The organism is Ruegeria sp. BA2, from assembly GCF_056539605.1.
In genome coordinates this window covers 453,725-498,079 of the sequence record NZ_JBQFVE010000003.1, presented here as the reverse complement: position 1 = coordinate 498,079, position 44,355 = coordinate 453,725, and the positions used below count along the sequence as shown (strand labels likewise).

Here is a 44,355-nt window from a genome sequence, read left to right as displayed (position 1 = left end):
TTGATTGGTGAAGTACTCAAGGGCAACTAGCAGACCTCGGAAGACCCGCAGTATGGGTCCCTACCGCTTCTTCCGTGAACTACTCGGCCCAGAGCCGACCTTGAGCGCTATGTTCGAATGCTGCGCTTGCGAGTTAGCTATCCGGTGGAATTCGACCAATACATGTGTGGGTTGTTGAACTGAGACCATTCGTCTGGTAACAAGACGAACCGGAAACCCTGATACAGGAGATATCAGATATGCTGAATTGTCAGACCTCAATGCTTCGCGCGGTAGGCGCAGTAGCCCGTTAAAGCGGTCTGACAGGTTTCCGATCTGAAGGCCGCCTCGTGAGCGGCCTTTTTTGTGTTTTCCTCATGTGGCGGCTTTCCATCATTTCATGGAGAGAACAATGCCAAGCTTATCACTTCACATACCAATTGGCCGGTCGCGCGGCCTCTTACTGCGGCTAGCGGCTATCTTCGACCGGCGACCCAGTGTGGAAAGGCCTATTCGACGAAAGAAAGCCGAGTTGCCGACTAATCTGAGGAAGGACGTTGGTCTTCCACCGGAGGCTGAACACCCACCTCCTTCACATTATCGGTTCCCTTTTTAAGGAACCGTCCAAGCAAGGGCATTAAGCTGCCCTTGCTTTTAACAATCGTTCCGTGCCCGGAGTGATGCCTATCCTCCTTCCGCGCGATAAACGAACCCTGCTGTTTGCAGTTCCTACAGGGTACTGCGTTGGGTGCGCTGAGGGGAATGTCGGAAATGAACTTGCCCACGATCATAACCCTGACGGCCTATTGGCCACTTGCCTTGCCGGCCAGCTATGCACTGGGGTTCCTCTTTGGTTTCGGAGCGGTCGGCGTCAGGATCGGCTATGTTCTGGGTCTGAATGCGGCAGCCATTGCCCTGCCCTTGCGGTTCTGGGCGCTGACACGAACCTGAATTTTGGGGACTGATCGATTGGGAAAACTTAGCCGCGAGCCACTTCGCGACGGGGTGATATGACTTGCCAGATCCTAGAGCAGCGACATCTTGGACCTTACACGGGCTAATTGTTGATGATCAAATCGAATTTTTCGGTGCCGACTCGATTGGAAAAGTACCAGTCTTCGGCGTTAATCCACTGTTGTTCCCAAGCACCCAAGCTGCCTTCACGTAAGAGGAGCCGCCTTTTTCTTTCTTCACCATCCAGCATGACCAGAATTGAAATATCTACTAGATCTTCTATTTCCCTTCGAGCAGAATAAACCCCCTCCAAAATTATCACTTTTTTGTCTTGCAAAGAATAGCATTGGAGAATCCGTGAGCCATCGAACTTAGACCAACAAAATCGGAAATGACTACTGGTACCACTGACCTTTAAGTCACCGATGACACGATGCTGGGACCGCCAGTCGACGCACTCCTCTGCCAGCACTTCAAGAGGGTCGTCTCGAATGGCAGTTCCGCCAGTAAAAAAATCGTCTCCTTCAATCACCAAAGCGCCAAGTTCGTTTCCAATTGCCTTGGAGATAGTTGACTTTCCAGACCCGCTTTTCCCATCAACTGCAATAACTGGAGGTGAGTTCAAAGTGGTTCCGTTACGCAGTAGAAGATATTTAATTTGACCAACGATGTCGCCCATCTGATCTGGGTACGTATACACCTTTGAGCTGTTCACGATCTATGCCTCCGTGTTGGATTACGAAACTGACACCAATGGGGCCGCTGCAATTCGCTGACCAGACGGTGAAATATGCTTACTTCAGGTGTAAGTCAGAATAGACATCGAATTCCGGTGTTTTCAGGCAAGCTATAGTTCGAATTCGAGGCGTGGCAGAAACCTTCCAGGTATCGAACCTGATGGCACATTTCCCGCTTCGCGACAGCCCATTGCTTTGTAGAACGGAACAGCGTCGGGATCAGCTTCAACAACCACACACATAGCTTGCCGAAGTCGCGATTTATCCTGCGCCCAAGTAAACAGGCTCCGCCCAACCCCTTTTCCCATGTAGGCAGGATCAACAAAGAGTTTTTCAAGATACGCCGTTGTCCCATCGAACGATAATTGAACAACTCCGGTGATCTCTGAATCTTGCACTGACAAGACAATGGCTTCTTCAGACAGATCGCTTTCCATCACAGTAAGTTCTGTCCGACAAGCATTCATGAAATCCGCATCATAACCCCAGAAGGCTTTCGATCGCATACACAGATCCGTCACCGCTTCGAGCTCACTTTGCCGTGGTGAACGTATTTCAATCAATATTTGTCTCCTTTGCTTTACTGCGCACTCAGCCGGACCTTGGCCTATCATAGCAAAATGTACTCTCAATAGGTCAGCAGGGGTTGCCCAGCGGTTATAAAATTCTGAGCAACCCTCGTCTTCAATGGCTTTGGTTAAGTTGCGACTAGCCTCTTAAAGTGATGCAAGAGTGCTTTGGCCGCCTGACGCCCCATCAGGAGTCTTTCTCGGCTCCGGATGGGAGAAAGATCACCGTCTGTTGATTGGAGCAAGCGAAGTAACCCATAAGTCCATCGTTTCTGGCCGTGTCGGGTACAGAACCTGGCACACTTTCGTCGGTGCAACCCCCTCTGAACGTCGACATCATCTGACGCTCGTAACCCATCTGCAACGGCCCATGGTCGCGCAGTACAAGGTGAATTTCCGCGTTAGGTTGCGCTAGTCCATTTCCAAACCAGGCATTTGTCAGATCACCCAACGGTTGGAATGTCGCAAAATGGGCGGCTCCACTGAGGTCTGCAATGGTCCCATCTGCGAAACCCAGATCTGAATTTACCGTGGTAGAAGAGCCAAGCACGTCAGTGCTTGGACAGGGCGTTGCGCTGCAATTCGATGGATCGTTTATTGCGACGAACCACATCGTATAGACGTGCCTCGGTGTTAGGTCTTTGGTTTTGACATCAACAAAAATGCCACTCTCAGACCGAACCATCGTTCCTGTGGCCCCTTGAACCTCCCGAACATCGCCTTGAGACCTGTGCGTGTTCACAGAGGCTTGTTGCAGATGTAGGTCCATGGCGTGAGCCTGAGTCGTCATGCTTACGGCACCAACCAAAAGCGATTGAGCCAGAATAGACTTTGTCACTTGTCTCAACTTAATTCTCCTTTGTCTCAAATCTGGTTTGGTTATCGAGGCTGATCAACGACACGCATATAGGGTTTGATCGTTTGCCACCCGTGAGGGTAGCGCTTTCGCGCATCTTCGTCGGTGACCCATGGCAGGATCATCACCGGTTCACCCGGTTGCCAGCCCGCAGGTGTGCCCACATCATGTCGCGCTGTCAGAAGGATTGCGTCGACGATCCTGAGCACTTCTTCAAAGTTCCGACCTGCCGTCATTGGATAGGTCATCGCCATCTGAAGCCGCTTGTCGGGTGAGATAAGAAACGTGCTGCGGATGGTAAACAGGTCCTGCGCAGTCCTGCTTTCGAGATCGAACTCTGCGGATGCCGGGATCATGTCATAGAGTTTGGCTACTTGCAGATCCGTATCCGCGATAATCGGATATCTTGGGCGGGCGCCCTGCGTTTCTTCGATATCACCGGACCACCTGATGTGATCCTCTACACTGTCGGTGCCCAGTCCGATGACTTTGACACCACGCTCGGTGAAATCGGCATGGTATCGCGCCATTGATCCGAGTTCGGTTGTACAGATCGGTGTGAAGTCCTTTGGATGGCTGAACAACAGGCACCAGTCCTGTCCGATCCAATCGTGAAACCGGATTTCACCCGCCGTGCTATCGGCCGAAAAATCCGGCACCTTGTCTCCAAGTTTCATTGTGCTTCCTTTCAGTATCCGGGGTCCTACTAGGCCCGGATACGAGGTAGACCTTTTGGAATTTCTGCTGAATGATCGTCTGACCGGAATTCATTGCCGATTTGCCGGAAGTCAGATCGTGAGGACGTTGATGGATGCTTTGTCGGAAATTCTTCGTTCAGCACGGCTGACAGGTGGCGTTTTTCTTCACGCGGAGTTTTCCGAACCCTGGTGTGTGTCCTCAGCTCTAAAAGCATCCGATTGCAGTCACTATCTGGGTCCCGCAGATCAAATGGTTCTTTTTCATTACGTGTTGGAAGGCTGTCTGACTGTGATCGATGCGGATAAAAACGCCCACATATTCTTGCCCGGTCAGGCGGTTATTCTTCCCCGTAATGACCCTCACCTTTTAAAAGGTCAGCAACCGGCTATAACCATTCCGGCATTGGATGTGACTGACCGAAATGGGCCTGAAGAGCTTATGGTCATCAGACATGGCGGAGGTGGTGAACAAACCAGAATTGTGTGCGGGTTCTTGGGAGGGCGCGGGCTTCAGCATGATCCGCTACTGAACGCTTTGCCACCCGTGTTTCGCTACAATGGCCCTGAGTGTCGTTCCGGGTCCTTGGTGGAAAAAACCTTGAAGTATGCGGCAACGGAAATGTCCGACGGTCAGCTTGGATCAGAGGCCACGCTCACAAAGATATCCGAGCTTCTGTTTGTCGAAGCCGTTCGAGACCATATCTCAAATTCCAAGAACGGTGGGTTGCTTGACGCACTCAAAGACCGTGCTGTCAGCAGGGCGATTGGATTGATCCACCGGTATCCAGGGAAGAGATGGGTTGTCGAAACGCTAGCGCAGGAATGCGCGGTTTCGCGTACCGTGCTGACCGAAAGATTCAATCAACTGCTTGGCTGTTCACCTGGAGAGTTTGTACAAAACACGTGTATGCAGCTTGCGGCACGCGGTCTTGCTGAACAGCAGCTGAACATCGCGGATGCAGCAGAGCGGGCCGGATATGCATCAGAAGCGGCGTTTAGCCGAGCCTTTAAGCGTCATTTTGGCGTTTCACCCTCTGAATGGAGAAAGCAAAATTGTTAGCTCTTCAGGAGTTCACTTTGACGACCTGTCTTTGCAAACAGATGCAGACTTGGTCTGCACGCACAAGAATGTCCATCTAGAGTTGGGTCGCATCTGCTATCTTGGCCCAAAAACCGCTCTCTGCATTCATTCCAAAAGGCCCGATCTCAGGACCACAAACTCGAACGCCAATATTCTTCACTCAGGCTCCCAACCTCACGCTAGGCCGGTTCCCAAAGCTCTATTGGATTTCCTTCCGGATCATTGAGCCACGCGAATTTGCCATTCGGATATGGCGATTCCGGATCTCGGCGGACGTCGACACCATTGGACTCGAGCTGCGCGATCATTTTCTCAATGTCACGAACACGAAAATTCAGCATAAATGCCTTTTCCTGGTTCCCGAAATACTCTGTTACTTTTTCAAACGGAGCGAACACCGTTTCGCCTGCTTCTTGCGTCCAACACGGCGTTTCATAATCATTTGGAACGAGATCAATTCCCAAATTGTCCCGATACCAAACCGCCAAGGTGGCAGGGTCTTCCGCCCGAAAGAAAAACCCTCCAAATCCCAGTACTTTTTCCATAGTCGAATTCAAACCCGATCATGTTGTGAGAGCAAGCCATTTCAGTCTGTGGCAATTGAAAAGCAGACCTAAAGGTGATTTGCGACGACGACCGACCTCGCTGCACTGCGGTCGGTTGAAGCTACTATTCGCTGTACGCGCATTGCCACTACTTGGCTAAAGCCCTAAGTCGAAAGGCCATTGCAACAATTGAACCAACTGGTTGAAACACAGCATTTTAGCCATTCTGTTCTTTCAACTGCTTACCCCATTCTTTGCTGAAAATTCCAAGTGGACGAAGATGCGCGTGGAGTTGCAGCCCCAGCTCGGTTGATGCGTATCCTCCTTCCGCGCGATGAACGAACCCTGCGGCCTGAAGCTCCTTTAGACGTTTATTCAAGGCAGCAGGCGAGATCGTTTCGCACTCTTCTTGCAGCTTACGAAAGGTGCAGGGGCCGATTTCGCTTAGGATCCAGAGTACACCCATTGCCCAGTGGCGGCCGAGCAGATCGAATAGGGCCATGATCGGAGCTCCGGTTTTTGATCCGCGAACAGGGTGTCCCGGCATTGGAATTTGCGTCACTTGCTATACTTTCTGTAGTGAATTATGTTGCTATGTAATTTGTAGCAATCAGTGATGGCGCTGCCAATGACGAAAACCGAATTCTACGAAATCCGCGATGAACGCTTCAGACGCAGCATCAAACTGGATGAGCCGATCGAACAAATCTGGACCGGTGGAAAATGGACCGAGGGGCCAGTTTATTCTCCGGCCTTCAGGTGCCTGATCTGGAGCGACATTCCCAATGATCGCAGACTTCGGTGGGATGAGTTGACCGGGGTCGTCGGGGACATCCGTTCCGGCCTGGGTTGCTACACCAATGGCTCGACCCTCGATCGGCAAGGGCGGATCGTTGCGTGCGAACATGGCAGCCGCAGCGTCACCCGGATCGAACATGACGGGTCGGTCACAACTTTGGCCAGCCACCTCAACGGCAAGCGATTCAACAGCCCCAATGATGTTGTGGTGAGGTCTGACGATACAATCTGGTTCAGCGATCCGGCCTATGGGATCGAATCCAACTATGAAGGGTTTCAGGCCGAACCGGAATTGGATGGCGAGCATGTTTATCGGCTAGATCCTGCGACTGGCGACATCACTCAAGTGACAACTGATTTCGCCTGCCCCAATGGGTTGGCTTTCTCGCTCGACGAGCAAATGCTCTACATCGCCGACAGCGGTGGGACCCGTTATGCCAGCGGCGAACATCATATCCGCGCGTTTTCCGTTGGAAGTGACGGCACTTTGACAGGTGGCGACGTGTTCGCTGAATGCGAGGCGGGGGTATTCGATGGATTCCGGCTCGACACCCAAGGCCGCATCTGGACAAGCGCAATGGATGGCGTTCATTGCTATCACCCGGATGGAACACTTCTGGGAAAGATCTTCATCCCCGAAGAGGTCTCGAATATTTGCTTTGGCGGACCGAAACGCAACCGCTTGTTCATCACCGCCTCGACAAGCGTTTATGCGGTTCTCCTGCCGACGACCGGAGCACCGATTTTCAAGAGGCCGATACGTTCACGCTAACGGCGCGTGCCTACCAAGCGTTTCGGTTATTACAGGCAACAACGACGTTAAACATGCGGACGAGTGTCAGGGTCGCAGAAGCGATGCTCGGGGATCACAGACACTGGCACCAATTCGACAAGCAAACCAGGCGCAACGAGACCGGACACCCGGATCAGGACGCTGGCCGGCGCGCAACGTGGCGCGAACTTCTCGGTTCGGACAGCCTGAATGACAGGTAAATCGGCCGGGTTCACAAAATAAATCGTCAAAGAAACGATATCTTCAAGTTGCCCGCCCGCTTCATCGAGGATCCTTTCGACACCCTCAAAACAGGTACGAATTTGCACCTCGCAATCGTCTTCTCCAACTATGGTGCCTTTGTTGTTCCAAGCAACCTGCCCGGTCATATGGAGCACCCTGCCTTCGGGTTCGACGACGCCGTGATTGAAGGCACGACCATTCTGTGGCCAGCACCCTTCGGGGTTGAAGCGTTGTGTCATCCAGGTGATTCCTTCCAAAAATTCACTTGAGAATTGTCCTTCGTGCGCGCGCAAAAACCTCTGTGTGAGCTACATGAGTCTGACGGCGTCTATTTTCTAGGCCGCTGCGTCTTAACGTATTCTTCAATAGTTCCGGCTCCATTACTGTGTAGTTTAGCGCCCATTTTATCTTTGCGTCGTTCTGGGAGAGCAGACGCTCGCCTTCCGTGATGGCGGAAATATTAGCGTTGCGAATTTTTTTCGAGGCACGACGCCAACGACCCCATCAAGCCAGCGTAGTTTTTGGCGTCCCAGCGAGATACGTCATGCATATCGCTGTTGCCCCTTTTGTCGCACCGCGGCGGGCCTAAAATGCTTCCGCATCCGCGCCACCTGGATGATCACGCCGCCTGGCGCCTTCATTTTGATCCTCTCAACAACTTCGTAGCCGTTAGCGCCATATAACAACTCACCGATTGGGGTGGCGATCAATTCCAAGCGAGATATCCCTGCTAAGCGGGCGGAGGTCTCGCAGAAAGACAGAACGCTCTGGCCCAGTCCCCGCCGCGAATAAGCCGGGTCTGTGTACATCGCCCGAATTCGTGCCGTCCCGGTCTCTTTACTCTGCGCTGGCCGAGATTGAGCGTTGGGGTCGTGGATCAGAGGAGTCTTTCCGCTCCATCCGCCCGAGGCACGGAGCACCCCGTCGACTTCGAGAACATAGTACGTTCCATCTTCAATAAGCCACGGATCAAGCGGGGTGAAAGCCGATGTCGCCTCCCGTTGCTCTGCCGACAGAAATGGGTTGAGCAAATCGTGGGTGGCACGACGTGCCAAACACTCTATCGCCGCACGGTCGGCTCCGGTCGCCGGTCTGATGCAAACCGACGCTGGAGCCTCGGGGGGCGTGCTGCGACTACCAGATCCGAACGGTTTCAAAACCAGCCTCCGAGAATGTAACCTCGCGATAAGTTCCATTCGCATCGCCTTCGGTTGTGAATTCAACTGCACTCGCGCCGACATAATCGATCTCGTCACCCTGCGCGAGAATGCGCAGGCCCTTCTCGATTTCACCAGGGCCGATTCTGATACCAGGCGCGTTTGCAACACGAAGCATTGATTTTGATACCGCGTCACTATCAGTCGTTCCGGCCGCTTGCATAGCAAGGGTCAGAACCGCCGCCGCGTCATAAGCCTCGGCGCGAAATGGCGCCCGGCTGGTGATATCGTGCGCCTGCAACATGCGCTCAAATCTATCGATGCTTTCATTGTCGCCACCTGGCAAGGTCCCGATCGATCCAACCAACGCTGCGCCAAATTCCTCAATCAAGGAGTCCGAAACCATGCCGTCAGGCAGCACAAAACGATCAAATGCACCTGTATCAAGAGATGCCTGAATGATGGCGCGACCGCCCTGGTCGGCATATCCGGCAACCAGCAGGGTATCGGCACCACTGGCTGCGAGGGTGGCAACTTCAGCTGCGTAGTCCGCTTTGCCATCGACATGAGCAGCTGCCACAAGAACCTCACCACCAAGTTCTTCGAAAGCGGCGGCGAAGGTAGAGGATAGTCCGACGCCGTAGTCGTTGGAGGTATAAGTCACCGCAATCTTTCGAATGCCCTTTTCGATCAATAGTTCGGCAATAACATCACCCTGCCGTGCGTCAGATGGTGCGGTACGAAAAAAGAGCCCGTTGTCTTTCGCTTCGGTCAATCCGGGTGACGTGGCGGTGGGAGAAATCGACAAAACGTTGTGGGGAAGTGCGACATTTGCCAAAACGGCCGCGGCAGCCCCGGAACAGCCAGCCCCGATGATCGCGGCTACATTGTTGGCTGTCACCAGCCGTTCCGCTGCCGCCACCGCTAAGGACGTATCCACGCAGGTGCTGTCGGCCCGGACGGGAACGATGTCGCGGCCTCCTAGAAAGGCGCCAGACTCCGCAGCCTCGCGCAAAGCCAATTCCGCGGACTCGGCTATAGCAGGCGTCATCGACTCAATCGGCCCGGTAAAGCCAAAGAGAACACCGATATGCACCGGATTTTCTTGGTCTGCGGATGCAACCGAGGCGCTCGCGCATATTGCTGTGGTCAAGAGTAAGTTTTTGGTCATTGAATCCTCGTTTGGGTCGTACGAAAGGCGGCGCGAAGGCCAAAGGGACGCTCTACTCGATGTAGTATTGCCAGATAATTGGAAGCCGCTCGGCTACGGTTTCAAACTAGTCGGAGCAACCATGTGATGCTTGTAGACGATCTGTAGAATTCGGGGAGATTTTGGGGATTTTCGACCAATCCAGAACGTTGTTGACCTCCCCTCTAAGGTCACACGCAGAAGGGACAATGATTTGACGCCTCCGCCACTGCCTGACAGAATCCCGTCATATCGGCAGCGCAGAGCGGACCGGGCGAACCCGAGTACGCGAAGTGGGCTTAGACGGAGCGGACCATGATTAGTAGGTTTGGTGACTTCGAACTCGACACAGCGGCATTTGAACTTCGCAAGAACGGAGACAAGGTTGCAGTCGAACCCCAGGTCTTTGCCGTAATTCAGTTTCTGGTCGAAAACAGAGATCAGATGGTTTCGAAATCAGAAATAATGGATGCCATCTGGAACGGGCGGATCGTTTCTGAGGCTGCAATCAGCAGTCGCATTCGCTCTGCGAGGAAAGCGCTGGGAGATACCGGCAAGACGCGGCAATTGATACAGACGATCCACGGCAGAGGTTTTCGGTTCATCGCCCCAGTGACTGAAGCGGTTTCCTCAGCTGCAATTCACTCACAACAAGCCAAACCGACTGCGCATTCCTTGGCATTGCCTGAAAGAAAAGATCGGCCAGCAATCGCAGTGCTACCTTTTGAGAATTTTGGCTCCGACCGCGAAGACGATTTTTTCGCTGCCGGATTAACAGAGGAGGTCATCGCGAACCTCTCTCGGTTCCGCGACCTCTTTGTCTTTTCGCGTTCGACCACAGCTGCACTCTCGCGCGAGCAGGCAACCATCAGCGACGTCAGGCAAACGCTCAAAGCGGATTTTGTAATAGAGGGAAGCGTACGAAAGTCAGATACGAAGGTTCGCATTACTTTTCAGCTTATCGACACAAAGACAGACGGGCACATTCTTGTCGAAAAGTTTGATCGTGCATGCACGCTTGAGAACATCTTCGATATCCAAGATCAGATCTCCCTGCTTATCGCGGCCCGGGTCGCAAATCGGCGCGACTTACTGGACGACGCGGCCGCACTTTCTGGTCGCCAAGGCCGACCAGCAACCTGGCAGACGTATCGATCAACCGCCCAGTACTACGAATATGCCAGAATTCGAGATCCCCGGATGCATGCTGCGGTGCAGGACGATTTGCGCCAAGTACTTTCAAAGGATTCAATTTCTTCGGATGCTTGTGCAGCCCTTGCCGTGGTGTTGCTCGACCAATATCGATTTCCTGTTAAGGCAAATGACAGTAGCTTCATTTTGGGTGAAGCCTTTAGATACGCCCGACGCTCTGTATCGCTCGATCCCGACAATGCATTTGCCCATCAGGCAATCGCGATGGTTCAGTTCTATCGCGGCGAATTCGAGAACTTCTTAAGCGCGGTGGAAAAGTCAATTGCACTCAATCCCGGCAAGTCGGATGCGCTAGCTGAGTTCGGATATTGCTTCTACATGGCCGGCGACATTGATCGCGCGCTTTACTTTCTTGATCGGTCTTCCGAGCTCAACCCACTGGAGGATCGCATCCCACGCCTTTTCCGCGCCGCGTGTTATTTCATGCAGGACAGGTTCCAGGATGCGTTGGTCGAAATTTGCAGGTCGCCGATGGCAGGTGCATACTGGTATCACGCTTATGCGCTCGCCATTTCGCATGCAGCCGGCAACCTCGAAAAAGCAAAGAAAGAAGCCGCCAAATTGCGAAAGCACTTCCCGGATTTCATGACGGAACGGTCGGCAATAAATGCAGTATTGCGTGTCTCGCGCGACGTCGACGAAAAATTTGCGCGAATCTGGCAGCTTTATCTTTCCTGAAAATAAACAGCATTCGGTTGAGGGTCGCATGCTTCCGGCCCAAAGGCGACATCCATCCCGCTCAGCATTGCTGCGTTGCAGCTTCCCTAAAGCGGACCTCTAGAGCGCCCCATCAGATTTGGGCCATTGTTTTGTTTGAGCGTCGGAGGGCACCCCAATCCAGACTTTCGCAACTAGGTTCTGCGAATCTCGATCATAAGACCAAACCGACGTCTGTTCATGCAGCAAATGCCGAAGATGCACTTTGCAGCTCGCGCCAATTCCAATCTTGCGTCGTGACCACTAGTCGGGAAGACCAAGCGCGATCGCAGCCTCTTCAGTTAAGGCGCGAAATTCGGTGTGACTACTCGGAACCAGAGCCTTTGCTTTTGCTTTGCTGAACCCCGGGTTTCGGCGCTTTGTTTCTTTTAACCACCGCGACACACCATCATTATTGCCAACCAAACGGTTTGTCATCGCCGCAAACATCGCGTGGCCCGCATGCGCACCGGGCGTCAGCGCGGTTTGCTGTGCCCACTGAACCGCAGCATCATAGTCCTTTGCGGCAAGCGCGATCCACATCTTGTTGCAGAGCATGCCGCCTCGCAACGGGTCAAGCGGGCTAAGGGCAATGGCAAGGTCAGTCATTTCGTTTCCACCTGCGTAGTCCGATGTGAAAACCTTTGCCCAACTCGAAGCATAACGGCCGAATGCGTAATTCGGACTTTCAAGGACCGCCCGGTCAAACCACGGCTTACTCGCTTCTGTATCTCCTGTCAGCCACAGGCTTCTGCCCATCACAACATTCGAAAACGGGTCACGCGGTTGAAGAAGAACACTTTCTTCGGCGCTGAGCCTGGCAGCCAGTCGGTCCGCGGCGAGGTCGGACGAATACCCCAGAAACACGCGTTGAAAAGTGGTGAACGAAATTCCAGCATGCGCGCGTGCCAATGTTGGTTCCAGTGTTACAGCACGTTCGAACATCTTTCGGGCTATTTCTGTATCTGACTTGTTGAACCGATACATATGACGAATTCCCAGATGCAAAGATGACCATGCATCCAGATTTTCTGCATCATCCACTTCCAGAAGTCGCGCCTCGTGTTCGGGAAGCTCAAATTCCGAAATATTGAGCACAGCCCCTGCTATTTCGGTTCGCAAACGTTGCACCTCGTCAATCGGGGCTTCTTTTCGAATTGCCCAGACGATCTCACCGGTGCGAGTATCGGCCATTTCTACATCCACATAGAGACGACCAGCCAACGCCTCCACCATTCCAGAGATGCAGTACTGTGCACCCAGGAGTGACTTTACGTCTTCAAACTCGATCGTCTGTCCTCGGAACCTGAATGACGATCCGTGTGCAATGACACGCAACCAACGCACGCTGGAAAGCGATCTGATCAATTCGCGCGGGATTGCATCCGCCAGTGATCTTCCGATCTCTAAGTTGCCGATCGCTGAAAATGGCAACACCGCGATGCATGGTGGCGCCCCGACCGTTTTCCGCTCGGCTGTTTCAGATGGTTCCAGTGCCGTGGCACTATCTACCGACACCAATTTGGCGGGTGCCACAAAGCGAAACCCTTGCCCTCGCAACGTACGGATGTATTTCTGAGCGCTCCCATCATCGCCTAATGCCTGACGTAGCGATTTTACGCGACCGAGGATTGTCCAATCCGAAACCACCCTTCCAAACCATACGCGCTGGACAATCTCGTCCTTGGAAACCACCCGATGGCAGTTTTCAAGAAAAAGAACTAACAGATCAAAGACTTGCGGCTCGAGCGCGACAGCGGTCGCACCACGGCGAAGCTCGCGTGTGTCAGTGTCTAACTTAAAGGCATCGAACTCGTATCGCATTCTCGCACCGCTTCTCGGTCTTGCCATTTTATCCCAAGTGAAGTCTCAAATACAGATTTCCAATGATCTCCCAAAAATCTCCCAATTGACTTCAAGCAGTTCATGCGGCGGCGCGGTAGAGCCATCGCATTCGGGCAATCCGCCCAGTCAAAAAAGAGTTTGGAGAATGACATGCCCCATCAAGAAACGAGATTGTCCGGAAACTGGCCTGCTGCGGGCTCGAAAGAAATCGCCGCAGACTATTTCAACGCCGCCATACGCGCGTTCAACATCTACAGGGGCGATCCTGTGGCGCTTGTCGACCAGGCGATTGAAGCGGCGCCGGACTATGCGATGCCGTATATTCTGAAAGCCTATCTGTTCGGATTGGCAACCGAGCCTGATGCTGCGGCTGAGGCACGGAACATTTTGGCGACAGTCCGCTCACTTGCCAAATCCGACCTGGAAAAATCGCATGTCGATGCCCTGAATGCGCTTCTTGCCAACAATTGGACGGAAGCTGCCGTCAAGTTGGATCGTCACAACATGGCGTTTCCACATGATATTCTCGGCCTGCAAGCCGGTCACCTGATGGACTTTTATCGCGCCAATGCGCGCGACATGCGGGACCGGATTGCGCGAGTCCTACCGAAGTGGTCGGAGGACCAGCCGGGCTATTCCGTCCTCCTGGGCATGTATTCCTTCGGGTTGGAAGAGACCGGAGACTATGGCCGTGCTGAAGCCGTTGGTCGGGAGGCGGTCGAACGCGATCCGTTGGACTGCTGGGCGCAGCACGCTGTCGCGCATGTGCTGGAAATGCAGGGACGTGCTGAGGACGGGATCGAATGGATGGCGTCGCGTGAACCAAATTGGTCGGGTGATGACAACTTCTTCAAGGTCCACAACTGGTGGCACAAGGCGCTGTACCACCTAGACCTCGGTCAGACCAATGAGGCGATCAAGCTGTACGATGCGCGGATTCGCGAAGGAAAAAGCGACGTGGCGCTGGATCTGGTCGATGCCTCAGCCCTTCTGTGGCGCTTGCATCTGGAAGATCACGACATCTCCGACCGCTGGGCCGATGTTGCGGCGTGCTGGGACAACCACGCCGATGGCAAGCTATATCCATTCAATGATTGGCACGCGGCCATGGCCTATCTGGGATCCGGTCGCGATGACGAGGTCGATCGTATCGTTGATCAATATCGCAATGCACCCGCCGGTGGCGGCGAGACATCGCGTTGGGCCGCAGCAACAGGGCTGCCCTTGATCGAAGGGTTCCGGGCATTTTGGCAGGGCCGCTACGAAGATGCGACCGAAGCGCTTCATGGTGCGCGGTTTATCGCGAACTCGTTTGGCGGCAGTCACGCGCAACGCGACATCATCGATTGGACGTTGACCGAAGCTGCGTTGCGTTCTGGCAATCGAAATGCGGCAGAAGCGCTGGCAAACGAGCGGATTGCTGTCAAACCACACAGCCCCATCAACAAACGCTTTTTGGGTCGCGCGAATGCGCAGCCCCAAGGTTCCATGATCGTGGCCTAGAAGCTGACGTCGCAAAGAAACTGGCGCGGGCAAATATTCGCGCGCGCCAGATGACCTGATTGAGAGGACAAAAAATGGGAATTGAAATCCGCCATGTCGAAGCACAGGACGGATCGGACATCAAACGCATATTAACTGATGATTCCGTGATGTTGGGCACAATGCGCCTGCCACATGTTGCAAACGCCAATGTCGAAGCGCGTATCAACACGGGACTGGGCGACTACAAACTGGTGGCTGAAGTAGACGGTAGTGTCGTTGGCATCTGCTTTATGTCGTCGACGCCGGACGTGCCACGCCACAATCACGCAGGCGAAATTGATCTGGTCGCGGTCCGCAGCGACTTTCAGGGCAAGGGAATAGCCAAAGCGTTGTTGGGCGCGATGCTGGATCTCTGTGATAACTGGTTGCAGCTGGAACGAACCGGCCTCTTGGTGTGGTCGGACAACACTCACGCCATCGAGCTTTACGAAGCCTTTGGATTTGAGCGGGAAGGCGTCATTCGCAAATACGCCCGTCGTCCGGGCGGCTTTGTCGATGCGGTGATGATGGGCCGATTGTCGGATCATCACCCGGCGCCTGATCTGCATGTCGGCCACCAGGCGAACCATTCCATTTAAACATCAAAACCAAAGCTGCTGCGTTTCAATCGAACGTAGCGAGAGGCATCAGCTTGCGAAGGGAAAAGACATGACTCTCACATATTGTGCCAAGCGCTCGGCGAAGCTGATCATCTCGATATTATACCTGACAACGGTGATAGCCGGCACGGCTGCGCGGGCTGACGTTCAACGCCTGCCCCCGCCTCTAACAGATACAGATTTTCTGTGGGATGGAGTTCCTGACCAGGCACTCGTCACTCTTGGACAAAATCTCTTCTTTGACCCCATTCTTTCGGGCAATCACAACATTTCCTGCGGAACTTGTCACGACCCGTCGCTGGGCACCGGGGACGGATTGGCACTGGGTATTGGCGAGGGCGGCCAAGGCGCAGGTCAGAAGCGCGAGACGAAGGACGGCGTTATCGGACGCGTACCCCGCAATGCCCAGCCGCTCTACAACATTGGCGCGAAAAGTTACACGCGTATTTTCCACGATGGCAGGCTGGAGCCCGACGATCAAAAGACCTTCCCGAGCGGTTTCTGGAGCCCCGCGCGCGAACACTTGCCCGCTGGACTGCCCAATGCGCTGACCGCGCAGGCAATGTTCCCTGTTCTGTCGCCTATCGAAATGGCAGGCCAAAAGGGAGAGAATCCGATCGCGACCGCAGTAGCCGAAGATCGGGTGACTGATGCTTGGGACCGGATCGCTGAGCGACTGGGCAGTATTCCCGGATATCAGCACCTATTTGAGGAGGCTTTCGGACCGGGTCAGATAACCTTCAGTCAGGCTGCCGAAGCCCTGGCGGCGTTTCAAAGCGTGGCGTTCCGGTCAGAGGGCAGTCCCTTTCATCGGGCCTTGGCATCCTCCGATTTTTCAGGTCTGTCGGACAGCTCTCAAAGGGGGATGGATTTGTTTTATGGCTCTGCAGGATGTGCAGAATGCCATGAAGGGCCACTTCTTACGGATCATGAGTTTCACGCAATTGCGATGCCGCAGATCGGCCCGGGCAAAGGTCACGGAAAGGATACAAGTTTCTGGCGGGCCTCTGGTTTTATGGACCGGCTCGAGGATGAGGGGCGCTATCGCGTAACCTACGAGGTTGAGGATCTTTTTCGGTTTCGCACGCCGTCACTGGTCAACGTCGCTTTGACAGGGCCATGGGGACACAGTGGAGCATATGACACGCTTGAAGATGTGGTTCGGCATCACACTAATCCTTTGGAAAGCCTTGAATCCTATGACGCGCCGCCTTTGCAGCGGATCAACGACGTAATCGAGCAGACTGGAAGAGGCTCAGTTCTGATCTTTCAACCGCTGAATCCTGCGCGGCGGACCGCGTTCGATGCGCGGGACAGGTTTGTTCAAGGCTCCGAACAACTGCGCGGTCGCATCGCCGAAGCCAACGATCTTATGCCCAAACCAATGACGGACAAAGAGATCGCCGACATTGTCGCATTTCTCAACGCGTTGACCGACCCAACGATGACTGACTTGTCCGTGCTGGTTCCCGACAGCGTGCCGTCGGGGCTTCCACCACAACCAAAGCGTTGAACCAATAGCAGGTTTCCGATGACACATTGCGCAAAACCCTACTTTTTCTGGTTGGTCAAATCCGAAAGCAATCCGAGTCGCTTAGCTTCCGCTCGTCGTGTGAATGTGACGCGGTGCAAGTATTTCGACCATCTATCCGGCTTTCTGATGCGTGACGTTGGCCTGCCCCACAACGCGCATAGAAAACTACTCAGCCCGCGCTCCCTAGGCGCATTTTGAGAAGTTCATCTGCGAAAAATTGAAAAGGAGATTCCCATGCTTCGCATTTTGAAAACCACAACTGTTCTGTTTTCGATGACCCTTGCGGGCATCGCCGCGGCTGATGATTTCAGTCACACAGAATACGACTCGGGAGGAGCCGTTGGACCGATTGAACACGCGCCCGAGGTCAACATCATGATGGCCGCCTATGAAGCAAAGCGGACCATGTCGCTCAGCTTCATGTTCCACATAGACGAAGGGCTGACCGAGCAGGATGTTTTCTTCGAAAAAGTCCCTGGTTCCGGCGAGGTGTTCCGCCCGACGGCCGCAACACGTGATATGAATGCGCCACTCTTTGCCCCGGCAATTCCGGTGCCGCACACGCCGCTACAAACGGAAAACACTGGACCGTGGCCGAAAGGCAAGCCGCTTGGTATCACGCTTGGTGAATGGTTCGCGGCCAAAGGTGAGGGTACGTACCGGTGCGAGTACGGCACTGGAGAGTTGAATCTGCGATTTGAAAACCTCGTGCCTAACGGTCTTTACACGATGTGGCACGACTTTGCCGTCTGGCCGCCAACCGATCCGTTCAAAGGGTTTTATGACCTGCCTTTCGGCGCCCGCGATGGTTCGGAAAACGCGTTCAGGGCCGATGCTGACGGGTTCGCACATTTCCACCGCACGATAACGCCCTGCCTTCAACTTACCGGTGAACAGCTTATCTCAGAATTGGCCATTGCCTGGCACAGTGATGGGCAAACCTGGGGGCCGGACACAGGCGAATTTTCGACCAAAACCCACGTCCAACTCTATGTTCCGTTACCAAAGCGGCACGGACTTTGATCGGACAGTGAATCACCCCTGCTAAGCACTCTGCGTAATGAGATTTAAACGCAGAGTGCTCTTTCTCAATCCGGACACCTCATCCGGCGACGCCGAGTATCAGCGGGAAAACCGACGCTGTCTTTGAAAAAGGAAATTACGATGAAGAAATTGCAGAATGGATCAAAAGGCTCTGACGTCAAATCCCTTCAGAAAGCCTTGAACACTTCAAAAATTAAGGCGCGCTTAAAGGTCGACGGAAAGTTCGGCGTCAAAACGGAAGACGCGGTTCGAAAATGGCAAAAACACAGTCGTCTGAAAGTGACTGGAGTTGTGGATAAAACAACACTTGCCTCGCTTGGTCTTGGTGGCAACACATCGCGGCGATCAAGACAAGGGTATCCTTTTGTGGCCCCAGACTCGATAGTCATTGATGCCAAGAAACGCCGAAGCGAAGGCCGTGCACGAATGCAAAAGGTCATGCGCCTTGCCGCCAAGAGCAAGGTTCCCAAAATGTCATACAGGCAAAAACTCATGCCCAAAGTCTGGAAAACGGCAGAAGCGCGATGGCGTGAGGTCGAAACGCCAACAATTGCATTGGTCTTTGCCGAAGGCGTCTTCATCTCCGCAGATGGCCAAGACCCTCGGACGAAATCCAAACTTCTCAAAGATGGCAAAGCCAACCTGGCTAGGGCGCTGAGGGCTTTGAAGTCCTACAACAAAGCGATGGACGAAGTGGAACGCATCATGGGCGATATGGAGCAAATCGCGCAAGACGAAGTGCTTTACACGCCAATTCTGTTGACCGCCCGCAGTTTGCTACGTGAAATGAAGAAATGGCGAAAAGACCAGCAAGACAGCGTTCTGCAGAAAATGAAAGTCTGCAACACCTATGGCAGGCCTGAGTTCGAGGCGGTCCGTCGGCGCTACTTGCAGATTGAATCGTTGCTGGACAAGAGCTTCAAAGCAGTTTGGACACATCAGGAGATCCTCGCCAACCAAGAGGATATGTACAACAAGTACATCAAGTCAAAACCCCGCCAATCATTGATCGAACTTAAGAAACGGATGGAGAGACAAAAAAGAAAAGTCGACTCCGTTGTTGCTTCTTGGGACGCTATTAGCCGGCAAAAACACGATTTGGATGAAGAATTGTCGGCTTTGGCGCGAGCGGCGGCGTAAACTTCTACCTCATCGTGAACTGACAAGGGCTGCTTTGACTGAGTTGGGCCAACAACAGACGTGGAAAGCAATGCAGCATCCACTCGCAATTCCACCAATACGCCATCACTAACGGCCCAGAGCCGCCGTCCGTGCGGAAGTTGAATGCTGCATTGCGGCTTCCCAGAAGCGGACATTGAAGAAATCCGAACAGCTCGAGGCGCAGCAAAGAGTTGATAATGCACAGGCGCAGCCGCAGCCTCATCCGAGCAACGTACGCAACTCACTGTTTTCGAGGACAGCAATACGACGAGGATCGTGTATCGCAGTATGAAGCATGGCATGAGCCAATTCATCGGAAGTTACACCGATGGACGGCATCAGCCTTTGGAGCGGTTTGAAAAGGTAATCAGCCAACTTACATGTGTTTCTCGGGCCTGACGGCGCAATATAGCCTGGACGAAAGGCGAACCTCCGTTCGAGGTCAGATGCAAACAGTTTGCTCTCCGCTTCGCCTTTAACCTTCAGCGCGAAGGACATGCCGCCACCATCTGGCCGAGCACCTTGCGCGGAAAACAAGCAGAACGTTGCACCAGGCGCAGACCTCTGGCAGGCCGCTAGCAAGGCGCGCATCCAATCGACTGTAATTTTCTCGTATTCTGTTCGACTGACTCGCGCGGAATAAGTGGCAAGGCAATGGAAGACGGTGTCAATGCCATCGAAATAGGGTTCGATGGCTTGGGTATCGCCGAATGCTGCAAACCTCACATCGGTTAGCTTTGGGTGGTCTATATTGCACGGCCTGCGCCCAAGTGACACGACTTCGCGCGCAGTTCTTTCGTTCAACAATGCCGCAAGTACCGAGGAACCCACCATCCCCGTCGCACCGGTCAGCAGGACGCGTCCAAGTGGTCGTGTTATCTTGTCAGGCGGATTTGGCACGGCGTTCTGCCTCGGCTTTCAAGCCGCGATTGAAAGCTTGGTAGCCTTCCACATACATCTTTGCCAAGCGCCCGCCCATCAGGAAGGTGATGCCCCCCATGATCTCGTCGGATTGCACAAAGCGGGTTTTGCCGCTTCCCAGTGGCTCGACACGAAAGTGATGGTTGTCGCGAATGCCACCCGGCCCCTTCTCGGCCCAAAAGAACTCCGCCCCGTCTACGACTGTGATCGTGTGGTCCAGCGTGGTCAGCTTTTCCTTTGATGGATCAAGTTTGAAGTCGACGGTGATCGTCGATTCATCCGTAATCTCTCCCTTGATACCCACAAGGAACACAGCCCAGTCCTTGTAGTTTGCCGTGTCGGTCAACACCGACCAGACCACGTCCGGCGGCGCATCGATCACAATGTCGGTGTGGATTTTGTGATGTGAGAGGCTCACTTTTTCCGATGATCCGGTTTCCATGACAATCCTTCCCTTGGGGTCTCAGACGTTCAGTGGAGATACGCGATCCCCGCCCTGAATTGTGATCCGCCCAAAACGGTCCCGCATGCGCTTGGATCGAAAAAGGTAGATCGAGATGATGATGTAGTTGACGCATTCCTGGACGAAGTTCCGGTAGCGATCCGGGTTTTCCAACATGTCGAAGGTTTGCACAGCACACATGGTGGCAAGCGCGGTGAACATGACCAGCATGGCAACCGGAGTGAAGCTCCAGCGCAGTACGTATCCGACCAGAAACGTGGCACCCGATGCGGTGATCAGTATCCAATGGAGAGTTTGCATGCCCAGCGGAAAGGTCTCGTTCTGCAATGGCATGAGCGGCGCCAGCCCGGTGAAGTATTCAAGAAACCCGAGCAGTCCCCAGCCCAACATGATAGCCGAGGCGAGCACGATCAGATACTCGAACCCCTGCGAGAGACGCTCTATGAACCGGTTCATCCCCGTCCCTCAGATCGCGAATGTCTGGTCGGTCATCTCTTCCGAGAGACGCCACAGACGTTTGGCCAAATCGCGGTCTTCGCAAATCGGATTGCGGGTCGCGACCCCGGTCTTGCCACTCATCTCTTCGGGGCCTGTCGGGCCGTAGTATTCGCCACCTTTAACCTGATCCGACAAAGCGGCGAACAGAGACGGCTTCGCGGCGTCTTCGTTGGAGTGCAGAAGCTCTTCGACTTGTGCCTTCATGTTAGCGCGCGTTGCTTCGTCCAATTCGTTGAACAGACCGGAGTCCGACCCGCCCGGATGCACAGTCAGCGATTTCAGCGAATTTCCCGAAGCCTTGAGGCGGCGGTTCAGTTCGTCACCGAAGAGCAGACAGGCAAGCTTGGATTGACCGTAAGCAACGCCGCCATCCTGGCCGCATGTCAGATCGTCAAAGTGAATATCCGCATTCTTGTGGGCGATACTGGAGAGTGAGACGATCCGCGATGCAGGGTTGTCAGGGATCATGTCGATCAGACGCGCAGTCAGCAGGAAATGTCCCAGGTGGTTGGTTGCGAACTGCAACTCGACGCCATCTGCATTCGTTTGAGCGGAGTACAGCAAGATACCCGCGTTGTTTATCAGCAAATCCAGCTTGGAGTACTTATTGCGGAATGCATCGGTGAACGCATGAACAGAAGTCACATCGCTCAGGTCCAGCACGAGAATGTCGATTGATGCGGACGGGATCCGCGCGAGAACGTTTGCTTTGGCGGCTTCGGCTTTTTCAAGGCTGCGGCACGCCATGACGACGTTGAAACCTGCTTCGGCCATCCCGACCGTTGTTTCAAATCCGATGCCATTGTTTGCACCGGTGACGATCGCGACTTTTTCAGATTGTTTGGGCATCTCGCATCCTGACAAGTTGACATATCATGGGTGATTGTAAATATTGACACAAGGCATCTATTTGTCAATATGTAAATCATGAAAGAACGCCACGACTACATCCTCGAAGCCGCGAAACGGCTTTTTCTTCGCTATGGCGTGAAGCGCACGGGCATGAACGATATCGCCAAAGAAGCGGGGATTTCACGGCAAACGCTCTACAAGGCATTCGCGAACAAGGATGAGGTGTTACGGGCCACGATCCGTTCGCTGGCAGACAGGGTCGTTCTTGATATCGAGACCGATCTTGGAAAAGCTGATGGCCTTGGTGCGCAACTTGATGTGGTCTTCAAATACGCCGTCATCGAGCATTATGACTTCTTGCAGTCATCGCCCAACGCCGAGGACATCATTGCTGGCGTGACATCGACAAGTCAGAAAGAGTTGGAGGCCGGCGCAAAGCGAAACACCGAGATCATCGCACGTGTCCTGGAGCCGTATTCGGGTGCGATTGAGAACTGTGGCCTGACTGTTGATCAGTACGCGGATTTCATCCAGCGTTCTTCAACAGCGGCCAAGTACAGCGCAAAGAACAAGAAACACTTGATCGAATTGCTGTCCGCTTTGCGAATGTCGGCGTTGAAAGTCACGAGCAGCGCTTAGACGGGCTCGGCCCAAAGGCGACATCCAACAACCAGCTGAGATGCTGCGTTTGCATCCCAATTTCCAGACATTCGCCGCGGATGCGAGACTACTCCGACGCTAAATTCAACTAGCAACGTCTTTCCTGTCCCGGACACGCCCGTGAACACCACGATCAGTTGTTGCTGGAGATCACGATTGAGGTTGTTATTGTGCACCGCACGGATGCGGATGTTCTTCACCTTAGATCGCCTCGTTCCTTCCGGCCGCCTGATCCAGAATCCAGTCAACGCCACGCAGAAAGTCGTCGATTGTCAGGGGATTGTTTTCTCCGCTTGAGGCCGAAAGCACAAAGCCATGAGCATAGTCGATCAGGAGGTGAACCAGCACATCTCCGCCGTCGCTGTTCTCCAGTTGGTCCGTACAGGCCTTCAATTCCGCCGCAACACGGACAAGGTCCTCGCTCATGAGTGTAACGTCGTTGAGGATCGCGCGCAGAAGATTGGCGTTCTTCAACGCATATCCGTAGTAGGTCGCCAGTATGCTGCGGGCCCGTTTGACCGGGGGCGTTTCTTCAATGCCGTCTGCGACCCCCTTGAAGGCAAGCTCCACCAGATCGGTCAAAAGCTGTTTCTTGTTGCCAACGTGGTATGTGACTGCCATCGGGGTGACGCCCAGCTGTTCAGCCAGCACACGAAAAGACAGCGCATCGACACCGCCTTTCTGAACGATTGGCAGTGCAGTTCTCAGGATCACTTGCTTTGACAGGTGTTGCGACGATTTTATCGGTCGTCCAACGGGTGCGACCTTGGTCACTGTTTCACCTTGTATTCAAGGTCCACCAACCCGGACGGGAAGGAGGTCGAGGACACCAGCTCCAGATCGATGTCCGTGTCATTGGAGCCAAAAATACGGATGCCGTCGCCAAGAAGGATCGGCACGATGGATATTTTCATATCCTCGATAAGCCCCGCCTGGATAAAAGACCGAATAACCGCGCCGCCATCGACATATGCCTGTTTCAAACCGCGCTTCTCCAACGAGTCCAACAGGGCTTTGGGCTCAAGTGTCGAAACCTCAACCTTGCCGCGCAGATCCTCCGGAATGTCTTCGTCAGTCATTGTGCGGCTCATCACGATGCAGGGGATGGTGTATGGCCACTCCCCGAATCCTAAAACAGTGCGAAACGATCCTGACCCCATGACGATCACGTCCATCCGGCCCTGAAACTCTGCAAAGCCGTGATCTTCGTTCTGCGTCGCTTGCTTGTTCAGCCAGTCAAGCGAGTGATCGGGTCTTGCAACAAAACCATCCAGGCTCATGGCCATCATGATGTGTCCGGTTGCCATATCGTGTCTCCATGAATCGTATTTATACAGCGTATAAATATTGAATCGATGATGTTCAAGCCAAACGTGGTTAAGATTGGTTGGTCAACCAGTCCGAGAAGGCGGCCACGGCCTCCGTCGCAACAGTGTTGTGTGGCTGAACAAGAAAGTATCCGTAGTCGGGCAGTTCAATATCAGACAATCGGAACAGCAGTTGCGCCTCGAGATCGGCCGACACAAGGTCGTCCATCAAAGCAATCCCTTGCCCGTCGATGACAGCCTGTACCCGGACGTTGGGGTCGGGGACGATCAACACATCTTGACGCGTCTGCTTGGGCAGACCTGAGGCGGTCAGCCAATCGGACCAGGCATTGCTGTCGTCCCGGTCTCTGAGCAATGTGAGCTGTGATATTGCCACTCCCATTCCCAACGCCTCAACTTTTTGCGCCACAGAAGAGTTCCCGACGGGATAGGGCGGCAATGCCATGAAAGGGATCACCACTCCTCCCCCCCATTCTCCATTCCCCCACCTGATCGCCAGATCAACATGCTTCATTTCCTGCTTAGAAAACTGGATCATCGGCTGAATGCGCAGCTGAACGTCCGGGTGGCGCTGCATAAAGGTCATCAGACGTGGGGACAGCCATCTCGCCGCGAAATAGGTCGATACTCCAACAGTCAGGGATCGCGATACGCGCCCCCTCATCTCCAGGATATCAGCTTCGATTTCCTGATAATGGGTCTGGCAAGCCGACAGCAGCTTCAACCCTTCATCCGTCAGGGAAACGCCGCGTGTCGTGCGGCGGAATAGTGCCATCCCCAGATCAGCTTCAAGCGTCTTGATCTGATAGCTAATCGCACCCTTGGTCATGTTCAGCGCTGCGGCAGCGTCCGAGAAACTGGAATGCCGGCCTATCTCGGTGAACAACCTAAGCAGGTCGTGATGGCGAAAGTGTCGGCGCATATCAAATTTGTACAAAATTTTTGAACGCTATGACCAGAAAATTTTGATTTCCAACCGCGAAGCAAACGCCGATCCTGCCGAGGAACAATTGAATCGGAGTTTCGCGTTTGAGTGCTTTGAACACCACTACGGACTTCTCGAAACCAGCAGAGCGCCGCATCCGTTCCCGTCGAGATCGACCTTCATGTCGCGACACTGTGTCTCCAGGCGCTCCATTCACCACGCGAAAAATCCCTGCATACGCGATGCTGAGCGATACGGCTTTGGCGCGGATCGAAGATCAGGCGGACTGGATTCTGAGCAAGATCGGGATCGATTTTCGAGGCGACCCAGCAGCGTTAGAAATGTTTGCCGAGTCAGGCGCTCACGTCGAAGGTGAGCGCGTTCGGTTTGACCCGGGGCATGCACGCGACCTTTGCGCGACGGCTCCGTCTGAATTCAAACTGCATGGTCGGGAATCCGCCAGAACCGTGATCCTTGGCGGAGACAATATTGTTCTGATGCCGGGTTACGGGTCTCCCTTTGTTAGCGATCTGAGCAATGGAAGGCGATACGCGACGCTCGAAGACTTTCGCAACTTTGTCAAACTCACATACAACTCCCCTGCCCTGCATCATTCCGGCGGCACGGTGGTCGAACCAACGGATGTGCCTGTGAACAAACGGCATCTGGACATGATGCTTGCCCACCTGACCCTGTCGACAAAACCCTTTATGGGGTCCGTCACCGCGCCAGAACGCGCGCAGGACAGCATCGACATGGCGCGGTTAGTCTTTGGGCGCGACGTCATGGAACGCAACGCGGTGATGCAGGCCAATATCAACGTCAACTCTCCGCTGGTATTCGATGACACCATGTCCTCCGCGCTCCGCATCTATGCGAAAGCAAACCAGTGCGTGTGCGTCTCTCCGGCGATTTTCGCTGGGGCCATGGGGCCGCTCTCACCTGCGGCAGTGGCAGCCCAAACGCTGGCCGAAGCCATGGTCGGCATCGCCCTGGTACAGCTTGTCCGGCCCGGGTGCCCGGTGGTCATGGGGTCGTTTCATTCCAGCATGAACCTCCGCACAGGTGCGTTGACCTTCGGATCGGCGGAAGCAAACATGGTCACCATGGCGCTATCGCAACTGGGGCGCAGGCTCTGCGTTCCGGTGCGCTCTGGCGGTGGACAGATCACCGCGTCCAACGCCCCGGACGGACAAGCGATGCAGGACAGTACGGGGGCCATGTGGTCCACACTTCTGTCCGGCGCGCATCAGGTCTGGCATGCGGCGGGCTGGCTCGAAGGCGGGTTGGTCATGTCCTATGAGAAGTTCATCATGGACGTAGATCATTGCGGCGCGATGCTGAAACTGTTGCAGGGTTTTGACACGGGCGATGAAGCCTTTGGCCGCGATGCCTATCTCGAAACCGGCCCGGGCGACAACTTTCTCTCCACCGGGCACACGCTGCGCCACTACAGATCGGCGAATTTTGAACCGCAAATCCCGGATGCCGGCCCTTTCGAGACCTGGACTGAGAACGGCGCGCTTACGTCAGACCAACGCGCCACGGCGCGGTGGCGCCAGATGCTGGACGACTATCAACAGCCCGAAATGAACCCTGGCACAAAAGCAGCGCTTGAAGACTTCGTGTCTGAACGCAAGGCAAGCATGCCGGACGAATGGTACTAGAAAGGAAGACCTATGACCGAAGAGCTTAGCCGCACATCCGCCCTTGCATCGCGCCATACCGCGCTTGGCTCTGGGCTGGAGGACTGGAACGGCATGGGTACGGCCTGGACCTATAACTCGGATCCCAATGATGAGCACGATGCGGTCCGTGAACAGGCCGGCATGTTCGACATGTCTCCCCTGAAGAAAGTGTTCGTACGCGGGCCCGAAGCCCAGGCGGTGTTGAATCATCTAACCACGCGCGATCTGACCAAAGTTGGACCGGGAAAGGCTGCCTACCTCTGCGTTCTGACCGATGAAGGAGGGATCGCTGACGATGCGATCGTGTCGAACAATGGTGGCAATGAATGGATGATCGTGCACGGCTCCGGCGACACCATGGCGCTGCTAGAAGCCTCGGCGGCAGGGCGTGACGTTCAGATCGACTTTACTGACGATCTGCATGACCTTTCGGTGCAGGGCCCCGCCTCTTTGGAGATCTTGAACGCCCACACGGATATCGATCTGGCCGAACTGGCTTATTTCGAACACGCGCCAGCGGTTCTGTTTGGCCATCCCTGCCGCATCTCACGCACGGGATATTCCGGCGAACGCGGCTATGAGATTTTCGCAGATGGGACAGTTATTACGGATATCTGGGACAAGCTCGTGCAGGAGGGTGTTATGCCCTGTTCCTTTACTGCCCTGGACAAGGTGCGGATCGAAGCCGGGCTCTTGTTTTTCGGCTATGACATGACCGAGGACAACACCCCATGGGAGGTCGGCCTTGGATTCACTGTCAGCAGCACCAAGGCCGACTATCGCGGCAAAGCGGCTGCCCTGGCTGCGAAGGGAAAGGAAAAGATCAACAATGTATGCCTGGACATAGATCATCCTGACATGGTCGCCGGTGGTGAAACGCTCTCACTGGGCGGCCAAACTGTCGGCGTGATCAACAGCCCCTGCTATTCACACCGAATGGGAAAATCCCTTGCACTTGCGCATGTTGTTCCAGGACTGGCCGTTGGAACAACGCTGGCAGTCTCAAGCGACGGCCTGAACACGCAAGCAACCATCGCAGCAAGCCCCATCTACGATCCAACGAAACTGCGAGCGCACGAATAGAGGGGTCGTTGCCAGTTGCTGTAGAGCGCGGCCCAAAAGAGACCTTCATAGTGGCTCTGTAATACTGCGGTCGCGCCTGCATAGACCGGTTCGTGGTGCAGACTTTGCCGCCATCCACTCAGCGCACAACAGTGCCCGCACCCGGCAGCAGCAGACATTTAAGTCGAAAAACGAGGTGATATTGTGCGATGTCTGCTTTCACCGAGACCGGGCATTCAGCAAAATAGGCTTTATGTCCGAATTGCGGACAAAGCGGACGTTCGAACTCAGCCAAAAGAACAATTCCCAAACAACTGGCAAGCTGGGTCAATGCTGTGATCAGAACCTAACCCTAAACGCCAGTCCAACCAATGGCGCAGTATCGTAGCTCTGGCGACTTATTTCTGCTCCATTCGCATCATCTAGCGTCAGGCGGCCGTCAAATTCTGCGCCTGCGAATACGCTCAATGAAACTCCGGGATTTGGATTGTATCCAATCGAAAGTACGACGGGGACACTCTTGTCTTCGCCCACCCCGTCCGGCGCGAGACCTTCCCCATCCAATCTGAATCGAACTCTCTCCGATCGTGCGGTTAAGGAAAGGTCTATGGTCTCAGTCAACGTGTAGCTCAGCGTCAACCCAGGGCCTTGTGTCGCTCCAATCCCTGAGCCAGTGTTCAAGTTCCAGCGATCATTTAGGTCCCAATCAATCAGTAGGGCCGGAAAAAAATCGGTACCACCATCGTCAAATTGAGAGAACGCGCCAAAGGCCGGTCCTATCGTCAGGCGCTCGTTAAGTTGCCAAGCAATACCCGCGAAAACACCGTAGGTCTTACCATCAGATGCGGAAGCTCCACTTTGATAATCCCACCTGATCTGTGGTGACACAAAAACTGTTGCTGTATCGCTCGCACGAAATCGCATGGGAACAGCAACGCGCAAGTCACGGATGTTCTCCCATGGCTGATTGTTCGATTGACTAAAGCTATAATCCAGTTTGCCGAAGCTGGTTGAAAGCCCGATGGAGTTTCCTCCTTCCAGATTGTAAAATGCGGTAGCACGTAGAAATGCTCGGCTTGCAGAGAATTCGCCACCGTCACTCAAATCCGCGTCCCCTTGAAACGCAGCAAGCCCATCAACCTGATACGCCCAACCTAGCCGGGGCTGCGCGGCTGAAGGTAACGCTGCAAATCCTAGAGAAATAGCTCCAAAGCAGCACGTTAGAAAAAGATATTTCATTTGGCATTTCCCACGTGACGCTGGTTCCTTTTGGGTTGCCATTACTAAACGAGCGTTTCAAGCCCAATAAAATCTGCTCTGCGGACCAGAGCAGCCATATTGTTTCAGTAGCTTGGTAACGCACAGGCCTCTAATTTGTTGAACATTAAACCGAAAATAATGGCCTCCCGGCGACACCACTCACTAGAATCTCCGGGAGGCAACCAGACGGATCTGGCGAACGCGCGAGCAACAGAGGTAATACAAATTCGCCACGCATACGAATACTTGAATCTAAAATACAACAAATCAAGTAATTTTACGCGCGCCAAAAAATTTGCTCTCGCGTGCTTGAGAAATTCTTGTTTTTCAACCTACACATCCGCGTCAGAAAACGTGGCGGCGCTGTGCAGATGGCGGGTGACGAACTTTGACTGTAGCGAACAGAATTTGCGCTCATGCCAACTTGGTTGACTAACAGCGGCCAACTGCTCATTCAACTTAGTCTGGCTAGTCCCATAGTCAGGCTAAATCCCCGCGTTGCCCATCATCCCAGATAGAGTTGACGCGGGGAACTTTGATCCATCTTTCGATCAGTACCGTAACACCAACACCCCAAAACTACAGCCCGCGTTGTTCATTTGGTTTCCCTCCGAACGATGCGGGTCTTTTTTGAAGATGGTGGTGTAGTGATTTTCCGTTATTCAGAGCGACCGACCGGACCTTCCAATTCTGGTTCGGTCGGTGGTGCATCAAGTGCCTTTCCAAAGATCACCTTGTCGCCGCCATAGGCCCAAAAATCGCGAATACCCGAAGGTTGGTTCGAGTTGGAGTGTCTGAAAATGGGTTCGGAGCGGTCATTGGATCCGATCTGACGAACGGCTGCCATGCGGACTGAACAGACATTGATCCAACCTGAACCAATGTCTGCTCTTGTGTCATCAGAACTTGTTAATGGAGTTTCCCCCATCTGCAAGCATCGCACTTCCAGTCACAAACGAAGCGTCGTCAGACAAAAGGAATTGTGCTGCGTTCGCAATTTCAGTGGGCTCTGCCATGCGTTCGAGCGCATGAAGACCTCTTACAACCTGATGGAACTCGGCGTCCTCGCCTGCCATCGGGGTCATTGTTCCACCGGGCAAAAGCGCATTCACCCGGATGTTCTCTGATCCATGTTCAGCAGCCAGGACTTGGGTCATACCGATCAAGCCCGCCTTTGCCGCAGCGTAGGCTCCCATTCCCGGGAGACCAACGGTGTATCCGACAAAGGATGAGGTAAACACGATCGAGCCACCACCTCGCTTGCGGAGTGCCGGAATCTGGAATTTTGCCGCGTAGAAACCGCTGTCGAGGTTGACGGAAACAACCTTGTGCCAGTTGTCACTTGCCATGTCTGGCAATGAACTCATGTCGCCCATTGTGCCAGCATTGTTAAACGCGCCATCTAGACCACCAAAGCGCTTCTCGGCCAGTTCGACGAGCGCGCGTGCGTACGCCTCGTTGGCCACATCGCCTGCAATCGAGACGGCGTTGCCGTTGCTTTGCACGATCTGTCCCACGATTTGCTCCAGTTCATTCTCCCGGCGCGCGCCCAGAACAACATTTGCCCCACTTTTGGCGAACAAGAACGCCGCCGCCGCACCGATTCCGCTGCTCGCTCCAGTGATGATGATCGTCTTGTCTTTGAGTTTCATTGCCATGCCTTTCCTTCGTTGCATGGCACTCCACTAAGGTGGTGGCGCGCCACCATACGACCCGATTTATGCGCATGCCCGATGCGCAGAATTGAAAGCGCAAGATCCGGGTCAACTGCATGAGACGAAACGCAATCTTTGTCACCGCGCTGAGTTGCCTTCAAAAAACGAATGGAAAACAGAATTCTAGAAGATTTCACTGATCGGCATGTCACAAAACCCATCCGACAATCGTCACTAGGGCATAGGATAAACAAACTAAGGAGAGTGACGATGAGCGCTTCAACAACAACCAAATACGAACAAACGATCCCTGACGTCCTCCAAGCGATGGCGGGCGTGCATCAAGTGCTCGACACCTATGGGCTTGATCTGAAGATCCGCCATCTGGTTCAGCTTCGTGCCTCTCAAATCAATCGCTGCGGCTTTTGCATCAAAATGCACACGAAAGAGGCGCGGCAGAACGGGGAGACCAGCGAGCGCCTCGACCGGGTGATCGCCTGGGATCAGGTGAACGACTTCACCGATGCGGAGAAAGCCGCACTCGAATGGACCGAAGCTCTGACCAGTTTGCACTTGAAATCTGACCTTGGAGCCATTCGCGCTCGGTTGAGTGGGCATTTCTCTGATGAAGAGATGGGGGCTCTTACCGCCGAAGTTGCAATGATCAATCTGTGGAACCGGATCAATGTGTCGAAGCACTGAACTCACACCGTCGGAACTCAATGCTTTCGAAAGTATGCGCCCAAGGTTATCTGGCCTCGCCTACAGAATTCTCGGCTCGCTGAGCGATGCTGAGGATGCGGTGCAGGACACCTTTCTCAAATGGGCGAGCACAGATCGCTCAACGATTGAAAATCCAAGCGGCTGGCTTGTCACTGCTTGCACTCGTCGCTGCCTCGACATGCGGCGCTCGGGCGACCGGGCGCGCATGGACTACGTGGGTGCCTGGTTGCCGGAGCCGATACAGATTTCCGTCGATAATGACGCCGAGAAGGAGGTCGAACTGACATCCAGCCTTTCGATGGCATTTCTAATGATGCTCGAGCGGCTGACGCCGAAGGAGCGTGCTGCATTCCTGCTGCACGACATTTTCGATTTGTCCCATGCTGCAGTTGCGGAAACACTTGATATTTCCGAAGCCAGCATCCGCAAGCTGGTGTCTCGAGCGCGTGGCAATGTGGGGCGTTCGGTTGTGCGTAATAATGCCTCTCCGGATCGGCAAATGGCGTTCCTGTCGGCATTCAAAACGGCAGTGACTAATGGGCAGATCGACAAACTGTCCAGCATGTTGGCGACAGATGCTCGCCTGAGTGCGGATGGTGGCGGCAAGGTACCGGCAATCCTTGAAGCCATCGAAGGTGCCACGCCGCTGTGCAATTTCGTTTCTTCCAATCTACGCCACTACTGGGCGGATCACAAATGGGTTCTGGTGAACCTGAATGGTATGCACGGTGCCTTGATCAAATTCGAGGAAACGACCACGGCGGCCCTCTCCTTTGCATTCGACGACAACGGAAAGGTCCAGGACATCTATATTGTCCGAAACCCTGACAAACTTACTCATCTCGACGCGGTTCGCATCCACTGACAGCCGCACCCGGAGCTCAAACCATGAAGAACATCATCCAGGCTATTGGAGCCGCCATTATGCTCACCTTTTCTGCCAACCCCGGCTTGGCCGCAGATTTACAATCCGTCAATCCACCAGCGCTCTACGATCCAGTGCCAAACGGATATAGTCACGCCATGATCGCCAACGACCTCCTCTTCATTGCAGGACAAGGTGGTGAGAACCAGAAAGGGGATCTCGATCCTGATTTTGAAGCACAGGTTGCGCAAGCCTACCAAAACCTCGATACGGCGCTTGACGCCGCAGGTGCGCGACCCGACCAAGTCATCAAACTGACCACTTATGTCGTTGATCACGATCAGGCGAAACTTGCCGTGTTGACGCGCCAACTCAAGGCCGTCTTCGGCAGCCACTTACCGACGCAGACGCTTGTGCCGGTACCACGGCTGGCCCTTGACGGAATGCTCTTCGAAGTCGATGCCATCGCCATTCTGGAACCTGGCAATTTGCAGCGCTGACGTGACAAGACGCAATTAGACTATAGGGAAGCACCGGCTCGGGTGTCTCCCTCCCCTCATCAACCAGACAAGAGAGATTTACAATGACGGCAAGGATTCACTCCGGCCGCCCAGAGCACGTTTGTGTCGAAGGCAGGCTGCGGTCTGAGATACGCGAAATCCTGAAACTGGCCATCCCCACGGTACTGGGGCTGGTTTCCACAGTCGCTATGGGGGCCATAGACACCGCGATGCTCGCGCCCCTTGGCAATGATGTCGTCGCGGCCGTGGGGCTCTCGACAAGTGCGTTCATCTTCATCAATTCGGCCGTGATCGGGTTCGCATCTGTGATTGGCGTTGGAATTGCAAAGGCTAGTGGAACAGGCGACGCAACACTGGTTTCCAGGTCAATGATGTCGGGGCTCGCGTTTGCAGCGATCCTTTCATTGCTTGCCGTAGTCACGATGGCTGCCACCGCTCAGCTTGTCTCGTCACTCGCTCCCAATGCATCAGTAGCATCCCTGACACAGAGCTATTGGCTGGCGATGACACTGGCTGTCGTGCCCCACACAATGCTTGCGGCACTCCGTGGTGCGTATACCGCGCTTGGCCATCCTTGGACGGCACTTGGCATCACCTTGATTGGGATAGGAATGAATATTCCGTTGAACCAGACTCTGATCCACGGCGTTGCAGGTTTGGAGGGGCTTGGTGTTTTGGGTGCCGGAGTGGCGAGTTTGCTTGCCAAGGCGGTCGCAGTCGCGATCTTCGTGATACACTGGCGTACTGCCAAGCGCATGAAGGTCTCTCGCAGCGATTTCCGTATGTCGTTCAGAACCGTCGCAGCGTTGGCACGTGAAGGCATGCCGGTTGCCACAGGCAGCGTCGCGGAAGGTGGCGCCTACGCTGTGACAGGGTTTTTGGCAGCGATGCTGGGTGCAACGGCGCTGGCAGCCCATCAGGTCGTCCACTCGATTGGCGTCCTGTTCTACATGGTCCCGATCGGCATGATGATTGCGTCGTCGATCCGAACCGGGCAACTGCTCGGTGCGGGAAGGGAAACAGAAATAACCTGCTCCCTAAAGGCCGCAAACATTGTGACACTAGCATGGTCGGCAAGCGTCCTGTTTTTCGTGCTGGCCGTTCGACTTCCTATTGCGGTCGCCCTAAGCCCGGCAAAGGATGTTGCGTCTCTTGCTGCGCCGCTATTCATAGCCATGGTTTTTGTACAATTCGCAGATTGCGCGCAATCGAACGCGCTCGGTGTGTTGCGTGGACTTTCCGACAACATTGTCCCCAACGCCCTTACGGTCCTCGCCTACTGGCTGCTTGCCCTACCGCTCGCGGCGTTTCTCGGGCTGTTTCTGGATTTTGGCGTTGTAGGGGTTTCACTAGGATACGGATTGGTAGTCCTCGCTGTCGCGGGTGCGTTGCAATTTCGAGCAGTGAGGTTTTCGAAGAACCTTTGAGACTCTTCTCGAAGAACTCGAGAATTACCTCCATCAGTTCAGGCAACACTTGCACAAGGATGAATTCGTCGATGGTTTCACGAACTGTGCCCTGCAGTTGCAAGCGAGTTCCTGTTGTCCGAAAACTCATGCTTCAAGCGGCCCATTGCGGACATTTAGGACGGAATTCAAATGCTGCAGTGGCATACCGGTCTGCGGACATCCGCAACAGTGGCGCAAGCTCTTCATTGTTCACTGAATTCCGCCAAGCCACGTTCGTGTCGCTTCAAGCCCATTGCGCAAGATAGAAAACATCTGTTCAATTTCACTTTCGCTGATGATAAGGGGCGGTGAAAGAACACACATGTTGATAATAGGTCGAACTAATAACCCACGTTTTTGGCATTCTATATCGATCTGGCCGCCAATCTCGTAGTCGCATCCCAGATCGCTCCTGGGATCACCATCGACTGAGCATTGTACGCATCCCATCAACCCCATCCCACGCACATCGGCAACGATGTCAATCTGTCGCAAATGCTGCAGCTGATCCTGAAAAACCGGAGCGACCTTTTGAACGTGTTCGAGAAGTTTTTCCCGCTCAATGATCTCAATGCCCTTCAAACCCGCAGCCGCGCTAACTGGATGACCAGAATAGGTGTAACCATTTGAGAAGTTAGCATCTTTTCCCGAAACGTCGGCGATCAATCGGTCAGAGATAATCGCGGCACCCATCGGCGCGTACCCAGATGTCATTCCTTTAGCACAAGTTATTATGTCCGGCTGAATGCCGAAAACAGCCTCTGACGAAAACCAATGGCCCAATCGCCCAAAAGCTGTCACCACTTCGTCGGAGATGTATAGAACATCATACTTCTTGCAGATGTTTAGGCAGCCTTGGTGATATCCTTTTGGCGGCACGATCACGCCACCAGATGCCAGAACCGGTTCGGCGATAAAAGCGGCAACGTTTTCCGGGCCAAGCGCCAAAATGGCGTTTTCAAGATCGGAAACTTTCTCCTTCAGAAAGCTCTCTTCGCTTTGACCAGGTGAACGGTAGAGCGGATTCACGTCTGGCAGGAAATGAGCGAGTGCATCGGCTTTGTCGAGCCATAGCCTGTCACGCTCTTTTCCACTAACGCTGGCCGCCAAGTAGGTGCTTCCATGATAGGCCTTTTGCCTTGAAATGATTTTCTTTTTCTCGGGACGACCCAAAAGGTTGTTTCGAAAATGGACAAATCGGATAGCCGTATCCACGGCTGTGGAACCGCCGGTGGTAAAAAATACATTGTTCAAATCGCCCGGCGCACGTTTGGCGATTTCGCGAGCAAACCGCGCAGCAGTCGAATTGGTGTTGTTGAAGGGCGAAAAATAGGCAAGGTTCCGAGCTTGCTCAGCCATGGCCTCGGCCATCTCCTCGCGCCCATAACCGATCTGGGTGCACCACATGCCTCCCGGTCCGTCGATCAAGCGTTCGCCTTTTTGGTTCACCACATGGATGCCGCTGCCACCTTCGATAAATGTCCGATCGTTTTCACCCAATGTTGCCATCCCTTCCCACGGGTGCAGGAAGTGGTCGTTGTCCCATTGCTTGACGTTAGAGTTATCCACGGCGGGCCATGCTTTCTGCGCTCATCACAATTGGGAACTCTTTGCGCACCTGAGCGTCTGAGGCGCCGAAGTAGTTGGGGAAATGGCTGTCGAGAATGGAATTGGCCTTATCACGGGCACGGTCCATCAGATCAGTTTTGCCTTCGTTTTCCCATGTATCTGTACGCTCACGATCCATAAGCCGCGGGTAGACGAATTCGCTGTTCATATAGTTCAGCGTATGCGGGTTGCCGAGGAAGTGACCAGGATCAATAGCGCACTGGTGGATCACATCCACTGCCATAGTTTCATCTGTGACCTCTATCCCGCGTAACGATCGCAGGATCATACCGCCCGCTTCGTCATCAATAACCATGCTTTCAAAACTGCATCCCATCAGGCTGCCGATCATCCCCCCGAATTCGCACAGACGATTGGCGCCGGCATGAGCGGCAAGCGTGAAGGTCAGCGCCTTTTCCAACCCGTATTGCGCGTCAGGTAGTTTGGCATCGGTCATGCCTGCGCCAACAGATGTGGGAAGGCCATAGAAATTGCCCATTTGAATGGCTGCCGCCCCGATCAGGGCCTGCTCTCCGCTGCCGCCAGTGAACGATCCGCTGCGCAGATCAGTGATAAAAGGCCAGGCGGCAAAGCAGACCGGACAGCCTGGTGTGATGAGGTTTACGATCGCAACACAGGCCAGCGTTTCGGCCACGGTCTGAACCAGTGTTCCCGCAAGCGTCGCGGGGGCTGTGGCCCCAGCCTGCGGAGGCACAGCCAGATCGACCGTCAGGCCAAGCTTGGCGGTATCAATCAGGATTTCCATGTTTTCTTTGCCGATCCGCAGGGGCGAAACCATAGGGCAGCCGCCAAAAATAACGCTTGGCTTCTTCATGAATGCCCCTTCACCACCGTGAGCCAAATCAAACATGCGGATGGCATGCGGAATATGGCTGCGGTCGCGAAAGGTCAGACAGGCAGGTTTTTGGCTGCCTGCGAGCATTGCATATATGGTGTTCATATCGTGGGCGAAATCATCGGTCACATCGGTAGCCAAAACTGTGTCGCCCAGCATATGGATGTTGTCCAAACGGTCCACGAGACGGGTGAAATCATAAACATCGCGCAGGACCGATGGGCGGTAAGACTTGGTCTGGGAATCGAAGGTGGTGACGGCGGTTCCAGAGTTGGCGAAGTAAACGCTCTCTGCCGAACAATGCATGTCGTCTTTGCCTTCACGCTCTCCGCGGGCATAGACGTAAAACTCCTTGGCGGCGCCAGCCAGGATGTCTTCCATCAGGGCACGGGGGAAGCACAGCCGATTGAGTTCATTCATCACCGCGCCTTTGGGAAGCACTAGATCAAGCAGTTCTGGAAAATGGTCGGTAACGCCGGTGTTTTCCAGAACGGTTAAGGCCGCTTGGTGAATGTTCTTCATATCTGTTTGAGTGAGCGGTTTGTAGCGTCCGCCACTTAGGCCCCCACGTACAGCCTCATTGCCCGTGGTCGCCTCTTGCACCTTTATGCGTGCGGCGCGCCCGCCGCCACCGCGACGGCGAGATTTTGCCTCAGCCATGACCGGCCATCCTTTGTTCTGGTTCCGGGCTAATCATGGTGAAATAGAATTCATAAAAATCCTGGATAGAGGTTTCCATTTCGCCCAAGGGGCCCGGTTTGAAGTATTGAGAGTTTACGCCGGACTGGTTGTGGCGAATGATGCGCTCGTCATCCAAAGATGTGACATGCCAAAGCCAGGTCAGGTCTTCCTTGTTGTAATCCTGGGCTTCTTCAGCATCAGCGCGAACCAACCAGACCACCTGAATGTCGGTTTCCTGTAGGCCACGCGGAATGAAGCGGTAGCCGACCATGTGATCCGAATAGATCAGGAACCAATTCAACGGGCCGACATCAAAGTCAGTTGCGCCACCATCGAAACCTTTTAGCGTTCCAAGCAAAGGCGCAAGTGCTTCGCCCGTTTTACTGCCGGTTTTATAGCCTTGATAAAGCGGATATCGCCGATAGTAGCCGCTGGTGAACGGGGTTGGTGCGGCCGCGCCGACAAGTGCCAATTCACCAGGTGTCAGGCCGACTTCCTCAGCCTTTGCTTTTAGCGGTTCGACCAATCCAGCCATGTCTTGCGGCGATTTCAGGCTATGAGAGCGAGAGTATTCTTTGTGTGCTGGTCCGCAGTGGTAGCATTCAAGATAGTTCTCAACCGCCAGCTTCCAATTCGCGGGAACGGGAAATGACGCCGTATGCGCCACTTTCAGATCGTCAAAACCATAGGGTTCGACGAGTGGCGAAAGCTGGCTGAGGACAGGATCAAGCGATGGCGTATTTGCATCCGCACAGACAAAAATCAGGCCTTTGAAGACATTTACCTGAACGGGAAAGAGCCCGAATTTGGAAGGGTCAAAATGTGCCCCCATATTGTGGCCCGCACGAAGTTTTCCCGAAAGCTCATATGTCCAGGCGTGGTAGGGGCAAACAAGAACACGGGCGTTGCCAGACTGTTCCGTGCAAACCCGAGAACCCCGATGGCGGCAGACATTCAAATGAGCGCGAATATCGCCATCGCGGTCGCGAACAATGATAATGCTCTCCGGGCCATAGTCGAACAGGAAGTAGTCACCGGGGCTTGGGATTTGACTGACATGCCCTGCCCAAAGCCAGTTGCGGTTCCAGACCCGGGCAATGTCATAGTTATAGATGTCTTGGGAGGTATAGAATTCGCGCGGCAGGGCGTGGCCGTACTGGTGCGAGGCTATCAGCGCATCCAACTCAAATGGTCGGCTGTTCATCTCGTTTCCTCCAAATCGATTATCTCGCGGCGAAACCAATCCTGATCTGCTTCTGCCTTGGGGCGTTCAAAATCACGGGCCGCGCGGTGGCCTGCGAAGACTGCGTCGACGATCAGCCCTGGAGAAGCGGCATCGCCAATAAGTTCGACGGTTTTCAACCTGAGCCCGCGCAAGCTGTCATATAGCGTCGTCTCACGCTGACGTTCAGTGACCAGAATTGTCGAGGCACATGGAATATCCATTTCGCGACCAGTAAAGGCACAACCGATGCGGGCCATGTCACCTTGAACCGCCGTCAGCACCTGATTGCAACGAATGTCGATACCAAGCTCCATCAGACGGGCCTGAATGCGAGGCTGCTCCAAAGTATTGATGGAGTAAGCTGAAACCAAACTCTGCGGCGTGACAAAGACCACCTGGTATCCTGCAGTCGCAAGTTTTTCGGCGATCACTCCTGCCAGATAGATATGATCGTCATCATAGATCATGACCGGGCCATCCGGCGGTAGAACACCATTCATGATGTCATCAGGCGTCAGCACATTGGCGCTTTGCTCGATCTGTGGCACATGGCGCTGGGTGTTACGGCCCATGCCGTCGGTTCGCCAAAGGCTGCCGGTGGCCACAAAGACGTGTTCGACGTCCAGCTCTGCCACTTGATCGCCATCAAGCCTGCTGTCAGTGAACAGCTGAACGTTGCCGCGTTGCTTTAAATCATGCAGACGATAGTCGACGACGCGGGACCAAGCTGCGAGGCCGGGAAGTTTGCTTTCCTTCGTAACCCGCCCGCCCAATTCGGCTGACGCCTCGGCCAACGTTACCTGATATCCTCGCCTTGCCAACTGCATGGCGCATTCAAGACCGGCAGGGCCACCGCCAACAACCAAAGTGTCCGCGTTGCTCTTTTTCGGCGCGATGATCTCGGGGTGCCAACCGCGCCGCCATTCCTCACCCATGGTGGGGTTTTGAGTGCAGCGGATCGGGATGCCCAGATTGTCGGATGAGACGCAGATATTGCAGCCGATACATTCGCGGATTTCGTCAATGCGACCCTTCTCAATCTTTTTCGGAATGAACGGGTCCGCTATGGAAGGTCGCGCGGCTCCGATAAGGTCGACAATTCCCTTATTGACCATCGACAACATCATGTCAGGCGACGTCAGGCGGCCGACACCAACCACAGGTTTGCGGGTGATCTGCTTAACGTGGGACAGAAACGCGTTCTGATATCCGTCCTCTGGCTGAAAACGAGTCGTGGCACTGTCATTGGACCAGTCAGCCACATTCACATCCCATAGGTCAGGAAGATCAGCCAAGAGCTCGACAATGGCGCGGCCTTCTTCTGCTGCCTGCATGCCCCTGGCACCCATCATCTCATCAATAGCAAAACGTAACGCCACAGCGCAGCTGTCGCCCACGGCTTCGTGAGTGTCTTCCAGCAGTTCACGTGTCAGACGCACGCGATTTTCGAGCGACCCACCATATTCATCGCTACGCTGGTTCATATGTGGCAGCATGAAATGCTGCGCCAATGTCATGTTGTGCCCGGCATACACATAAATGATGTCAAACCCGGCATCTTTCGCGCGCAAGGCGGCCTCGCGGTGCCAACGGCGGAATTCCCGAATGTCGGCCTTATCCATAGCCTGCGCCTGCTTGGGGTGTGTCGTGTCGACGGACATTTCGGAAGGTGCAAGAACCGGGGCGCGGGTTAGCAGGTTTTGCGCATGATTGCCGTTATGAACCAGCTGGATAGCCGCCAGTGCACCATGTGCATGTACTGCGTCTGTCATCAGCCGCAACGCCGGCACATCGCGCGCGTCCCATAGCCGCCCTTCGGCGTAAGGAGAAAGGTCAGAAGTCGGGTGAATCTCGGTCTCCTGATTGGAAACCACCGCCCACCCGCCTTCGGCCTTCATTCCACGAACGGCAGCATCCGCCCTTGGTCGGAGGTGCCCCAACCCGGTGCAATGAGGCACCTGATAGAAGCGGTTCCTGGCAGTGACTGGCCCGATCTGAACCGGTTCCAAGAGCATAGCATATGGGTTCGCGTCTGACATGTTCACGCGTTTTCCTGTGTTTGTGTTCCGGGGCTGGTTGGCCCCGGAGATATTGTTGAATCAGAAGCCGGCTTTGATCCGTTCAAACTCCGCCAGCATTTTTGCCTCAAGCTCGGGGTTCACCGCATCAAAGAACAAACTGCCCTCGAAGAAGCTTTTTGGATCGGAGAAACCATAGGCTTCGATGTTGGCCTGATCGGCAACTTCGAACGCTTTTGCGTTGGAATGCGGGTAGCCCCAGTTGTCGATGATGTACTGACCGCTGGCCGGGTCGGTAAGCGCGTTCAACAGATCATAGACCTGATCGACCGGTGTCGTGGATGATTTCAGATGCACATAGCCGCACGCCCAGGTCGCGATACCCTTGTCGACGTCTCGCATCATCGCGGCCGGCACCTCATTCCAGATCAGGTTTAGTTCTGACTGGTTCCAGGCCCAACCCAATTCGATCTCGCCGCTGGTCATTGCCTGGTCAAACTGACCTGCGTCGGACCAGTAAAAGCGCATGTTCGGGTGGATCGAGCGCAGAAAGTCAGACGCTTCCTTGAACTGCTCATCGCTCAAGTTGGTGTAGTCGTCAGCATTTCCAGTAGCCAGCGCCGCTAACGCATACGCAGATGATGCGGCATCCGGGATAGCGATCTTACCGGCATAGGCCGGGTCGGCCAGCAATTGCAGTGAGATATCGTCGCCCGAGATCTTGTCAGTGCGATAGATAAGGCCCGTGTTCCCCCATTCGAACGGCAACATGTAAAGCTGGCCGTCCAGAACGATGGCGTCGACCTCCTTGATCTCGGGCAGTACATCGGCCCAATTGGTCAGTTTGCTTTCATCCAGCGGCTGAATCAGATCTGCTGCGACCCATTTTCTGACCGCGTCGGAACAAGGATGTGCCAGATCAGCAGTAAAACCGGAACTCAGCTTGGTAAAGGCTTCTTCCTGGCTTCCGAAATAGGAATAGCTCGGTGCCTCATTCCCGTATTTTTCCATGTAGCTGGCAAAGAAGCCCGGGTCTTCATATCCCGACCAGTCAAAAACCGTCAGATCAGCTCCACCGGCGCTGGCGCTTCCTGCACTTATCGCCGCCGCACATGCGAAAGCCGCAATTCCCTGAAGTTTCATTTTTTCCTCCCATTGTCTTATTCTGTGTCTGTGCCAAGATCGATCACGCTGGCGCTTTGGACTCCCAGCCAAACTGCGTCGCCGCGATTGAAATCAACCGTGTGAAAGTAGTTCGGAACCGAGACCGCGATCGGCGCGTCGGCTTCCGCAACCTGAATGTGGTAGTGAATGTTCTCGCCATAGAAGGCCACATTGCTGACTTTGCCCTGAACGGTTGATGGATAGTCTTCGGGTTTTTCAGCGGTGATTTCTAATTGTTCGGGTCGAATACCGATGTTCATATCTCGGGCGCTGGTTGCAACGTTGGGGTTTCTTCCAATTTCCATTTGGCCAAAGGCCTTCGCGTGGATTGAAAGCGTATCGCCATTTTCCTTTAGCAACTGGGCAGGCAGAATGTTCATCTCACCGATGAAACTGGCAACCTGCTGATCGCAAGGCCGGGCGTAAAGCGTTGTTGGCGTATCCACCTGCTTGAGGCGCCCATTGAACATCACGCCAATGCGGTCAGACATTGTCATCGCCTCGTATTGGTCGTGTGTGACCATCACAAAGGTAATACCCAGCGATTGCTGCAGATTGCGCATTTCAAATTGCATCTGCTCGCGCAGCTTCTTGTCCAAGGCCGACAAGGGCTCATCCAGCAACAATACTTTGGGTCGCATGATCAGCGCGCGGGCGAGCGCCACCCTTTGCCGTTGCCCGCCTGACAACTCACTTGCGCCGCGATCCTCAAGCCCCCCCAACTCGACCATTTCCAAGGCTTCAGCTACGCGCTGGTCGATTTCGGCTTTGGGGGCCTTGCCGCGTAATCCATAGGCCACGTTGTTCCCGACATTCAGGTGCGGGAAGATAGCATAGCTCTGAAATACCATGTTGGTCGGCCGGTTATTGGCAGGCACACCATCCATATCCTGACCGTCGATCAGCACAGTGCCTTTGGTCGGCTCTTGGAATCCCGCGATCATCCTCAATACCGTGGTTTTGCCACATCCCGATGGGCCGAGGAGTGAGAAAAACTCGCCTTCTTTAAGATCGAGATTGATCCCGCTAGCCGCCAGGAATGTACCATAGCGCTTTTCGACGCCCCTGAGTTCTATGATGTTTTTGTCTGTCATCTGACCTCTGATGCGGATGAGCGGCGCCGGAAATACTCAGCCAGCACCAAAAGCAGGACCGATGTAAGCAGCAGGATAGAGCCTAGGGCCAAAACGTTTGGAAGCTTGGCGGGGAAACGAATCTGGCTCCAGATGTATACTGGCAAGGTTGGTTGGTTGCCGGACAGGAAAAAGGCGAGGACGAATTCGTCGAAGCTGACTGTGAAAGTGACCAACAAACTGGCTACGATACCCGGGGAAACAACCGGAAGCGTCACGCGGCGGAAGGTGTCGAATACGCCGACGCCCAGATCGTAAGATGCTTCCTCCAGCGACGCATCGAAGTCATCGAACGCAGACTTCAGGATCGAGACGGAAAACGGCAGCGCAAGAAATGTATGGCCCAGAACGACGGTCAGCAAAGACGGCTTGAGTCCGACAAACAGAAACAGAACCAGCATTGAAGAAGCAACTATAATGCCGGGAATAACCAAAGGCAGCATCACCAGACCTTCGGCAGCACGCTGACCCCGAAAACGGTACCGAACAAAGGCGCGAGCGGCGAACAACCCCATTGCGGTAGACAGAAGTGCCACGACGGTGCCGACGCCAAGCGAATTCCAAAGGGCCTGGATCAAGGTATCCTGTTCGCCCAGCTTCCGATACCAGTCCAGCGTCCAGCCCTTGATCGGAAAGGCAACTATTGTGCCGCTATTGAATGAAAACAAGGGCAGAAAAAGGACGGGCAGGTAAAGAAAAACCAAATACAGAAAAACGTAGGCTGTCAGGGTCGAAGGGCGTCTCATCTTATGCGCCTCCCTAGCCGGGTGGCGGTAATTACAAACACTATAGCGACAAAGCCAACCGATAGCATCGCGATCAGTGAAAGGGTGGCGCCGAGTGGCCAGTTGTTGGCGGCCCCGAACTGCACCTGAATTAGGTTGGCGATCATCTTCCCGTCCGACCCTCCAACCAGTGCCGGGGTCACATAGTCACCTACCGTGGGGATAAATATGATCAGACAAGCAGCAATAATCCCCGGGATGGTTAGTGGCAGCGTCACCCGCATGAAGCGTTGAAAAGGGCTGTTACCGAGGTCGGTGGCGGCTTCTAGTAAGCTTGGATCGATCTTCTGCAATGAGACATAGATCGGCAGGATCGCAAATGGCGCCCAGGCATGAGCAAGCGTCAGCACGACTGCAAATTCATTGTAGAGAAGGAAGTCCAGCGGTTCGTCAATCAAGCCAAGCATCAACAGTGCGGAGTTCATCACTCCATTGAACCCTAGAATGAGTTTCCAGGCAAAAACGCGCAGGAGGTAGCTAGACCAGAATGGAATGGTGATGAGCAGAAGCCAGATGGTCTTTTTCCGGGCCTTCATCGCGATGAAATAAGCGATGGGATATGCCAGTGCGACGGTAACTGCTGTTACTGCTCCGGCAATCCAGATCGACCTTAGCATCAAGTGTCGGACCAGAGGATCTGCAAACGCGTCGCTATAATTTTTTAGTGTCGGCGTCTTGTCGAGCGTTACGTAAGATTGCGTCCAGAACGAATAGGCGATCAGGATCAACAATGGAGCCGTCACCAGAAAACCCACGTAAGCCGTGGCTGGTGCGCTGAGGGTATAGCCCCGGGATGCTTCGC

Annotated in this window: 44 protein-coding genes and 1 pseudogene (1 of these 45 running past the window's edge); 16 read left to right on the top strand and 29 right to left on the bottom strand. The window is 54.2% G+C overall.

The features are described from left to right. The first annotated feature begins 750 nt into the window (after positions 1 to 750). Positions 751 to 930 (top strand): hypothetical protein, encoded by a 180-nt coding sequence (locus ACR0NN_RS09980; RefSeq protein ID WP_480684546.1) that lies wholly within the window; start codon positions 751 to 753, stop codon positions 928 to 930. Between the two features lie 106 nt (positions 931 to 1,036). On the opposite strand, the gene ACR0NN_RS09975 is transcribed toward ACR0NN_RS09980, so the two are convergent. The 3 genes from ACR0NN_RS09975 to ACR0NN_RS09965 form a co-directional block, all read right to left on the bottom strand. Further along, positions 1,037 to 1,612 (bottom strand): uridine kinase family protein, encoded by a 576-nt coding sequence (locus ACR0NN_RS09975; protein WP_480684545.1) that lies wholly within the window; start codon positions 1,610 to 1,612, stop codon positions 1,037 to 1,039. Between the two features lie 168 nt (positions 1,613 to 1,780). Beyond that, on the bottom strand, positions 1,781 to 2,233 hold the full coding sequence (locus ACR0NN_RS09970; RefSeq protein WP_480684543.1) for a GNAT family N-acetyltransferase: 453 nt from the start codon (positions 2,231 to 2,233) through the stop codon (positions 1,781 to 1,783). 885 nt (positions 2,234 to 3,118) lie between these two features. Further along, positions 3,119 to 3,772, bottom strand: coding sequence for a peroxiredoxin (locus ACR0NN_RS09965; RefSeq protein WP_170720231.1), 654 nt, complete (start codon positions 3,770 to 3,772; stop codon positions 3,119 to 3,121). 130 nt (positions 3,773 to 3,902) lie between these two features. Between ACR0NN_RS09965 and ACR0NN_RS09960 the strand changes: the two genes are divergently transcribed. Then, positions 3,903 to 4,853, top strand: coding sequence for an AraC family transcriptional regulator (locus tag ACR0NN_RS09960; RefSeq protein ID WP_480684560.1), 951 nt, complete (start codon positions 3,903 to 3,905; stop codon positions 4,851 to 4,853). Positions 4,854 to 5,053: 200 nt separating this feature from the next. Here ACR0NN_RS09960 and ACR0NN_RS09955 read toward each other — a convergent pair whose 3' ends face one another. Both ACR0NN_RS09955 and ACR0NN_RS09950 read right to left on the bottom strand, forming a co-directional pair. Then, positions 5,054 to 5,419 (bottom strand): VOC family protein, encoded by a 366-nt coding sequence (locus ACR0NN_RS09955; protein ID WP_170687536.1) that lies wholly within the window; start codon positions 5,417 to 5,419, stop codon positions 5,054 to 5,056. 217 nt (positions 5,420 to 5,636) lie between these two features. Then, positions 5,637 to 5,921, bottom strand: coding sequence for a winged helix-turn-helix transcriptional regulator (locus ACR0NN_RS09950; protein ID WP_480684541.1), 285 nt, complete (start codon positions 5,919 to 5,921; stop codon positions 5,637 to 5,639). Between the two features lie 126 nt (positions 5,922 to 6,047). Here ACR0NN_RS09950 and ACR0NN_RS09945 point away from each other — a divergent pair, with 126 nt between their 5' ends. Beyond that, complete coding sequence (locus ACR0NN_RS09945) at positions 6,048 to 6,989, top strand: SMP-30/gluconolactonase/LRE family protein (RefSeq protein WP_170720235.1); 942 nt, start codon at positions 6,048 to 6,050, stop codon at positions 6,987 to 6,989. A gap of 47 nt (positions 6,990 to 7,036) precedes the next feature. Here the strand turns inward: ACR0NN_RS09945 and ACR0NN_RS09940 are convergent, their stop codons facing one another. The 4 genes and pseudogenes from ACR0NN_RS09940 to ACR0NN_RS09925 form a co-directional block, all read right to left on the bottom strand. Beyond that, positions 7,037 to 7,471, bottom strand: coding sequence for a RidA family protein (locus tag ACR0NN_RS09940; protein WP_170720238.1), 435 nt, complete (start codon positions 7,469 to 7,471; stop codon positions 7,037 to 7,039). Between the two features lie 303 nt (positions 7,472 to 7,774). Next, a complete protein-coding gene (locus tag ACR0NN_RS09935) occupies positions 7,775 to 7,948 on the bottom strand; it encodes a hypothetical protein (protein WP_480684562.1) in 174 nt (57 codons plus the stop codon). Between the two features lie 3 nt (positions 7,949 to 7,951). Further along, a pseudogene (locus ACR0NN_RS09930) lies at positions 7,952 to 8,428 on the bottom strand (GNAT family N-acetyltransferase); the annotation flags it as partial. Continuing rightward, the gene (locus ACR0NN_RS09925; protein WP_170720240.1) at positions 8,367 to 9,560 is read right to left on the bottom strand and encodes an ABC transporter substrate-binding protein; all 1,194 of its coding nucleotides are present in this window, start codon (positions 9,558 to 9,560) and stop codon (positions 8,367 to 8,369) included. The pseudogene ACR0NN_RS09930 and the gene ACR0NN_RS09925, both read right to left, overlap by 62 nt. A gap of 333 nt (positions 9,561 to 9,893) precedes the next feature. Here ACR0NN_RS09925 and ACR0NN_RS09920 point away from each other — a divergent pair, with 333 nt between their 5' ends. Beyond that, positions 9,894 to 11,468, top strand: coding sequence for a winged helix-turn-helix domain-containing protein (locus ACR0NN_RS09920; protein ID WP_170720242.1), 1,575 nt, complete (start codon positions 9,894 to 9,896; stop codon positions 11,466 to 11,468). Between the two features lie 282 nt (positions 11,469 to 11,750). Here ACR0NN_RS09920 and ACR0NN_RS09915 read toward each other — a convergent pair whose 3' ends face one another. Further along, positions 11,751 to 13,337 (bottom strand): winged helix-turn-helix domain-containing protein, encoded by a 1,587-nt coding sequence (locus ACR0NN_RS09915; protein ID WP_480684538.1) that lies wholly within the window; start codon positions 13,335 to 13,337, stop codon positions 11,751 to 11,753. A 144-nt stretch (positions 13,338 to 13,481) separates the two neighbouring features. Between ACR0NN_RS09915 and ACR0NN_RS09910 the strand changes: the two genes are divergently transcribed. The 5 genes from ACR0NN_RS09910 to ACR0NN_RS09890 all read left to right on the top strand — a co-directional run bounded on the left by ACR0NN_RS09910 (position 13,482) and on the right by ACR0NN_RS09890 (position 19,193). After that, entirely contained in the window at positions 13,482 to 14,834 is a 1,353-nt protein-coding gene (locus ACR0NN_RS09910; protein WP_480684536.1) for a tetratricopeptide repeat protein, read from the top strand. A gap of 74 nt (positions 14,835 to 14,908) precedes the next feature. Beyond that, positions 14,909 to 15,454, top strand: coding sequence for a GNAT family N-acetyltransferase (locus ACR0NN_RS09905; protein WP_170687528.1), 546 nt, complete (start codon positions 14,909 to 14,911; stop codon positions 15,452 to 15,454). 70 nt (positions 15,455 to 15,524) lie between these two features. Next, a complete protein-coding gene (locus ACR0NN_RS09900; RefSeq protein WP_170720246.1) occupies positions 15,525 to 16,988 on the top strand; it encodes a cytochrome c peroxidase in 1,464 nt (487 codons plus the stop codon). A 255-nt stretch (positions 16,989 to 17,243) separates the two neighbouring features. Continuing rightward, positions 17,244 to 18,032 carry a hypothetical protein gene (locus ACR0NN_RS09895; RefSeq protein ID WP_170687526.1) on the top strand — a complete coding sequence of 263 codons (789 nt, stop codon included), beginning with the start codon at positions 17,244 to 17,246 and terminating at the stop codon, positions 18,030 to 18,032. Between the two features lie 141 nt (positions 18,033 to 18,173). Beyond that, positions 18,174 to 19,193, top strand: a complete 1,020-nt coding sequence (locus ACR0NN_RS09890; protein WP_170720250.1) for a peptidoglycan-binding domain-containing protein — start codon at positions 18,174 to 18,176, stop codon at positions 19,191 to 19,193. A 240-nt stretch (positions 19,194 to 19,433) separates the two neighbouring features. Here the strand turns inward: ACR0NN_RS09890 and ACR0NN_RS09885 are convergent, their stop codons facing one another. Genes ACR0NN_RS09885 through ACR0NN_RS09870 form a run of 4 tightly spaced genes read right to left on the bottom strand, consistent with a single transcriptional unit; the run spans position 19,434 to position 21,945 of the window. Then, on the bottom strand, positions 19,434 to 20,114 hold the full coding sequence (locus tag ACR0NN_RS09885; RefSeq protein ID WP_170720251.1) for an NAD-dependent epimerase/dehydratase family protein: 681 nt from the start codon (positions 20,112 to 20,114) through the stop codon (positions 19,434 to 19,436). Next, a complete protein-coding gene (locus ACR0NN_RS09880; protein WP_170646517.1) occupies positions 20,098 to 20,577 on the bottom strand; it encodes an SRPBCC domain-containing protein in 480 nt (159 codons plus the stop codon). The genes ACR0NN_RS09885 and ACR0NN_RS09880 overlap by 17 nt, the downstream gene beginning before the upstream one ends. Positions 20,578 to 20,598: 21 nt before the next feature. Further along, positions 20,599 to 21,054, bottom strand: coding sequence for a hypothetical protein (locus ACR0NN_RS09875; protein WP_170646518.1), 456 nt, complete (start codon positions 21,052 to 21,054; stop codon positions 20,599 to 20,601). 9 nt (positions 21,055 to 21,063) lie between these two features. Next, positions 21,064 to 21,945, bottom strand: a complete 882-nt coding sequence (locus ACR0NN_RS09870) for an oxidoreductase (RefSeq protein WP_170720254.1) — start codon at positions 21,943 to 21,945, stop codon at positions 21,064 to 21,066. A 78-nt stretch (positions 21,946 to 22,023) separates the two neighbouring features. Between ACR0NN_RS09870 and ACR0NN_RS09865 the strand changes: the two genes are divergently transcribed. Beyond that, on the top strand, positions 22,024 to 22,587 hold the full coding sequence (locus ACR0NN_RS09865; protein ID WP_170646520.1) for a TetR/AcrR family transcriptional regulator: 564 nt from the start codon (positions 22,024 to 22,026) through the stop codon (positions 22,585 to 22,587). 222 nt (positions 22,588 to 22,809) lie between these two features. On the opposite strand, the gene ACR0NN_RS09860 is transcribed toward ACR0NN_RS09865, so the two are convergent. The 3 genes from ACR0NN_RS09860 to ACR0NN_RS09850 all read right to left on the bottom strand — a co-directional run bounded on the left by ACR0NN_RS09860 (position 22,810) and on the right by ACR0NN_RS09850 (position 24,858). Next, positions 22,810 to 23,322 carry a TetR/AcrR family transcriptional regulator gene (locus ACR0NN_RS09860; protein ID WP_170687519.1) on the bottom strand — a complete coding sequence of 171 codons (513 nt, stop codon included), beginning with the start codon at positions 23,320 to 23,322 and terminating at the stop codon, positions 22,810 to 22,812. A 56-nt stretch (positions 23,323 to 23,378) separates the two neighbouring features. Next, positions 23,379 to 23,915 (bottom strand): dihydrofolate reductase family protein, encoded by a 537-nt coding sequence (locus ACR0NN_RS09855; protein ID WP_170720258.1) that lies wholly within the window; start codon positions 23,913 to 23,915, stop codon positions 23,379 to 23,381. Positions 23,916 to 23,985: 70 nt separating this feature from the next. Beyond that, entirely contained in the window at positions 23,986 to 24,858 is an 873-nt protein-coding gene (locus ACR0NN_RS09850; protein ID WP_170687517.1) for a LysR substrate-binding domain-containing protein, read from the bottom strand. Positions 24,859 to 24,965: 107 nt separating this feature from the next. Here ACR0NN_RS09850 and ACR0NN_RS09845 point away from each other — a divergent pair, with 107 nt between their 5' ends. After that, complete coding sequence (locus ACR0NN_RS09845; RefSeq protein ID WP_480684530.1) at positions 24,966 to 26,528, top strand: trimethylamine methyltransferase family protein; 1,563 nt, start codon at positions 24,966 to 24,968, stop codon at positions 26,526 to 26,528. A 12-nt stretch (positions 26,529 to 26,540) separates the two neighbouring features. Next, complete coding sequence (locus ACR0NN_RS09840; protein ID WP_170720260.1) at positions 26,541 to 27,632, top strand: aminomethyl transferase family protein; 1,092 nt, start codon at positions 26,541 to 26,543, stop codon at positions 27,630 to 27,632. Positions 27,633 to 27,750: 118 nt separating this feature from the next. Here ACR0NN_RS09840 and ACR0NN_RS09835 read toward each other — a convergent pair whose 3' ends face one another. The 4 genes from ACR0NN_RS09835 to ACR0NN_RS09820 form a co-directional block, all read right to left on the bottom strand. Continuing rightward, positions 27,751 to 27,942: a hypothetical protein gene (locus tag ACR0NN_RS09835; RefSeq protein WP_170720273.1), complete on the bottom strand. Its 192-nt coding sequence runs from the start codon at positions 27,940 to 27,942 to the stop codon at positions 27,751 to 27,753. Between the two features lie 8 nt (positions 27,943 to 27,950). Continuing rightward, a complete protein-coding gene (locus tag ACR0NN_RS09830) occupies positions 27,951 to 28,850 on the bottom strand; it encodes a hypothetical protein (protein WP_480684528.1) in 900 nt (299 codons plus the stop codon). Positions 28,851 to 29,529: 679 nt separating this feature from the next. Then, positions 29,530 to 29,718 (bottom strand): hypothetical protein, encoded by a 189-nt coding sequence (locus tag ACR0NN_RS09825; RefSeq protein WP_170687618.1) that lies wholly within the window; start codon positions 29,716 to 29,718, stop codon positions 29,530 to 29,532. A 52-nt stretch (positions 29,719 to 29,770) separates the two neighbouring features. Then, positions 29,771 to 30,523 carry an SDR family oxidoreductase gene (locus ACR0NN_RS09820; protein WP_170687617.1) on the bottom strand — a complete coding sequence of 251 codons (753 nt, stop codon included), beginning with the start codon at positions 30,521 to 30,523 and terminating at the stop codon, positions 29,771 to 29,773. Positions 30,524 to 30,796: 273 nt separating this feature from the next. Between ACR0NN_RS09820 and ACR0NN_RS09815 the strand changes: the two genes are divergently transcribed. From ACR0NN_RS09815 to ACR0NN_RS09800, 4 genes are all read left to right on the top strand, one after another. Beyond that, positions 30,797 to 31,228 carry a carboxymuconolactone decarboxylase family protein gene (locus ACR0NN_RS09815; RefSeq protein ID WP_170720275.1) on the top strand — a complete coding sequence of 144 codons (432 nt, stop codon included), beginning with the start codon at positions 30,797 to 30,799 and terminating at the stop codon, positions 31,226 to 31,228. After that, a complete protein-coding gene (gene sigJ / locus ACR0NN_RS09810; protein WP_170720277.1) occupies positions 31,212 to 32,114 on the top strand; it encodes an RNA polymerase sigma factor SigJ in 903 nt (300 codons plus the stop codon). The genes ACR0NN_RS09815 and sigJ overlap by 17 nt, the downstream gene beginning before the upstream one ends. A 23-nt stretch (positions 32,115 to 32,137) precedes the next feature. Then, positions 32,138 to 32,614 (top strand): RidA family protein, encoded by a 477-nt coding sequence (locus tag ACR0NN_RS09805; protein ID WP_170720279.1) that lies wholly within the window; start codon positions 32,138 to 32,140, stop codon positions 32,612 to 32,614. Positions 32,615 to 32,697: 83 nt separating this feature from the next. After that, positions 32,698 to 34,062: an MATE family efflux transporter gene (locus ACR0NN_RS09800; RefSeq protein ID WP_170720281.1), complete on the top strand. Its 1,365-nt coding sequence runs from the start codon at positions 32,698 to 32,700 to the stop codon at positions 34,060 to 34,062. A gap of 231 nt (positions 34,063 to 34,293) precedes the next feature. On the opposite strand, the gene ACR0NN_RS09795 is transcribed toward ACR0NN_RS09800, so the two are convergent. The 8 genes in view from ACR0NN_RS09795 to ACR0NN_RS09760 are tightly spaced (at most 60 nt apart) and all read right to left on the bottom strand, a layout consistent with a single transcriptional unit that may run on beyond the window. Continuing rightward, on the bottom strand, positions 34,294 to 35,592 hold the full coding sequence (locus ACR0NN_RS09795; protein WP_480684525.1) for an aminotransferase: 1,299 nt from the start codon (positions 35,590 to 35,592) through the stop codon (positions 34,294 to 34,296). A gap of 52 nt (positions 35,593 to 35,644) precedes the next feature. Then, complete coding sequence (locus ACR0NN_RS09790) at positions 35,645 to 37,207, bottom strand: trimethylamine methyltransferase family protein (RefSeq protein WP_170687613.1); 1,563 nt, start codon at positions 37,205 to 37,207, stop codon at positions 35,645 to 35,647. Beyond that, positions 37,200 to 38,432 (bottom strand): aromatic ring-hydroxylating dioxygenase subunit alpha, encoded by a 1,233-nt coding sequence (locus ACR0NN_RS09785; protein ID WP_170687612.1) that lies wholly within the window; start codon positions 38,430 to 38,432, stop codon positions 37,200 to 37,202. The genes ACR0NN_RS09790 and ACR0NN_RS09785 overlap by 8 nt, the downstream gene beginning before the upstream one ends. Next, positions 38,429 to 40,492, bottom strand: coding sequence for an oxidoreductase (locus tag ACR0NN_RS09780; protein ID WP_170720286.1), 2,064 nt, complete (start codon positions 40,490 to 40,492; stop codon positions 38,429 to 38,431). The genes ACR0NN_RS09785 and ACR0NN_RS09780 overlap by 4 nt, the downstream gene beginning before the upstream one ends. Before the next feature lie 60 nt (positions 40,493 to 40,552). After that, positions 40,553 to 41,614 carry an extracellular solute-binding protein gene (locus ACR0NN_RS09775; RefSeq protein WP_170646536.1) on the bottom strand — a complete coding sequence of 354 codons (1,062 nt, stop codon included), beginning with the start codon at positions 41,612 to 41,614 and terminating at the stop codon, positions 40,553 to 40,555. Positions 41,615 to 41,631: 17 nt separating this feature from the next. After that, positions 41,632 to 42,729, bottom strand: coding sequence for an ABC transporter ATP-binding protein (locus tag ACR0NN_RS09770; RefSeq protein ID WP_170646537.1), 1,098 nt, complete (start codon positions 42,727 to 42,729; stop codon positions 41,632 to 41,634). Further along, a complete protein-coding gene (locus ACR0NN_RS09765) occupies positions 42,726 to 43,514 on the bottom strand; it encodes an ABC transporter permease (RefSeq protein ID WP_170720289.1) in 789 nt (262 codons plus the stop codon). Before ACR0NN_RS09765 ends, ACR0NN_RS09770 begins: the two co-directional genes overlap by 4 nt. Next, positions 43,511 to 44,355: the 3' portion of an ABC transporter permease gene (locus tag ACR0NN_RS09760; protein WP_170474779.1), read on the bottom strand. Its footprint extends 10 nt past the window's final position; only the last 845 of its 855 coding nucleotides appear in the window; its start codon lies off the right edge, out of view — the gene reads right to left on this strand; the stop codon is at positions 43,511 to 43,513. The genes ACR0NN_RS09765 and ACR0NN_RS09760 overlap by 4 nt, the downstream gene beginning before the upstream one ends.

What these genes read in the sequence shown, in the direction of transcription:
- ACR0NN_RS09980 (WP_480684546.1), top strand. Translation starts at nt 751, where the DNA reads ATGAACTTGCCCACGATCATAACCCTGACGGCCTATTGGCCACTTGCC.
- ACR0NN_RS09975 (WP_480684545.1), bottom strand. Translation starts at nt 1,612, where the DNA reads ATGGGCGACATCGTTGGTCAAATTAAATATCTTCTACTGCGTAACGGA.
- ACR0NN_RS09965 (WP_170720231.1), bottom strand. Translation starts at nt 3,772, where the DNA reads ATGAAACTTGGAGACAAGGTGCCGGATTTTTCGGCCGATAGCACGGCG.
- ACR0NN_RS09960 (WP_480684560.1), top strand. Translation starts at nt 3,903, where the DNA reads ATGGATGCTTTGTCGGAAATTCTTCGTTCAGCACGGCTGACAGGTGGC.
- ACR0NN_RS09955 (WP_170687536.1), bottom strand. Translation starts at nt 5,419, where the DNA reads ATGGAAAAAGTACTGGGATTTGGAGGGTTTTTCTTTCGGGCGGAAGAC.
- ACR0NN_RS09950 (WP_480684541.1), bottom strand. Translation starts at nt 5,921, where the DNA reads ATGGCCCTATTCGATCTGCTCGGCCGCCACTGGGCAATGGGTGTACTC.
- ACR0NN_RS09945 (WP_170720235.1), top strand. Translation starts at nt 6,048, where the DNA reads ATGACGAAAACCGAATTCTACGAAATCCGCGATGAACGCTTCAGACGC.
- ACR0NN_RS09940 (WP_170720238.1), bottom strand. Translation starts at nt 7,471, where the DNA reads ATGACACAACGCTTCAACCCCGAAGGGTGCTGGCCACAGAATGGTCGT.
- ACR0NN_RS09925 (WP_170720240.1), bottom strand. Translation starts at nt 9,560, where the DNA reads ATGACCAAAAACTTACTCTTGACCACAGCAATATGCGCGAGCGCCTCG.
- ACR0NN_RS09920 (WP_170720242.1), top strand. Translation starts at nt 9,894, where the DNA reads ATGATTAGTAGGTTTGGTGACTTCGAACTCGACACAGCGGCATTTGAA.
- ACR0NN_RS09915 (WP_480684538.1), bottom strand. Translation starts at nt 13,337, where the DNA reads ATGGCAAGACCGAGAAGCGGTGCGAGAATGCGATACGAGTTCGATGCC.
- ACR0NN_RS09910 (WP_480684536.1), top strand. Translation starts at nt 13,482, where the DNA reads ATGCCCCATCAAGAAACGAGATTGTCCGGAAACTGGCCTGCTGCGGGC.
- ACR0NN_RS09905 (WP_170687528.1), top strand. Translation starts at nt 14,909, where the DNA reads ATGGGAATTGAAATCCGCCATGTCGAAGCACAGGACGGATCGGACATC.
- ACR0NN_RS09900 (WP_170720246.1), top strand. Translation starts at nt 15,525, where the DNA reads ATGACTCTCACATATTGTGCCAAGCGCTCGGCGAAGCTGATCATCTCG.
- ACR0NN_RS09895 (WP_170687526.1), top strand. Translation starts at nt 17,244, where the DNA reads ATGCTTCGCATTTTGAAAACCACAACTGTTCTGTTTTCGATGACCCTT.
- ACR0NN_RS09890 (WP_170720250.1), top strand. Translation starts at nt 18,174, where the DNA reads ATGAAGAAATTGCAGAATGGATCAAAAGGCTCTGACGTCAAATCCCTT.
- ACR0NN_RS09880 (WP_170646517.1), bottom strand. Translation starts at nt 20,577, where the DNA reads ATGGAAACCGGATCATCGGAAAAAGTGAGCCTCTCACATCACAAAATC.
- ACR0NN_RS09875 (WP_170646518.1), bottom strand. Translation starts at nt 21,054, where the DNA reads ATGAACCGGTTCATAGAGCGTCTCTCGCAGGGGTTCGAGTATCTGATC.
- ACR0NN_RS09870 (WP_170720254.1), bottom strand. Translation starts at nt 21,945, where the DNA reads ATGCCCAAACAATCTGAAAAAGTCGCGATCGTCACCGGTGCAAACAAT.
- ACR0NN_RS09865 (WP_170646520.1), top strand. Translation starts at nt 22,024, where the DNA reads ATGAAAGAACGCCACGACTACATCCTCGAAGCCGCGAAACGGCTTTTT.
- ACR0NN_RS09855 (WP_170720258.1), bottom strand. Translation starts at nt 23,915, where the DNA reads ATGGCAACCGGACACATCATGATGGCCATGAGCCTGGATGGTTTTGTT.
- ACR0NN_RS09850 (WP_170687517.1), bottom strand. Translation starts at nt 24,858, where the DNA reads ATGCGCCGACACTTTCGCCATCACGACCTGCTTAGGTTGTTCACCGAG.
- ACR0NN_RS09840 (WP_170720260.1), top strand. Translation starts at nt 26,541, where the DNA reads ATGACCGAAGAGCTTAGCCGCACATCCGCCCTTGCATCGCGCCATACC.
- ACR0NN_RS09830 (WP_480684528.1), bottom strand. Translation starts at nt 28,850, where the DNA reads ATGAAATATCTTTTTCTAACGTGCTGCTTTGGAGCTATTTCTCTAGGA.
- ACR0NN_RS09825 (WP_170687618.1), bottom strand. Translation starts at nt 29,718, where the DNA reads ATGGCAGCCGTTCGTCAGATCGGATCCAATGACCGCTCCGAACCCATT.
- ACR0NN_RS09820 (WP_170687617.1), bottom strand. Translation starts at nt 30,523, where the DNA reads ATGAAACTCAAAGACAAGACGATCATCATCACTGGAGCGAGCAGCGGA.
- ACR0NN_RS09815 (WP_170720275.1), top strand. Translation starts at nt 30,797, where the DNA reads ATGAGCGCTTCAACAACAACCAAATACGAACAAACGATCCCTGACGTC.
- sigJ (WP_170720277.1), top strand. Translation starts at nt 31,212, where the DNA reads ATGTGTCGAAGCACTGAACTCACACCGTCGGAACTCAATGCTTTCGAA.
- ACR0NN_RS09805 (WP_170720279.1), top strand. Translation starts at nt 32,138, where the DNA reads ATGAAGAACATCATCCAGGCTATTGGAGCCGCCATTATGCTCACCTTT.
- ACR0NN_RS09800 (WP_170720281.1), top strand. Translation starts at nt 32,698, where the DNA reads ATGACGGCAAGGATTCACTCCGGCCGCCCAGAGCACGTTTGTGTCGAA.
- ACR0NN_RS09795 (WP_480684525.1), bottom strand. Translation starts at nt 35,592, where the DNA reads ATGGCAACATTGGGTGAAAACGATCGGACATTTATCGAAGGTGGCAGC.
- ACR0NN_RS09790 (WP_170687613.1), bottom strand. Translation starts at nt 37,207, where the DNA reads ATGGCTGAGGCAAAATCTCGCCGTCGCGGTGGCGGCGGGCGCGCCGCA.
- ACR0NN_RS09785 (WP_170687612.1), bottom strand. Translation starts at nt 38,432, where the DNA reads ATGAACAGCCGACCATTTGAGTTGGATGCGCTGATAGCCTCGCACCAG.
- ACR0NN_RS09780 (WP_170720286.1), bottom strand. Translation starts at nt 40,492, where the DNA reads ATGTCAGACGCGAACCCATATGCTATGCTCTTGGAACCGGTTCAGATC.
- ACR0NN_RS09775 (WP_170646536.1), bottom strand. Translation starts at nt 41,614, where the DNA reads ATGAAACTTCAGGGAATTGCGGCTTTCGCATGTGCGGCGGCGATAAGT.
- ACR0NN_RS09770 (WP_170646537.1), bottom strand. Translation starts at nt 42,729, where the DNA reads ATGACAGACAAAAACATCATAGAACTCAGGGGCGTCGAAAAGCGCTAT.
- ACR0NN_RS09765 (WP_170720289.1), bottom strand. Translation starts at nt 43,514, where the DNA reads ATGAGACGCCCTTCGACCCTGACAGCCTACGTTTTTCTGTATTTGGTT.